The sequence below is a fragment of the Paraburkholderia sp. SSBN10T genome (assembly GCF_056619545.1).
This window is the reverse complement of record NZ_JBWQQI010000029.1, coordinates 57,672-109,065: the sequence shown is the minus strand read 5'-3', so window position 1 is coordinate 109,065 and position 51,394 is coordinate 57,672. Positions and strand designations below refer to the sequence as shown.

At 62.8% G+C, this 51,394-nt stretch carries 50 protein-coding genes and 1 pseudogene (1 of these 51 running past the window's edge); 33 read left to right on the top strand and 18 right to left on the bottom strand.

Features of this window, described 5'->3' with window-relative positions; translation table 11 throughout:
- Nucleotides 1–163 precede the first annotated feature (163 nt).
- The 3 genes from AC1ECK_RS32240 to AC1ECK_RS32230 form a co-directional block, all read right to left on the bottom strand.
- Nucleotides 164–1,438 (bottom strand): SGNH/GDSL hydrolase family protein, encoded by a 1,275-nt coding sequence (locus AC1ECK_RS32240; RefSeq protein ID WP_480326585.1) that lies wholly within the window; start codon nt 1,436–1,438, stop codon nt 164–166.
- A gap of 110 nt (nt 1,439–1,548) precedes the next feature.
- Nucleotides 1,549–3,174 (bottom strand): NAD(P)/FAD-dependent oxidoreductase, encoded by a 1,626-nt coding sequence (locus AC1ECK_RS32235; protein WP_480326583.1) that lies wholly within the window; start codon nt 3,172–3,174, stop codon nt 1,549–1,551.
- A gap of 144 nt (nt 3,175–3,318) precedes the next feature.
- Nucleotides 3,319–3,624, bottom strand: a complete 306-nt coding sequence (locus AC1ECK_RS32230; protein ID WP_480326581.1) for a DUF2628 domain-containing protein — start codon at nt 3,622–3,624, stop codon at nt 3,319–3,321.
- A gap of 172 nt (nt 3,625–3,796) precedes the next feature.
- On the opposite strand from AC1ECK_RS32230, the gene paaA reads away from it, so the two are divergent.
- The 8 genes from paaA to AC1ECK_RS32190 all read left to right on the top strand — a co-directional run bounded on the left by paaA (nt 3,797) and on the right by AC1ECK_RS32190 (nt 10,207).
- The gene (gene paaA / locus AC1ECK_RS32225) at nt 3,797–4,795 is read left to right on the top strand and encodes a 1,2-phenylacetyl-CoA epoxidase subunit PaaA (RefSeq protein WP_480326579.1); all 999 of its coding nucleotides are present in this window, start codon (nt 3,797–3,799) and stop codon (nt 4,793–4,795) included.
- Nucleotides 4,796–4,919: 124 nt separating this feature from the next.
- Nucleotides 4,920–5,204 (top strand): 1,2-phenylacetyl-CoA epoxidase subunit PaaB, encoded by a 285-nt coding sequence (gene paaB, locus AC1ECK_RS32220; RefSeq protein ID WP_074301825.1) that lies wholly within the window; start codon nt 4,920–4,922, stop codon nt 5,202–5,204.
- A gap of 7 nt (nt 5,205–5,211) precedes the next feature.
- Nucleotides 5,212–6,015, top strand: coding sequence for a 1,2-phenylacetyl-CoA epoxidase subunit PaaC (paaC, locus tag AC1ECK_RS32215; RefSeq protein WP_480326577.1), 804 nt, complete (start codon nt 5,212–5,214; stop codon nt 6,013–6,015).
- Nucleotides 6,016–6,029: 14 nt separating this feature from the next.
- Complete coding sequence (gene paaD / locus AC1ECK_RS32210) at nt 6,030–6,578, top strand: 1,2-phenylacetyl-CoA epoxidase subunit PaaD (protein ID WP_480326575.1); 549 nt, start codon at nt 6,030–6,032, stop codon at nt 6,576–6,578.
- Between the two features lies 1 nt (nt 6,579).
- Nucleotides 6,580–7,668 carry a 1,2-phenylacetyl-CoA epoxidase subunit PaaE gene (gene paaE, locus AC1ECK_RS32205; protein WP_480326573.1) on the top strand — a complete coding sequence of 363 codons (1,089 nt, stop codon included), beginning with the start codon at nt 6,580–6,582 and terminating at the stop codon, nt 7,666–7,668.
- Between the two features lie 149 nt (nt 7,669–7,817).
- Entirely contained in the window at nt 7,818–8,669 is an 852-nt protein-coding gene (locus AC1ECK_RS32200) for a DUF1835 domain-containing protein (RefSeq protein WP_480326571.1), read from the top strand.
- Between the two features lie 14 nt (nt 8,670–8,683).
- A complete protein-coding gene (locus AC1ECK_RS32195; protein ID WP_480326569.1) occupies nt 8,684–9,289 on the top strand; it encodes a TetR/AcrR family transcriptional regulator in 606 nt (201 codons plus the stop codon).
- A 249-nt stretch (nt 9,290–9,538) separates the two neighbouring features.
- A complete protein-coding gene (locus tag AC1ECK_RS32190; protein WP_480326567.1) occupies nt 9,539–10,207 on the top strand; it encodes a GNAT family N-acetyltransferase in 669 nt (222 codons plus the stop codon).
- A gap of 157 nt (nt 10,208–10,364) precedes the next feature.
- Here AC1ECK_RS32190 and AC1ECK_RS32185 read toward each other — a convergent pair whose 3' ends face one another.
- Nucleotides 10,365–10,883 carry an Lrp/AsnC family transcriptional regulator gene (locus AC1ECK_RS32185; RefSeq protein WP_480326565.1) on the bottom strand — a complete coding sequence of 173 codons (519 nt, stop codon included), beginning with the start codon at nt 10,881–10,883 and terminating at the stop codon, nt 10,365–10,367.
- A gap of 146 nt (nt 10,884–11,029) precedes the next feature.
- On the opposite strand from AC1ECK_RS32185, the gene hppD reads away from it, so the two are divergent.
- Nucleotides 11,030–12,127: a 4-hydroxyphenylpyruvate dioxygenase gene (hppD, locus tag AC1ECK_RS32180; RefSeq protein ID WP_480326564.1), complete on the top strand. Its 1,098-nt coding sequence runs from the start codon at nt 11,030–11,032 to the stop codon at nt 12,125–12,127.
- A 148-nt stretch (nt 12,128–12,275) separates the two neighbouring features.
- Here the strand turns inward: hppD and AC1ECK_RS32175 are convergent, their stop codons facing one another.
- Entirely contained in the window at nt 12,276–12,470 is a 195-nt protein-coding gene (locus AC1ECK_RS32175) for a hypothetical protein (RefSeq protein WP_480326563.1), read from the bottom strand.
- A 366-nt stretch (nt 12,471–12,836) separates the two neighbouring features.
- On the opposite strand from AC1ECK_RS32175, the gene AC1ECK_RS32170 reads away from it, so the two are divergent.
- On the top strand, nt 12,837–16,436 hold the full coding sequence (locus AC1ECK_RS32170; RefSeq protein WP_480326562.1) for an indolepyruvate ferredoxin oxidoreductase family protein: 3,600 nt from the start codon (nt 12,837–12,839) through the stop codon (nt 16,434–16,436).
- Between the two features lie 116 nt (nt 16,437–16,552).
- On the opposite strand, the gene AC1ECK_RS32165 is transcribed toward AC1ECK_RS32170, so the two are convergent.
- Entirely contained in the window at nt 16,553–18,823 is a 2,271-nt protein-coding gene (locus tag AC1ECK_RS32165; RefSeq protein WP_480326561.1) for an NADP-dependent malic enzyme, read from the bottom strand.
- Between the two features lie 327 nt (nt 18,824–19,150).
- Nucleotides 19,151–20,416 (bottom strand): MFS transporter, encoded by a 1,266-nt coding sequence (locus AC1ECK_RS32160; RefSeq protein WP_480326560.1) that lies wholly within the window; start codon nt 20,414–20,416, stop codon nt 19,151–19,153.
- 409 nt (nt 20,417–20,825) lie between these two features.
- Between AC1ECK_RS32160 and AC1ECK_RS32155 the strand changes: the two genes are divergently transcribed.
- Entirely contained in the window at nt 20,826–21,512 is a 687-nt protein-coding gene (locus tag AC1ECK_RS32155) for an orotate phosphoribosyltransferase (protein ID WP_429266572.1), read from the top strand.
- A gap of 163 nt (nt 21,513–21,675) precedes the next feature.
- On the opposite strand, the gene AC1ECK_RS32150 is transcribed toward AC1ECK_RS32155, so the two are convergent.
- On the bottom strand, nt 21,676–22,365 hold the full coding sequence (locus AC1ECK_RS32150; protein WP_480326559.1) for a response regulator: 690 nt from the start codon (nt 22,363–22,365) through the stop codon (nt 21,676–21,678).
- A gap of 270 nt (nt 22,366–22,635) precedes the next feature.
- Between AC1ECK_RS32150 and AC1ECK_RS32145 the strand changes: the two genes are divergently transcribed.
- From AC1ECK_RS32145 to AC1ECK_RS32125, 5 genes are all read left to right on the top strand, one after another.
- On the top strand, nt 22,636–23,238 hold the full coding sequence (locus tag AC1ECK_RS32145; protein WP_480326558.1) for a YbhB/YbcL family Raf kinase inhibitor-like protein: 603 nt from the start codon (nt 22,636–22,638) through the stop codon (nt 23,236–23,238).
- A gap of 237 nt (nt 23,239–23,475) precedes the next feature.
- Nucleotides 23,476–24,423 carry an N-acetyl-gamma-glutamyl-phosphate reductase gene (argC, locus tag AC1ECK_RS32140; protein WP_480326556.1) on the top strand — a complete coding sequence of 316 codons (948 nt, stop codon included), beginning with the start codon at nt 23,476–23,478 and terminating at the stop codon, nt 24,421–24,423.
- A 504-nt stretch (nt 24,424–24,927) separates the two neighbouring features.
- Complete coding sequence (locus AC1ECK_RS32135; protein WP_480326554.1) at nt 24,928–26,340, top strand: DUF2957 domain-containing protein; 1,413 nt, start codon at nt 24,928–24,930, stop codon at nt 26,338–26,340.
- Nucleotides 26,341–26,413: 73 nt separating this feature from the next.
- The gene (locus AC1ECK_RS32130) at nt 26,414–27,634 is read left to right on the top strand and encodes a DUF2957 domain-containing protein (RefSeq protein WP_480326552.1); all 1,221 of its coding nucleotides are present in this window, start codon (nt 26,414–26,416) and stop codon (nt 27,632–27,634) included.
- 161 nt (nt 27,635–27,795) lie between these two features.
- Nucleotides 27,796–28,620: an OmpW/AlkL family protein gene (locus tag AC1ECK_RS32125; RefSeq protein ID WP_480326550.1), complete on the top strand. Its 825-nt coding sequence runs from the start codon at nt 27,796–27,798 to the stop codon at nt 28,618–28,620.
- 217 nt (nt 28,621–28,837) lie between these two features.
- On the opposite strand, the gene AC1ECK_RS32120 is transcribed toward AC1ECK_RS32125, so the two are convergent.
- Nucleotides 28,838–29,707: an NAD(P)-dependent oxidoreductase gene (locus AC1ECK_RS32120; protein ID WP_480326548.1), complete on the bottom strand. Its 870-nt coding sequence runs from the start codon at nt 29,705–29,707 to the stop codon at nt 28,838–28,840.
- Nucleotides 29,708–29,801: 94 nt separating this feature from the next.
- Here AC1ECK_RS32120 and AC1ECK_RS32115 point away from each other — a divergent pair, with 94 nt between their 5' ends.
- The 3 genes from AC1ECK_RS32115 to AC1ECK_RS32105 all read left to right on the top strand — a co-directional run bounded on the left by AC1ECK_RS32115 (nt 29,802) and on the right by AC1ECK_RS32105 (nt 33,425).
- Nucleotides 29,802–30,548, top strand: coding sequence for a Mut7-C RNAse domain-containing protein (locus tag AC1ECK_RS32115; protein ID WP_480326546.1), 747 nt, complete (start codon nt 29,802–29,804; stop codon nt 30,546–30,548).
- Between the two features lie 111 nt (nt 30,549–30,659).
- On the top strand, nt 30,660–30,947 hold the full coding sequence (locus AC1ECK_RS32110; protein WP_480326544.1) for a hypothetical protein: 288 nt from the start codon (nt 30,660–30,662) through the stop codon (nt 30,945–30,947).
- Between the two features lie 813 nt (nt 30,948–31,760).
- Nucleotides 31,761–33,425, top strand: a complete 1,665-nt coding sequence (locus AC1ECK_RS32105) for an Nramp family divalent metal transporter (RefSeq protein WP_480326542.1) — start codon at nt 31,761–31,763, stop codon at nt 33,423–33,425.
- Between the two features lie 178 nt (nt 33,426–33,603).
- Here AC1ECK_RS32105 and AC1ECK_RS32100 read toward each other — a convergent pair whose 3' ends face one another.
- The 5 genes from AC1ECK_RS32100 to AC1ECK_RS32080 all read right to left on the bottom strand — a co-directional run bounded on the left by AC1ECK_RS32100 (nt 33,604) and on the right by AC1ECK_RS32080 (nt 37,990).
- Complete coding sequence (locus AC1ECK_RS32100) at nt 33,604–33,822, bottom strand: hypothetical protein (RefSeq protein ID WP_480326540.1); 219 nt, start codon at nt 33,820–33,822, stop codon at nt 33,604–33,606.
- A gap of 224 nt (nt 33,823–34,046) precedes the next feature.
- Nucleotides 34,047–34,799, bottom strand: coding sequence for an IclR family transcriptional regulator domain-containing protein (locus AC1ECK_RS32095; RefSeq protein WP_480326538.1), 753 nt, complete (start codon nt 34,797–34,799; stop codon nt 34,047–34,049).
- A gap of 358 nt (nt 34,800–35,157) precedes the next feature.
- A complete protein-coding gene (locus tag AC1ECK_RS32090; RefSeq protein WP_480326536.1) occupies nt 35,158–35,433 on the bottom strand; it encodes a hypothetical protein in 276 nt (91 codons plus the stop codon).
- An 824-nt stretch (nt 35,434–36,257) separates the two neighbouring features.
- Nucleotides 36,258–37,085 carry a DUF2242 domain-containing protein gene (locus AC1ECK_RS32085; protein WP_480326534.1) on the bottom strand — a complete coding sequence of 276 codons (828 nt, stop codon included), beginning with the start codon at nt 37,083–37,085 and terminating at the stop codon, nt 36,258–36,260.
- A 251-nt stretch (nt 37,086–37,336) separates the two neighbouring features.
- Nucleotides 37,337–37,990, bottom strand: a complete 654-nt coding sequence (locus tag AC1ECK_RS32080) for a lytic transglycosylase domain-containing protein (RefSeq protein WP_480326593.1) — start codon at nt 37,988–37,990, stop codon at nt 37,337–37,339.
- A 219-nt stretch (nt 37,991–38,209) separates the two neighbouring features.
- On the opposite strand from AC1ECK_RS32080, the gene AC1ECK_RS32075 reads away from it, so the two are divergent.
- The 7 genes and pseudogenes from AC1ECK_RS32075 (at nt 38,210) to AC1ECK_RS32045 (ending at nt 44,797) form a co-directional block, all read left to right on the top strand.
- The gene (locus AC1ECK_RS32075) at nt 38,210–38,554 is read left to right on the top strand and encodes a hypothetical protein (protein WP_480326532.1); all 345 of its coding nucleotides are present in this window, start codon (nt 38,210–38,212) and stop codon (nt 38,552–38,554) included.
- Between the two features lie 176 nt (nt 38,555–38,730).
- On the top strand, nt 38,731–39,828 hold the full coding sequence (locus AC1ECK_RS32070) for a diguanylate cyclase domain-containing protein (protein WP_480326530.1): 1,098 nt from the start codon (nt 38,731–38,733) through the stop codon (nt 39,826–39,828).
- Nucleotides 39,829–40,242: 414 nt separating this feature from the next.
- Nucleotides 40,243–41,223: a chromate resistance protein ChrB domain-containing protein gene (locus AC1ECK_RS32065; protein WP_480326528.1), complete on the top strand. Its 981-nt coding sequence runs from the start codon at nt 40,243–40,245 to the stop codon at nt 41,221–41,223.
- A complete protein-coding gene (locus tag AC1ECK_RS32060; RefSeq protein WP_480326526.1) occupies nt 41,220–42,404 on the top strand; it encodes a chromate transporter in 1,185 nt (394 codons plus the stop codon). Before AC1ECK_RS32065 ends, AC1ECK_RS32060 begins: the two co-directional genes overlap by 4 nt.
- Before the next feature lie 38 nt (nt 42,405–42,442).
- The gene (locus AC1ECK_RS32055) at nt 42,443–42,544 is read left to right on the top strand and encodes a twin-arginine translocation signal domain-containing protein (protein WP_480326524.1); all 102 of its coding nucleotides are present in this window, start codon (nt 42,443–42,445) and stop codon (nt 42,542–42,544) included.
- Complete coding sequence (locus AC1ECK_RS32050) at nt 42,520–43,743, top strand: MFS transporter (protein WP_480326522.1); 1,224 nt, start codon at nt 42,520–42,522, stop codon at nt 43,741–43,743. Before AC1ECK_RS32055 ends, AC1ECK_RS32050 begins: the two co-directional genes overlap by 25 nt.
- Before the next feature lie 10 nt (nt 43,744–43,753).
- Nucleotides 43,754–44,797 (top strand): annotated as a pseudogene (locus tag AC1ECK_RS32045) (YncE family protein).
- A gap of 57 nt (nt 44,798–44,854) precedes the next feature.
- On the opposite strand, the gene AC1ECK_RS32040 reads toward AC1ECK_RS32045, so the two are convergent.
- The 3 genes from AC1ECK_RS32040 to AC1ECK_RS32030 form a co-directional block, all read right to left on the bottom strand.
- Nucleotides 44,855–45,076: a GDCCVxC domain-containing (seleno)protein gene (locus AC1ECK_RS32040; protein WP_480326520.1), complete on the bottom strand. Its 222-nt coding sequence runs from the start codon at nt 45,074–45,076 to the stop codon at nt 44,855–44,857.
- A gap of 72 nt (nt 45,077–45,148) precedes the next feature.
- Nucleotides 45,149–45,805, bottom strand: a complete 657-nt coding sequence (locus AC1ECK_RS32035) for an NrsF family protein (RefSeq protein ID WP_480326518.1) — start codon at nt 45,803–45,805, stop codon at nt 45,149–45,151.
- Complete coding sequence (locus AC1ECK_RS32030) at nt 45,802–46,461, bottom strand: sigma-70 family RNA polymerase sigma factor (protein ID WP_480326516.1); 660 nt, start codon at nt 46,459–46,461, stop codon at nt 45,802–45,804. Before AC1ECK_RS32030 ends, AC1ECK_RS32035 begins: the two co-directional genes overlap by 4 nt.
- Before the next feature lie 132 nt (nt 46,462–46,593).
- Between AC1ECK_RS32030 and bufA1 the strand changes: the two genes are divergently transcribed.
- From bufA1 to AC1ECK_RS32010, 4 genes are read left to right on the top strand one after another with little or no spacing between them, the layout of a single operon-like run.
- Nucleotides 46,594–46,926: a DUF2282 domain-containing protein gene (gene bufA1 / locus AC1ECK_RS32025; RefSeq protein WP_341315648.1), complete on the top strand. Its 333-nt coding sequence runs from the start codon at nt 46,594–46,596 to the stop codon at nt 46,924–46,926.
- 14 nt (nt 46,927–46,940) lie between these two features.
- On the top strand, nt 46,941–47,831 hold the full coding sequence (gene bufB, locus AC1ECK_RS32020) for an MNIO family bufferin maturase (protein ID WP_480326513.1): 891 nt from the start codon (nt 46,941–46,943) through the stop codon (nt 47,829–47,831).
- Nucleotides 47,803–48,618, top strand: a complete 816-nt coding sequence (locus AC1ECK_RS32015) for an HvfC/BufC N-terminal domain-containing protein (RefSeq protein ID WP_480326511.1) — start codon at nt 47,803–47,805, stop codon at nt 48,616–48,618. Before bufB ends, AC1ECK_RS32015 begins: the two co-directional genes overlap by 29 nt.
- A 50-nt stretch (nt 48,619–48,668) precedes the next feature.
- The gene (locus tag AC1ECK_RS32010) at nt 48,669–49,079 is read left to right on the top strand and encodes a DoxX family protein (protein WP_480326509.1); all 411 of its coding nucleotides are present in this window, start codon (nt 48,669–48,671) and stop codon (nt 49,077–49,079) included.
- A gap of 121 nt (nt 49,080–49,200) precedes the next feature.
- Here the strand turns inward: AC1ECK_RS32010 and AC1ECK_RS32005 are convergent, their stop codons facing one another.
- The gene (locus tag AC1ECK_RS32005; protein ID WP_480326507.1) at nt 49,201–49,620 is read right to left on the bottom strand and encodes a cupredoxin domain-containing protein; all 420 of its coding nucleotides are present in this window, start codon (nt 49,618–49,620) and stop codon (nt 49,201–49,203) included.
- Nucleotides 49,621–50,301: 681 nt separating this feature from the next.
- Here AC1ECK_RS32005 and AC1ECK_RS32000 point away from each other — a divergent pair.
- The 3 genes from AC1ECK_RS32000 to AC1ECK_RS31990 form a co-directional block, all read left to right on the top strand.
- On the top strand, nt 50,302–50,835 hold the full coding sequence (locus tag AC1ECK_RS32000; RefSeq protein ID WP_480326505.1) for a hypothetical protein: 534 nt from the start codon (nt 50,302–50,304) through the stop codon (nt 50,833–50,835).
- Nucleotides 50,836–50,968: 133 nt separating this feature from the next.
- On the top strand, nt 50,969–51,229 hold the full coding sequence (locus AC1ECK_RS31995; RefSeq protein WP_480326503.1) for a hypothetical protein: 261 nt from the start codon (nt 50,969–50,971) through the stop codon (nt 51,227–51,229).
- Between the two features lie 133 nt (nt 51,230–51,362).
- On the top strand, nt 51,363–51,394 hold the start of the coding sequence (locus AC1ECK_RS31990; RefSeq protein WP_480326501.1) for a hypothetical protein. The gene runs 472 nt beyond the window's last position; only the first 32 of its 504 coding nucleotides appear in the window; the start codon lies at nt 51,363–51,365; the stop codon falls past the right edge of the window.

Here is a 51,394-nt window from a genome sequence, read left to right as displayed (position 1 = left end):
TCCTTTTCGTTTCGTCAACAACATTTTTTCGCTTTCGCTTAATACCTTGTCGCCGCTACGGCCGCTGGTTTCCGCAGCGGCACTCGTTCGCAAACGAGGAGGCGAATATTAGGCGAACAACGGCTATATGACAAGGGTTTGACCGAAATGTTTTTTTGGCGAGTCACTTCCGAGTCGAATTTACTACGGCATCAAGCGGAATCGCCTCAGCCATTGCGACATAACCTGCGTCGCTCGGGTGGATGTGATCGCCGCTGTCGTACCCGCGCTGCAGACGCTCGGACTGAGTCGGATCCCGGAGAGCCGCGTCGAAATCCACCACGCCATCGAACGCGCCAGCCGTCCTGATCCATTGATTCACTGTGGACCGGATGCTTTCACGCTGCGGCGGCAACGAAGCCGGGGTGAGCGTCGCGCCGAACACGCGCACGCCGCGCCGGTGAGCCTCGGCAATCACCCGCTTGTAGCCCGCGATCAGGTCCGCTGCACTCACAGTCGTGTGCGGGTAATCGCAGTCCAACCCGGCGCGCGGCGGCATCGACGAAAAATTGATGTCATTAATGCCGATCAGCAGGATCGCCGTCTTTACCCCCGGGCGCTCCAGTACGTCCCGGCCGAAACGCTTGACAAGCGCATCGCCATAGCAGGGAGAATCGCTAAGCAAGCGGTTGCCGCTGATCCCCAGATTGACGACAGCCGTAGACCGGTCCCCCGATCGCGCCAGGCGGCGCGCGAAAGCGTCCGGCCAGCGGTGATTCTCGTTCAAGCTCGAACGCATGCCATCGGTAATCGAGTCACCGATCGCGGCAACCGCTGCGGCAGACGGTGCGTCCACCGACACCGACAGCCCCGTCACCCAGGCAAATTGCGTAAAGCGCTGCGCAAACGCGCCGGCCATCGCGTCATCCGCATGATTGCCGGGCAGCGAGACGTAATTGACCTGATTCGAGACGCGGTGCCACGCCACCAACCGCTGATCCGCCCCCATGTACGAACTGATCGCGTACGAGGCGCCAGCGACAATCTCCAGCTCGACCGCGTCGCTATCCAGTTCGCCACCAGGCGGCACGGTCACCGACAGCTTCCCGCCGAACGTCACCTTTTCGCCACCGTTCGCCTGCGCGGCCGCGCCCCCCGCCGAACGTGCAATCCGCAATTCCTGGATCACCAACGGCGTCTTGCCATATTCATTACTGACGTGAATCCGGACAGTACTACCGGAAAGAGTGGGATAGACGATCTGCCGGACCGTGCGTCCAGCGACCTCGGGCGCACGGTAAAGCGGCGGCAAATTAGCCTGCTGGGGAATGGACTGAAGCGCAGTCGCCCAGCTTGCAACCCAGTGCGTGGGCGCATCGGCGGCAAACGCTGCCGGCGTGACAGCAAATTGAGCAAGCAGAGCGGCGCCGCACGCAGCGGCCAGAGTACGGAGGGTCATTCGCGAGTGGACAAAAGGCAAAGCGCCCATTGTGCCCGATCGGTCGGGACCGGTGGCGGGCACGAGGCACCCATGAACACCGGCCGCGCGCCCGGCGGCAAGGCGAGATCCTAGCGAGGAGCGCTTCCCGCCGCGAGATTCAGCGCCAAAGCTTGCGCCACTTCAATCCCGTCGATCGCCGCAGAATAAATCCCGCCGGCGTAACCCGCGCCTTCGCCAGCCGGATAAAGGCCTTGTACGTTCATGCTCTGGTAATCGTCTTTGCGGCGAATCCGGATCGGCGACGAGGTGCGTGTCTCCACTCCGGTCAGCACCGCATCGTCCATGGCGAAACCCGCGATCTTGCGGTCGAGCTGCGGCAGCGCCTCGCGAATCGCTTCGATCACATAGTCGGGCAGCGCCGTACTGAGATCGGTGGGGTGCACGCCCGGCTTGTACGAGGGGACAACCGAACCAAGCGAAGTGGACGGCCGGCCGGCAATGAAGTCGCCCACCCGCTGACCCGGCGCGCAGTAATTGCTGCCGCCCAGTTCGAACGCGCGCTCTTCCCATTTACGCTGAAAGGCGATGCCGGCGAGCGGGCCGCCCGGGTAATCCTCAGGCGTAATCCCGACCACGATGCCCGCATTGGCGTTGCGCTCGGCGCGCGAGTACTGGCTCATGCCATTGGTCACCACGCGGCCCGGCTCCGAAGTCGCCGCCACCACGGTCCCACCGGGGCACATGCAAAAGCTATAAACGGCCCGCCCGTTGCTGCAGTGATGCACCACCTTGTAGTCCGCGGCGCCCAGTTGCTTATGCCCCGCGAACTTGCCAAAGCGGCTGCGGTCGATCAGGCCCTGCGGGTGTTCGATCCGGAAACCGAGCGAAAACGGCTTCGCTTCTATATAGACGCCGCGCTTATGCAGCATTTCGAAGGTGTCGCGGGCGCTGTGGCCGACCGCCAGCACCACATGCTCGCACGGCAGCGTCTCGCCAGTAGACAACTGGAGCGCGCGCACCTTGCCCTGCTCGATCTCGATGTCCTCGACGCGCGTCTCGAAGCGCACTTCGCCGCCCAGCTCGTGAATCGTGGCGCGCATTTTTTCCACCATGCTCACCAGCCGGAACGTGCCGATGTGCGGGCGGCTCAGGTAAAGAATGTCTTCCGGCGCGCCCGCCTTGACGAACTCGTCGAGCACTTTGCGGCCGTAGTGGTGCGGATCCTTGATCTGGCTGTACAGCTTGCCGTCGGAGAACGTCCCGGCCCCGCCTTCGCCGAACTGCACGTTGGATTCGGGATTGAGCACCGATTTGCGCCACAGGCCGAAGGTGTCCTTGGTGCGCTCACGCACAGCCTTGCCGCGCTCGAGAATAATCGGGCGGAAACCCATCTGCGCGAGGATCAGCCCCGCGAACAAGCCGCACGGGCCCATGCCGATCACCACCGGACGCGGCCCTGTCAGGTGCTCGGGCGCCCTGGTGACAAAGCGATATTCCATGTCCGGCGTCACGCCGCAATGAGGCACGCCGGCGAGGCGCTTCAAGGCCGCCGCTTCGTCCTTGACCTCGGCATCGACGATATACGTCAGCTTGATATCGGCGCGCTTACGCGCATCGTGCGCGCGGCGGAACACGGTATAACGGACGAGCCCGTCAGCCGGCACCCCAAGCTCGGCGAGGCGCGCGAGAACTGCGGCATCGAGAGCGCTTTCGGGGTGATCGAGCGGGAGTTTGATTTCGCTTAAACGTAACATGGAGACCGGGGATGCAGAGGGCGCAGAATCGCAGCCAATCCGCGATTTTATAGGTTCTGCAGCGGGCCAGGGCAGCGACGGCTGAGATCAGCGAGCTTGCACCCGGCATTTCGCGGCAAAACACCGCTATCGAATCGCCCCTTTTTAGGGGCGCGGGGCAATCACGTAGCCCTTGCGCTCCAGGTCGCGGCGATACCACTGGTTGGCGTTCATGCCGCAGTAAATCGCGAACGCAATACTGAGCACCAGGCTAATCACATCGGCCGTCACCCCGGCGAAGCCGATCAGACCGATCACCAGATCCGCGGCCAGCATCAGCAGCGCAACTAGCCACATTCGCTTCATCAGCGCCCAGATAAAACCCAGCAGAAACGCGGCCCAACTGAAACCGGTGCTCACCTCGACCTTCTCGCCTCTTGCCGGGTGCTGCAAATAGATCCGCTCCGTCATTTCGCTTCCGCCCTCTCGTTTAAGCCAATCCGGCGCGCGCCGCGCCGACCTCCACCGTACCCTATCTGCGCCGCCCGAACCTGCCTTAAATTCCACTCAAAAAAATCATTAACCGACCGGTCGGTTGGTTTATACTGCCGAACACAGACAACTTCGGACGAGAGCGTTCGCCATGTACACGCAATCCCTCGACATTCCCGGCAACGTCGCGCCGCTGGACGCCGCCGGCGACTCGCCTGAGCAGGCGCGTTTCGATGCCGTCATGGCCGCAGACGGCAAAATCGAGCCGCAGGACTGGATGCCCGACGCCTACCGCAAGACGCTGGTGCGGCAGATCTCGCAGCACGCCCACTCGGAAATCGTGGGCATGCTGCCCGAAGGCAACTGGATTACCCGCGCACCGAGCCTGAAGCGCAAGGCCATCCTGCTCGCCAAGGTCCAGGACGAAGCCGGCCACGGCCTCTATCTCTATAGCGCGGCCGAAACGCTGGCGGTGTCGCGCGATCAGTTGATCGACGCGCTGCACGCCGGCAAAGCCAAATATTCGAGCATTTTCAATTATCCGACGCCCACGTGGGCGGATGTCGGTGTGATCGGCTGGCTGGTCGACGGCGCGGCGATCATGAACCAGATCCCGCTGTGCCGCTGCACCTACGGTCCGTACGCGCGGGCCATGATCCGCATCTGCAAGGAAGAGTCGTTCCATCAGCGCCAGGGGTTCGACGCGCTGCTGTCGATGATGAACGGCACCGAAGCGCAGCGCGCGATGGTCCAGCAAGCGGTGAACCGCTGGTGGTGGCCGGTGCTGATGATGTTCGGCCCGAGCGACAAGGATTCGATCCACAGCAGTCAGTCGTCGAAATGGGGCATCAAGCGCATCTCCAATGATGACCTGCGCCAGAAATTCGTCGACGCCACCGTCGACCAGGCCAGGCTCCTCGGCGTCACGTTGCCGGACCCGGACCTCAAGTGGAACGAAGCGCGCGGTCACTACGACTACGGCGACATCGACTGGGAAGAGTTCTGGCGCGTGGTCAACGGCGACGGCCCGTGCAACCGCGAGCGTCTGGCCACGCGGGTGAAGGCGCATAACGACGGCGCCTGGGTACGCGAGGCCGCCCTCGCCCACGCGGAAAAGCAACGTCAGCGTGCACAACAGCACGCCGCGTAAGCCTCGCGACACTCTACCCGATGCAGGGCAATGCCTGGTAACAGCCGGCGCTAACCGGCGTCACCCGGCAACTGCAACGAAAGAAGCAGCAAAAGATTCAGGAGATTCGAAAATGGACAAGCCGATGAACAAAGAATGGCCGATCTGGGAAGTGTTCGTGCGCAGCAAGCAGGGGCTCGACCATAAGCACTGCGGCAGCCTGCACGCGGCCGACGCGCCGATGGCCCTGCGCATGGCGCGCGACGTCTACACGCGCCGCCAGGAAGGCGTGAGCATCTGGGTCGTGCCGTCCTCGGCCATCACCGCGTCCGATCCGCAGGACAAGGCGGAGCTGTTCGAACCGGCCGGCGACAAGATTTACCGCCATCCGACGTTCTACACGCTCCCCGACGAAGTCAACCACATGTAAGCGCGTCATGGACATCACGCCCCAACACCTTTCCTACGTGCTGCGCCTCGCGGACACCGCCCTGATTCTCGGTCAGCGCAACGCCGAGTGGTGCGGCCACGGCCCGATCCTCGAAGAGGACATCGCGCTCGCCAACATGAGCCTCGACCTGATCGGCCAGGCGCGCCTCCTGTACACGCACGCCGCGACGCTCGAGCACGCGCTCACCGGCGCCAGCAAGAGCGAGGACGACTACGCGTACTTTCGCAGCGAGCGCGAGTTCGCCAACTACACGCTCGCCGAGTTGCCGCATTACGGACCGCTCTCGGGCACTGCCCACGCAGATAAGGATTACGCGGTCACGATCGTGCGCAACTTCCTGTATTCGACGCTGATGGCGCATCTATGGACGGCGCTCAGCGCCTCGACCGACGCGCAACTCGCGGCGATTGCCGCGAAGTCGATCAAAGAGACGCGCTACCACATTCACCACGCCGGCGAATGGCTGATCCGCCTCGGCGACGGCACGGACGAATCGCATCGCCGCGCGCAAGCCGCGCTCGACTATCTGATGCCCTACACGCGCGAGTTCTTCAGCGTGGACGCGGTCGAGGAAGCCATTGCCGAAGCCGGTATCGGCCCGCTGACGGCCGATCTGCAAGCCGCCTGGGAAGAAGACGTGCGCGCCGCGCTGAGTGAAGCCACGCTCACGCCGCCTGAGCCGGTCAAGCACATCACGACCGGCAAGCACGGCGAGCACTCCGAACACATGGGCTATGTGCTGGCCGAGATGCAGAGCCTCGCGCGGCAGCATCCCGGCGCAAGCTGGTAAGCCGGGGACGGAGTATGACCATGACCTCGACCGCAAACCTCGCCGACACCGTGGACCCCGTGCTGGAGCGCGCATGGACCGTGCTCGAAACGGTGCCCGACCCGGAGATCCCGGTGGTGTCGATTCGCGAGCTCGGCATTCTGCGCGACGTGCGCCGTGCCGCTGACGGCGTGCTCGAGGTAGTCATCACGCCGACCTACTCCGGTTGCCCAGCCATGTCGCAAATCGCCGAAGACGTAGGCCACGCGCTGGAAGTCGCGAGGCTCACGCCGTACCGCATCGCCACCGTGCTCGCGCCCGCCTGGACCACCGACTGGATGACCGCCGAGGCACGCGACAAGCTGCGTGCCTACGGTATCGCCCCGCCCACCGGCAATTGCGCGAGCAGCACACCGGACGAAAAAGTGATCCGCTTCGTCCCCAAGGCGCTGCCCGCGCCGGCTTGTCCGCGCTGCGGTTCCGTTCACACCGAACGTCTCGCACAGTTCGGCTCGACAGCCTGCAAGGCGCTGTATCGCTGCCTCGATTGCCTCGAACCCTTCGACTATTTCAAACCATACTGATATGGCCACCCCGCAATTTCACCCCCTGCGTATCCGCGAAGTCCGGCCCGAAACCGCCGACGCGGTCTCGGTCGCCTTCGAAGTGCCTGTCGAGCTGCGCGAGCAGTATCGCTTCACGCAAGGCCAGTTCGTCACGCTGAAGACGCACATCGACGGCGAGGAAACCCGCCGCTCGTACTCAATCTGCGTGGGCGTCACCGATTACGACCGCGACGGCGAACTGCGCATCGGCATCAAACGGGTCCGGGGCGGCCGCTTTTCGAATTTCGCCTTCGATACGCTGCAACCCGGTCATACGATCGACGTGATGACGCCCGACGGCCGCTTTTTCACCCACCTGAACGCGGAACAGGGCCAGCAATACCTCGCCTTTTCCGGCGGCTCGGGCATCACGCCGGTGCTCGCGATCATCAAGACCACGCTCGAAGTCGAACCGCGCAGCACTTTTACGCTGGTCTACGGCAACCGCAGCGTCGACCAGATCATGTTCGCCGAAGAGCTGGAAGACCTGAAGAACCGTTTCATGAACCGGTTCGTGCTGTATCACGTGCTCTCGGACGATCTGCAGGATGTCGAGCTGTTCAACGGCGTGCTGGACCAGCAAAAGTGCGCGGCCTTCATCGAGAACCTGGTGCCGGCCGAGACCATCGACGAAGCCTTCATCTGCGGTCCCGCGCCGATGATGGACGCTGCCGAGGCCGCGCTGAAGGCGGCGGGCCTCGCCCAGGAAAAGATTCATGTCGAACGCTTCGGCTCGCCGTTGCCGCAGGCCGGGGTTCCGCCTGTGGAGATCACCGAGGACACGCCGGCGGCGGACCTCGAAATCGTCCTCGACGGCAAGAAACGCAAGCTGCGCCTGCCCTACCAGGGCGTGAGCGTGCTCGATGTCGGTCTGAAGGCCGGGCTCGCGCTGCCGTATGCCTGCAAGGGCGGCGTTTGCTGCACCTGCCGTGCCAAGGTGCTTGAGGGCGAAGTGCGGATGGAAAAGAACTACACGCTCGAAGAGCACGAAATCCGCGATGGTTTCGTGCTGACCTGCCAGTGCCATCCGGTGAGCGACCGGGTGGTGGTCAGCTACGACGAGCGCTAGGCCTCCTACGCGCAATCATCTTCGACGATGCGCACCTGAGCGCTTTCAGCTCACCCGCGATCCGCTTACACTAGGGGCCGCTCGCGATCGGGACCGGGTTCCGGCCGTCGAGCGGCCCTTTTTGTGACCGATTTGCCAGCGAACCGTTGATGAGCACGATCCACCTGACTAACGGCGACGTCGCCGCCGACTCCCTGCGAACCGCCCTGCAAGACGCCGGACGCGACGAGCGCGTGCAGGCGCTGCGCGACGATCTCGCAGTCGGCCCTTTACGCGGCGTCGACGATACGCCCGAGGTGCGCGCCGAGTTCTGGCAACGCGTGATGGACGGCGCCCGCCGCGAGGGCGCGCCGCGCGACGGCGCGCCCCGCAATTTCCTGCGCGAATTCATTGAAGAAGCCGCGGTGCTGGAGCAGATCGCAGCCGGCACCACCCAGGTTGTCCTGTGGCACGGCGAAAGCGCGTCGGACCAGTTGACACTGCGCCGCGCCTGCTACCACCTGCGCAACAGCCCGCAGCGCCTGAACGAAGTCCGTCTGTCGATCCGCGATCTCACCGATCCCGGCGCCTTTGCTCATAGCCGGGCAGACCGCGCCACTTCGGTGGGCATGTTCGCACCCGAGGTCCTGCAAACGCGGCTCCCGGACGTCGCGCCCATCTCGGTGCTGCGCATCAGCCGGCTCGCGCTCGAATGGCAGGAAGTCAAACAGGCGAACGGCGAAACCCGCCGCTGGCGCGACAACACTTTCACGAGCGGCGTTTTCGGCGATCTGGACGCGCTGATCCTCGAACAGGCAACCGACGCCTGGCAGCCCGCCTCCCGCATCGGCGCGCAACTGATGAGCACCGAACTCGGCTTCCTGGTTAGCGACAGCATCGTGCTCTGGCGCTTTCGCGAACTCGCCGCGAATGGCCGCGTGAGCCTGCGCGGCGACACCTCCGGATGGCGCGCGCTCGAACTGCGCGCAGCCTTTCCCACCTGCCTCACCTGCTCCAGCTAAATTTCCCAAACACCATGGCCCGCACCCGAGCCCCCGATCACGAAACCCAGCGCGACCAGATTCTCGAACTGGCCGCCGCCAAATTCGCGCAGACGAGCTATCCGAGCACTTCGATGGCCGATCTGGCCGCAGCCAGCGGCACCTCGAAAGCGCGTCTCTACCACTATTACGAGAGCAAGGAAGCAATCCTGTTCGACCTGCTCGACCGCTACACCAAGCGGCTGATGCTAATCATCGCGGAAGTGGAAGGTTCGAGCCAGCGGCGCGGGCTGAGCGAACGCGAAACCTTTGCCGAGCTGATCCGCGCGTTCCTGTCGGAATACGAAAACTCGCACAGCCGGCACGTCGCGCTGCTGAACGACGTGAAATACCTCGTCGACACGCAGCGAGAGATCATCCTGAACCGCCAGCGCGATGTAGTGGCAGCATTCGCACGCCAGCTGACGCGTGCCTACCCCGAGCGCGCCACCCGCGAAAACCAGACGGCGCTGACGATGATGGTGTTCGGCATGATCAACTGGACTTTCACATGGCTGAAGCCCGGCGGCCGGATGGGCTATCAGGAGTTCGCCGAGCAGGTGGTCGAGATGGTCGACCACGGGTTGAGGGCGAGCGAATAAGATCCCAAGGCATCTCGATATTGCAGGGCAACATATATCAGACGAAACAGTTGTCACCTAACCACAGTGTCGGCGCCTCTTATGCAAAACAAATAACTGTTTTAAATCAAATACATAGAAATAGGTTCACAACAAAATAGAACGGGTCGTCGAATTGATATCCGGGTTTTCCCTAGTTCTGAGATACCACTTCGGTTAAAATCCATTCCGCGGTGCACCATATCGCCCGCTGAATAGGAGAACCCAACCATGACTACGCCTACTACCCGCGCCGCTGAGCCGATCGTCGCACCGGATCGCCTGATGCAGGCTGCCGGTCACGCGCATGCTCTGGTGCGGGAACTCACCGCGGTAGACCGCGAACGCCTGCTCGACCACTTTCTCGCGCTCGGCGAAGACGACCGGCTGCTGCGCTTCGGCCAGATCGTGCCGAACCATGTGATCGAGAACTACGTCCGCTCCATCGACTTCACGCGCGACACCGTATTCGGCGTCTTCGACAACCAGTTGCAACTGGTCGGCGTTGGCCACCTGGCCTATCTCCCGGCCGAGGGCGACAAGCGCACCGCCGAGTTCGGCGTGTCGGTGCTGGAGAGCGTGCGTGGCAAGGGGATCGGCAGCAAGCTGTTCGAGCGCGCCGCGATTCGCAGCCGCAATACGCACGTGACGATGCTCTATATGCACTGCTTGTCACGCAACTCCACGATGATGCACATCGCGAAAAAGGCCGGCATGAAGATCGAATACGCGTACGGTGAGGCCGACGCCTATCTGACGCTGCCGCCGGCCGACCAGTCGAGCATCATTGCCGAAATGCTGCAGGAACAGGCCGCCGTGTTCGACTATGCGTTGAAACGTCAGGCGCGTCAGGCTTCGAAGATCTTCGAATCGCTCCTGCCGGCGGCTGTCGCAGCCTGATAACGGTTTCAGCGACACCCCTCACGGAATAAGCAAAAGGGCGGCTCAGCCGCCCTTTTGCTATTGCGCCAGCAGGTTTGTTGCGCGCGGGTCGAACGCCGTGTCCCGCTTCGGCCCGCAATGGTCCCCCGTGCTGCGCCGCGCTCACACTCCCCGCTCACAATATAGGCAGCGCGGTCGTCTCCTTGATTGTCTCGAGCGAAAAGCTCGTTTTCACGTCAATTACCGAGGGATGGTGCAGCAACTGATCCTGCACAAAGCGGGAAAAGTGCGCCATGTCCTCCACCTGCACGCGCAAGAGGTAATCCATATCCCCTGTCATGGCGTGGCAGCCCACCACCTCCGGCCAGGTCTGCACCGCGGCGCGGAACAGATCCGCATGCGTCGTGCCGGCGCGCACCGGGGCGCCGTCGCCGCGTGGGCCAATTGCCGGTCCGCCGCGCTTTTCCAGCCGCACGTTCACATAAGCGAGCAGATCGAGGCCGAGCCGTTGTGCGTCGAGCAACGCAACGTAGCCACGAATCACGCCGCTCTCCTCCAGCCGGCGAATTCGCCGCAGACACGGACTCGGCGACAGGTTCACGCGCTCCGCAATCTCCTGATTCGACAACCTGCCGTTCTCCTGCAGGATAGCGAGAATCCGCCGGTCGATCGCGTCCATCTCGACATTGGCCATTTTCTGCCGCTCCACTCGCTATTTGAGCTATGAAATAGCGCCAGCCTAATCAAGCACGAATAAGTTCGCAAGTTTTCGCCGCAGGCGGCCCTTTACACTTGCGTCACTCTATTGCGCAATGCGCGCCCGCCCTTGAGGAGACAAACATGCAGGTTCAAACCTGGGATAACCCCGTCGGCACCGACGGCTTCGAGTTCATCGAATACACCGCCCCGGATCCCAAGGCACTCGGCAAGCTTTTCGAACAGATGGGCTTCACCGCCATCGCCCGCCATCGCCACAAGGATGTGACGCTGTATCGTCAGGGCGAGATCAACTTCATCGTCAATGGCGAACCGGACTCCTTCGCGCAACGCTTCGCGCGCCTGCACGGCCCGTCGATCTGCGCGATCGCGTTCCGCGTGCAAGACGCCGCCAAGGCTTACCAGCAGGCGCTGGAAAAAGGCGCATGGGGCTTCGACAACAAGACCGGTCCGATGGAGTTGAACATCCCGGCAATCAAGGGCATCGGCGATTCGCTGATCTATTTCGTGGATCGCTGGCGCGGCAAGAACGGCGCGGAGCCGAACAGCATTGGCGATATCGGCATCTATGACGTCGACTTCGTGCCGATTCCCGGCGCCAACCCGAACCCGGTCGGCCACGGCCTCACCTACATCGACCACCTGACGCACAACGTGCACCGTGGCCGCATGCAGGAATGGGCGGAGTTCTACGAGCGTCTGTTCAACTTCCGTGAAGTGCGCTATTTCGACATCGAAGGCAAGGTGACGGGCGTGAAGTCGAAGGCGATGACCTCGCCGTGCGGCAAGATCCGCATTCCGATCAACGAGGAAGGTTCGGAAACCGCCGGCCAGATCCAGGAATACCTCGACGCGTATCACGGCGAAGGCATCCAGCACATCGCGCTCGGCAGCAACGACATCTATCGCACCGTCGACGGACTGCGCGCGGCGAACATTTCTCTGCTCGACACGATCGACACTTACTACGAGCTGGTCGACCGCCGCGTGCCGAATCACGGCGAGCCGCTCGAGGAACTGCGCAAGCGCAAGATCCTGATCGACGGCGCGCCCGACGATCTGTTGCTGCAGATTTTCACCGAGAACCAGATTGGCCCGATCTTCTTCGAGATCATTCAGCGCAAGGGGAATCAGGGCTTTGGTGAAGGCAACTTCAAGGCGCTGTTCGAATCGATCGAGCTGGATCAGATTCGCCGCGGCGTGGTACAGGACAAGGCGTAACGCCACGACGGCCTGACGGCACGGCATCAGGCGGCCAAGCCATAAGAAAAGGGCAGGAATCGCAAGATCCCTGCCCTTTGTTATTTCAGCCGCCGCCTGGCTTCAGGCGCCGGCAAGAATCAGATCGACGCATCGTCTGGGCGACTCATCAGGAATGCCGCTCGTCCTCGTCGGCTTCGCTCGACGCAGCGGCGCGCTCCGCCGCGATGCCAGCCGGCGCGATTTTCGCCGTAAGAGCGACCGCGGTGGCCAGCGTGCTCGCGCTGCCCGAGCGCAGCGGTGCGCTCATCGCAAAGAATGCGGCCGAGACCATCAGGAAGGTCTGGATATTTCTAGTGTTCATGCGTACTCCTTTTCTGACTGCCTGTTTGCCGTGAAGCTCCACCAACTGCGGAGCGTTGCGCAACCACGCGCACAGGTGGGTGGTTAGACAGGCTTTTCAAGAGCGGTTCCGCGACTTTGAAGCTTTTACAGCTTGTTACACGGCGTCGTGAAAATAATTCAATCAGGCGCTTGCGTGTCATCACCGCGTCACTCGCCATCCTTAATCCGCGCTGAACGACAGCACTTTTGATGCCATGCGGCGGGTTTCTCCCAGTGCTACCATCCCTTAAAACACGTCAATATGGCGACCCCGGCCGGAGCATTCACAAGATGCCGAGGCCACCAAGCTTTGGTGATCCCAAACAGGCTGGAGGAGTACAGACAAATGAATGCCCCGCTAGACGCTGGTCAGCGAGCCTCGCTCGAAGCCGCGCTCAATTCCGTCACGCTCGACGACAAATACACGCTCGAACGCGGCCGCGCTTACATGAGCGGCATCCAGGCCCTCGTGCGTCTGCCGATGTTGCAGCAGGAACGTGACAAGGCCGCAGGGCTCAATACCGCCGGTTTCATTTCCGGCTATCGCGGGTCTCCGCTTGGCGGTCTCGACCAGTCGCTGTGGAAGGCGAAACAGCATCTCGCCGCACACCAGGTCGTGTTCCAGCCCGGCGTCAACGAAGACCTCGCCGCCACCGCCGTCTGGGGTTCGCAGCAGGTCAACCTGTATCCGAACGCCAAATACGACGGCGTGTTCTCGATGTGGTACGGCAAAGGCCCCGGCGTCGATCGCTCGGGAGACGTGCTGAAGCACGGCAATTCGGCCGGTTCGTCGCAACACGGCGGCGTGCTCGTGCTGGCCGGCGACGACCATGCCGCCAAGTCCTCGACGCTCGCGCATCAATCCGAGCACATGTTCAAGGCCTGCGGCCTGCCGGTGCTGTTTCCCTCGAACGTGCAGGAATATCTCGACTTCGGCCTGCACGGCTGGGCCATGAGCCGCTATTCCGGCCTGTGGGTCGCGATGAAGTGCGTGACCGACGTGGTCGAATCGTCCGCTTCGGTGGATATCGATCCGCACCGCACGACGATCGTCCTGCCGGAAGACTTCGCCATGCCGGAAGGCGGTCTGAATATCCGCTGGCCCGATCCGCCGCTGGTTCAGGAAGCGCGCCTGCTCGACTACAAGTGGTACGCCGCGCTCGCCTACGTGCGCGCCAACAAGCTCGACCGCGTGGAGATCGATTCGCCGCAGGCGCGCTTCGGCATCATGACGGCCGGCAAGGCGTATCTCGACGTGCGTCAGGCGCTCACCGACCTCGGTCTGGACGACGACACCTGCTCCCGCATCGGCATTCGCCTGTACAAGGTGGGCTGCGTGTGGCCGCTCGAAGCGCAAGGCGCGCATGCTTTCGCGCGCGGCCTCGAAGAAATTCTGGTGGTCGAAGAAAAGCGCCAGATTCTCGAATACGCGATCAAGGAAGAGCTGTACAACTGGCCCGACGCCCAGCGTCCGCGCGTGTTCGGCAAGTTCGACGAAAAGGACGGCGCAGGCGGCGAATGGTCGGTGCCGATGGGCAACTGGCTGCTGCCGGCGCACTACGAGCTGTCGCCGGCGATCATCGCCAAGGCCATCGCCACGCGCCTGGAAAAGTTCGACCTGCCGGCCGATGTGCGCGCGCGCATCGCCACCCGCATTGCGGTGATCGAAGCGAAGGAAAAAGCCCTCGCCCGGCCGCGCGTCGAAGTCGAGCGCAAGCCGTGGTTCTGCTCCGGCTGCCCGCACAACACCTCGACCAACGTGCCGGAAGGCTCGCGGGCCATGGCCGGGATCGGCTGTCACTATATGACCGTGTGGATGGACCGCAGCACCAGCACCTTCAGCCAGATGGGCGGCGAAGGTGCGGCGTGGATCGGCCAGGCGCCGTTCACCAACGACAAGCATGTGTTCGCCAACCTCGGCGACGGCACCTACTTCCACTCGGGGCTGCTGGCGATTCGCGCGGCGATCGCGTCGAAAGCGAATATCACCTACAAGATTCTCTACAACGACGCAGTCGCGATGACCGGCGGCCAGCCGGTGGACGGCGTGCTGACCGTACCGCAGATCACTCATCAGCTCGCCGCGGAAGGCGCCGCGAAGATCGTGATCGTCACCGACGAGCCGGAGAAGTACCACGCGAACGTCGGTCTCGCGCCGGGCATCACGATTCATCATCGCGAGCAGCTCGACGACGTGCAGCGCGAGCTACGCGAGATCGCCGGCACCTCGATTCTCATCTACGACCAGACCTGCGCGACCGAAAAGCGCCGCCGTCGCAAACGCGGCACCTATCCGGATCCGGCGCGGCGTGTCGTGATCAACGAAGCAGTCTGCGAAGGCTGCGGCGACTGCTCGGTGAAGTCCAACTGCCTGTCGGTCGAGCCGCTGGATACCGAGTACGGCACCAAGCGCCAGATCAACCAGTCGACCTGCAACAAGGACTTCTCGTGCGTGAACGGCTTCTGCCCGAGCTTCGTTTCGATCGAAGGCGGACAGTTGAAGAAGCCGAAGGCCGCGTCAGGCGCGGGCGACGATGCGATGCCGCCGGTGCCGACGCCGGACCTGCCGCCGATCGAGCGGCCGTACGGCGTGCTCGTGACGGGCGTAGGCGGCACTGGTGTCGTGACGATCGGCGCGCTGCTGGGCATGGCGGCTCACCTCGAGAGCAAGGGTGTGACGGTGCTGGACGTCACCGGCCTCGCGCAGAAGGGCGGCGCCGTGATGAGCCATGTGCAGATCGCGAAGCAACCCGCCGATATCCACGCGACCCGTATCGCCATGGGCGAAGCCAGTCTCGTGATCGGCTGCGACGCGATCGTCACTGCCAGTGACGAATGCGTTTCGCGGATGCAGGCGGGCCGCACGCGCGTGGTGCTGAACAGCGCCCACACGCCGACCGCCGCGTTCATCAAGAATCCGAACTGGCAATTCCCGGGCGCCGATGCGGAAGCGGACGTACGCGCAGGCGCCGGCGAAGCGGGAGTCGACGCAATCGACGCCAACCATTTCGCCGTCGCGCTGCTCGGCGATGCGATTTACACGAACCCGTTCGTGCTCGGTTATGCATGGCAAAAGGGCTGGGTGCCGCTGACGTACGAATCGCTGATGCGGGCGATCGAGCTGAACGCAGTGCAGGTCGAGAAGAACCGCGCGGCCTTCGAATGGGGCCGCCGCGCAGCGCACGACCTCGCAGCCGTGCGCAAGATCGCGCAGTCGCAAGGCCGCACCGCAGAGGCGGAAACCGCCAGCAGCAAGATCATCTCGCTGCACACGCCGAAAGCACTCGACACGTTGATCGACAAGCGCGCCGACTATCTGAGCGCATGGCAAGACGAAGCTTACGCGGCACGCTATCGCGAACTGGTGGCGCAGGTGCGGGTGGTGGAATCCGCGCTCGACGTAGGCGACGGTCAATTGCCGTTGACCGAGGCGGTCGCGAAGAACCTCCACAAGCTGATGGCCTACAAGGACGAGTACGAAGTCGCGCGCCTGTATGCCGATCCGGCCTTCATGGAGAAGCTGAAAGCGAGTTTCGAGGGCGACTGGAAGGTCAACATCCACCTCGCGCCGCCGGCCTTCTCGAAGAAGGACGCCCACGGCCATCTGATCAAGAAGAAGTACGGGCCATGGATCCTGAGCGCGATGCGCTTGCTCGCCAAGCTCAAGTTCCTGCGCGGCACCGCGTTCGACGTGTTCGGCAAGACCGAAGAGCGACGCACCGAGCGCGCGCTGATCGGCGAGTATGAAGCGCTGGTGAAGGAGCTGATCGGCGGCCTGAGTGTGCAGAAGCATGCCCTTGCAGTCGAACTGGCGAATCTGCCCGACGGCATCCGCGGCTACGGACACGTGAAGGAAAACAACCTGAAGGGCGTGCGCATCAAGTGGCAAGACTTGCTGGCGCGCTGGCGCGCGCCGCAGGACGGTCAGGCGCAGCACGCCGCGTAACCGTAAGCGGGACATAAAAAAAGCCACGGAATCCGCTTCCGTGGCTTTTTTACGTTCGGTCCGCGAGCGCCGTATAGCGGCGCCGCAGCGGATACGAGGACGACAGTTACCGCGCGTCAGCCCTTGCGCGCATTCGCCGAAGCGACCGCCGTCATATTGATGATCCGGCGCACGGTCGCAGCCGACGTCAGGATATGCACCGGCTTCTCCGCGCCGAGCAGGAACGGCCCCACCGTCACGCCTTCGCCGCCGATCATCTTCAGCAGGTTGTACGTGATGTTCGCGGCTTCCACGTTCGGCATGATCAGCAGATTGGCTTCGCCCGTCAGCGTCGTGCCCGGGAACGCAGCCTTGCGGACCATTTCCGACAAGGCGGCGTCACCGTGCATTTCGCCGTCGATCTCGAGGCCCGGCGCGCGTTGCGCGATCAGCTTGCGCGCTTCGGCCATGCGTTGCGACGAAGCCGACGGCACGCTGCCGAAGTTCGAGTTCGACAGCAGCGCGACCTTCGGCGTGATACCGAACTTCTCGATTTCGCGTGCGGCCAGCACGGTCATGTCGGCAAGCTGCTCGGCGCTCGGCACTTCGTTGATGTACGTATCGCAGATGAACAGATTGCGGCCCGGCAGCATCAGCAGGTTCATCGCCGCCAGATTCTGGACGTTTTCCGCCTTGCCCAGCACCTGCTCGATGAACTTCAGATGGCTTTGGTACGTGTCGATCATGCCGCAGATCATGCCGTCCGCGTCGCCCACCCGCACGAGGATCGCGCCGATCAGCGTGTTGAACTTGCGCAGCGCGGCCTTCGCGACTTCCGGCGTCACGCCTTCACGCGCACCGATCTCGTGATATTCCTGCCAGCACTTCTGGTAGCGCGGATCATCTTCCGGATTGACGATCTCGAAGTCTTCGCCGCACTTGAGCTTCGAGCCCATCTTCTTCAGACGCATGTCGATCACCGCCGGACGGCCGACCAGGATCGGCCGCGCGATCTTCTCGAGCAGCACGAACTGGGCAGCGCGCAGCACGCGTTCGTCTTCGCCTTCGGCAAACACGATGCGCGCCGGCGCCGACTTCGCCGCCGCGAACACCGGACGCATCACCATGCCGGTCCGGTAGACCGTGGTGCCGAGTTCTTCGCGATACGCGTCCATGTCCTTGATCGGACGGGTCGCGACGCCCGAATCCATCGCAGCCTGCGCGACGGCCGGCGCGATCTTGATGATCAGGCGCGGGTCGAACGGCTTCGGGATCAGGTAGTCCGGGCCGAATTCGAGCGTGTGACCTTCGTACGCCTTCGCCACTTCATCGCCCTGGTCGGTTTCTTCGGCCAGTTCCGCGATGGCGCGCACGCAGGCGAGCTTCATCTCTTCCGTGATCGTCGTCGCGCCCACGTCGAGCGCGCCACGGAAGATGAACGGGAAGCACAGCACGTTGTTGACCTGGTTCGGATAGTCCGAACGGCCCGTGGCGATGATCGCATCCGGGCGCACCTTCTTCGCTTCTTCCGGGCGGATTTCCGGTTCCGGGTTGGCCAGCGCGAGGATCAGCGGCTGGGTGCCCATTTCCGCGACCATTTCCGGCTTCAGCACGCCGGCGCTCGAACAGCCGAGGAACACGTCGGCGCCGCGAATCGCGTCGCCCAGCGTACGCGCGTCGGTATTGGCCGCGTAGCGTTCCTTCGACGGATCGAGATTGCCTCGGCCTTCGTAGATCACGCCCTTCGAGTCGGCGACGAGCACGTTCTTCTTCGACAGGCCCAGGTGCACCAGCAGATCCAGACAGGCAATCGCCGCGGCGCCCGCGCCCGAGCACACCAGCTTCACTTCGTCGAGCTTCTTGCCGACCACTTTCAGGCCGTTCAGGATCGCCGCGGACGCGATGATCGCGGTGCCGTGCTGGTCATCGTGGAAGACCGGAATCTTCATGCGCTCGCGCAGCTTCTTCTCGATGTAGAAGCATTCCGGCGCCTTGATGTCTTCGAGGTTGATGCCGCCCAACGTCGGCTCGAGCATGGCGATCGCATCGACCAGCTTGTCCGGATCGGTCTCGGACAGTTCGATGTCGAACACGTCGATGCCGGCGAATTTCTTGAACAGGCAGCCCTTGCCTTCCATTACAGGCTTCGCGGCGAGCGGACCGATGTTGCCGAGACCGAGCACGGCCGTGCCGTTCGTGATCACGCCGACGAGGTTGCCGCGCGACGTGTACTTCTGCGCGTCGAGCGGCTCGTCGAAGATCGCCATGCAGGCTGCGGCGACGCCCGGCGAGTACGCCAGCGAAAGGTCAAGCTGGTTCGATAGAGGCTTGGTCGGCGTGACCGAAATCTTGCCGGGCTTCGGATTCTGGTGATACGCGAGAGCGCTTTGCTTCAGTTGTTCGTCCATGTTTTGGCCTGCGAGACGTAAGTAAAATTGGCCGCGGCCCGCTGTGGGTCCGGCTCATCGCGCCGTGTGCCTCGCTTGCATGAATCGAATGGGTCATCGACTGCAGTGGTTTTCACCTGCGCCGGTTAGGCGCAGCGTCAAACCTGAGCGGTTGGCGGACGGTGCAGAGCTTTTGCGGGGGAGTTAGTGTACACCCCGCATGGGTCATTACGCGTAGCCTTTAGAGCCGCTAACCATCGGCGAAACAAGGACTTGCAATGCTGCGGCGCGTCATTGCGCAGCAGCGCCCGCAGCGTCGCGCGAGGCTTCGCAAAAGCGCGCAGCGCGTCAGTCGAGAGCGGCGCCGCGACGCTCGGGGATCAGGAACAGCGTCGCAAGAATGTCGAGCAGATAGATCGATGCGAGCAGCGCGAGCGCCGCGCCGAACGAAAAACGCGCCGCCAGCGCACCGACTGCGACCGGGCCGAAACCGCCCACCGCGCGGCCAATATTGAACAGCACGTTTTGCGCGGAAGCCCGCGCCTCAGTGGGATACAGCTCGGAGATCAACGCGCCGTAGCCACCGATCATGCCGTTGACGAACACACCCATGACCGCACCGCCGATCAGCAGCGCCAGCGGCGTGCTCAGATGCGCATAGACGAACACCATCGCCACTGCGCCGGCCTGGTAGAACAGGAAGGTCGGCTTGCGGCCGAAGCGGTCCGCGGCGATGCCGAACAGCCAGATGCCGAAGGCCATGCCGAGCACAGTCGCGGAGGTCCACAGACCGGATTTGGTCAGCGAATAGCCGAAGGTCTTCGAAAGATAGCTCGGCAGCCAGATCATCAAGCCGTAGTAGCCGAAGTTCTGCACGGAACAGAGAATCGCCACGCCGACGCTGGCGCGCGCGGTGCGCGCATCGGCAAACAGACGCCGCAACGGCAGCTTGCGCGCCGCCCGATCGTTCCCGGCGCGCCTCACCTGCCGCGCCTGTTCCGCGCGCTCGACGAACAGCGCCGGCTCCTCGACTTGCCGCCGCACGACGAACGACACCACCGCCGGCACGAGCCCGAGCGCGAACATGCCGCGCCAGCCGATCACCGGCAACAGCAGCGGCGTGAGCAGTGCGGCGGCCAGCACGCCGAGCTGCCAGCCGAGCCCCACGTACGACGAAACCCGCGCCCGCTGCGCCGCCGGCCAGGCCTCCGCGACCAGCGTCATGCCGATGCCGAACTCGCCGCCGAGTCCGAGCCCGGCCATCGTCCGGTAAGCCAGCAGATCCGCATAGCCCTGCGCCAGCGCGCACAGGCCGGTAAACACCGCGAAGATCAGAATGGTCCACGCGAGCATCCGCACCCGGCCGAAATAGTCGCTCAACACGCCGAAGACGATGCCGCCCGCCACCGCGCCGATCAGTGTCCAGGTGACGAGCGAGCCGGCCTGCGCCGACGACAGGTGCAGGTCGACGGCGATCGCCGGCAGCATGAAACCGAGGATCAGCAGGTCGAAGCCGTCCATCGCATAGCCGAGCACCGCCGCGAGCAGTGCCCGGCCGGCATAGCCGCGCTGCGCGGAGGCGCGGGAGGACGTGGAAGAAGAGGCGACAGTCATCGAAAGCATCCGGTAGGGCGCGGCCACGCTGACGAGATCGGCGCCGGAGCCGCCCGCCCCTGAAAATTCGCGTGAGTGTAATCGGCGTCCGCGCAGGCCACAAGCAAGCCAAAAAGGCCGACGCCCGCGAACCCCGCGGCGGCGCCATGCGAATGTGCGCCCTCGCCCGAAACGCCGTCCCATCGCGACGCCTCGCCGCCGCTATCCCTGTCATGACGGGTTTTCACGCACGACAGCCTCCTCGGAAGTGCCCGAATCGGGTAAAATAGCGGGCTACGCGCGTAGCAAAACCGGCCTGCACTCCACTGACCGGCTGCGTGTTCCGCCCATCAGGCGCGGAATACCCCGCTTGCTGCGCCACCGGGCTCCTGCGCCCGCGCCCTCCCCGCTCTCACCCAAGGATCCGCCCATGACAGGCTTCGATCGCCAGACGATCTCCGACACGACCGCCAAGATGCTGCTGGAAGTGCAAGCAGTTCACTTCAACGCGGAAAAACCGTACATCTTTACGTCCGGCTGGGCGAGCCCGGTGTATATCGACTGCCGCAAGCTGATCTCGTATCCGCGCGTGCGCCGCGGCCTGATGGAAATGGCCGAGGCCACCATCCTGCGCGACGTCGGCTACGAGCAGATCGACGCGGTCGCCGGCGGCGAAACCGCCGGCATCCCGTTCGCAGCGTGGCTGTCCGACCGCCTGATGGTGCCGATGCAATACGTGCGCAAGAAGCCGAAGGGTTTCGGCCGCAATGCGCAGATCGAAGGCCTGTTGACCGAAGGTCAGCGCGTCCTGCTGGTGGAAGACCTGACCACCGACAGCCGCAGCAAGATCAACTTCATCAACGCGCTGCGCACCGCCGGCGCGACGGTGAACCACTGCTTCGTGCTGTTCCACTACAACATCTTCAAGGAAAGCGTGTCGGTGCTAAAAGACATCGACGTCGATCTGCACGCGCTTGCCACGTGGTGGGATGTGCTGCGCGTCGCCAAGGAAAACGGCTACTTCGACACGAAGACGCTGGACGAAGTCGAGAAATTCCTGCACGCACCGGCCGAGTGGTCGGCGGCGCACGGCGGCGCGACGGCATCGCCGCAGTAAGGCTTCACGACAAGCTGCGCAGTGAACTTTTAAGCGCACTGAGTCAGACCGGCATCACGCCAGGTGCTCCGGTTTTGGCCCTTGCGGCTGACAGTAAAAAGGCTGCCTGTCCACAAGACAGGCAGCCTTTTTTATTCCACGGTCCTACACAAGCGTAAAAGCCTTACGCCGTGCCGCCCAACTCCCCAACAGAACTCGACGACAAATTCGACAGCCCATTGCTCTGCGCGTATTGAAACAGTTCGGAGTCTCGATCAAGGCCGAGCTTGCGCATGGCGGTGTTCTTCTGCGTGCTGATGGTCTTGATGCTGCGGTTCAACTGCCCCGAGATTTCCTTGATCGTCATGCCGGACACGAACAACCGCACCACCTCCAGTTCGCGCTTCGACAGGATCACCTCGTCGCTCTTGCCGCCTGCGTTCATGCGCAGCGTAGCGAGCGAGGCCTTGACCGACGGGCTCATGTATTCGAGATTGCGGCTGACGTGCTGAACCGCGAGGCCGATATGGCTCAGATCGTCCGCCTTGTTGACGAGCGAGGTGACGCCCAGTTCGCTCAGCCGCTTGAGCAGCGCGGCATTCTCGAGCATGGTCAGGACGACGATAGGCAGACTGGAAAAATTACGGCGCAAATAGCCGATCAGCGGCAGACCGTCGCCGTACTGCCCGCCGGGCATCGCGAGGTCGGTCACCAGCACGTCGCAAGGGACGGTCTGCAACGCTTTGATGAGTTCCGTTGACTGGCGTGCGCGCGCAACCACCTGAATGCCTGGAAATTTGAGCAGCGCGTGTTCTGCGCCGAACAAAATCACCGGATGGTCATCTGCCACGACGACCCTGACTGGATCTGGCATCGCTCTCCCTTCACCTGATGACACGCTCTCCGCAGCTTCAGTCATGCGTCATTCTGAAGTTCCGGGTTCTAAATGGGTGAACTTGCTTGCGTCTCGACGACAGGCGCAATTCGTCTGACTATAGCCGATTTCACCGTGCCACGGCCTGTCAGAGCGCGCCGCCAGGCGCTGCCAGGACAAAAGTTAATCTTGATTCGACCTCGGAGACAAAATAGGGACAATAATGAAGGTGAGGATGAACGTTCACGGCCCTGAGAGGAGAATCGGCACATGCGTTCGCGTTGCCTGGTCGTTTCGCTTGCTTCGCCCCGCTCCCGAACACCGTCTTTTGTACTGGCGATGCTCAGTCTCGCGCTCGCAGTCGCACACGGGCCGCGCGCGCTCGCCGAGGGGCCGTTCGCGCTCACGAGCACGAGCTTTCATGACGGCGGCATCGTCGACGCCGCCCAGGTTTTCGATCAGGACGATTGCAAGGGCGCGAACCGCTCGCCCGAGCTTTCCTGGCACGATGCGCCCGCCGGCACCCGCAGTTTCGCCGTGACCATATTCGATCCGGATGCACCCGGCCCCGGCTGGTGGCACTGGGCCGTCGCGCAGATTCCCGCCAGTCTCAACCGCTTGCCCGAAAATGCCAGCGCTTCGGGCTATCTGAAGAAGCTCGGCGCCGTCGAAGCCCGTAACGACTTCGATATCGACGGCTATGGCGGTCCTTGCCCGCCCGCCGGCAAGCCGCATCGCTACGTCATCACCGTGTATGCGCTGAACACCACCGATCTGCGGCTCGCCCAGGGCCGCCCGGCGCTCATGTTCGATCACGAGATCGGCACCGCGATCCTCGGCACCGCGCGTATGGTAGTGACCTACGGACGCTAGGGCGAACAACCCTCCACGCAGGCACCCCGGCTTCCGAGCGCCGGGGTGCCGGGCCGGATCGACCAACCCGCCGTCAACGGATGGCATCTCCAGCATAAAACCGTCATCGCACTGTCATTTGCACGGTGCAACTTCAATTTTCACCGATGTTTGCGCACGCCTGCCGTCATCCAGTCTTAAAATGACGTTCCGGCGCGCTGCAGCGCCTCCGTATCCCCGTAAGCCAGTGAGAGTGAGATGAGCACGAAAGTATTTGTCGACGGACAGGAAGGCACGACCGGCCTGAAGATTTTCGAATACCTGTCGCAACGCGCCGACGTAGAGATCCTGCGTATCGAAGAAGCGAAGCGCAAGGACATCGAGGAGCGCCGTCGTCTCATCAACGCGTCGGACGTCACGTTCCTGTGCCTGCCCGATGTCGCCTCGCGCGAATCGGCGTCGCTCGTCGAGAACGACCGCACTGTGCTGATCGACGCGAGCACGGCGTTTCGCACCAGCGCGGACTGGGCCTACGGTCTGCCGGAACTGGCCCGCTCGCAACGCGAGCGACTGCGCACCGCGAAGCGCATCGCCGTGCCGGGCTGTCATGCGTCGGCCTTCGTGCTGGCCATGCGCCCGCTCGTCGAAGCAGGCGTGGTCGCGCCGGACTTCGCCGCGCACAGCTACTCGATCACTGGCTACAGCGGCGGCGGCAAGAAGATGATTGCCGACTACGAAGCAGGCGGTAACGACCGGCTGAAGAGCCCGCGTCCCTATGCACTGGGCCTCACGCACAAGCATCTGCCGGAAATGGCGGCACATACCGGCCTGAACTCAGCACCGGTGTTCACGCCGATTGTCGGCGACTTCTACAAAGGTCTCGCCGTCACGACCTTCTTCTCGCCGAGCCAGTTGGCGAAGAAGGCCTCGCCGCAAGACGTGCTGGCCCTGTTCGCCGAATACTACGCGGGCGAAGCATTCGTGCGGGTCGCCCCGTTCGATGCCGAAGCGAATCTCGACGGCGGCTTCTTCGACGTGCAGGCGAACAACGACACCAATCGCGTCGACCTGTTCGTGTTCGGCAACGAAGAGCGCTTCGTCACGGTCGCGCGTCTCGACAATCTGGGCAAGGGCGCATCGGGCGCCGCCATCCAGTGCATGAACCTCGCGATCGGCACCGCCGAAGACAGCGGATTGAAACGCTAACTGCTCCCCGCCGGACGGCGCCTTGCCGTCCTTCAGCATAAAAAGCCGGTTTTCATAAACCGGCTTTTTTTCGTTTCAAATGCCCGTTTCAAAGTTTCATTCTGCAACCCTAATCAGCACGAATCCCTATCAGTAATATTCCCAATTACTTTTAAACAGAAACCCGCGGTTATTCATAAATCGGTAAATCGTGCACGAGCGCGATACACCGCGCATAGATTGCCGCCTGGGGAAATACCCGATTTTTTACCGAACGGCCGTTCGAAGATGATAGAGCCATTTTGCCCAAAGGCTTGACTGGCAAGCGTGTGCGGCAAAGCAACGTTGCCGCTCCCACGCCCGAAAATTCGTTTTTGTTTAAAAGGCTCGCCAACCTCACAGTAGCCAGAGCCGCGCGTTTCCACGGCTGTTTGAATCGACCTTTTTAGACGGTTCTGTCAATTGACAGGCCTTTAGCGTGCGGCGAAATTACTTCGCACAATTACATGAAAGGGAGACAGCAGCATGTGGGACGCCATAAACAGAGGCCTCGCATTGGCCCTTATCACCACCCCTTTGTTGATCGCCTGCGGCGGCGGTGGCGGCGGCAGCAGCCCTGCTGCGATCAACGCCCCGCAATGTTCCGGATCGAGTTGCACCGGCCAGGGTGCGCCCGCCGAAGGCACAGTGGCCTCGCTATGCCCGGCAACCGCCGATATCGGCAACACGACCTATCTGGGCGGTGCCGGCAGTGGCGAAGTGGTGAGCCTCAACATCAACGCCACAGCGATGACGTATACGCTGAAATGGCTCGAATCGCCGATTCCGCTCGCAACCGGCACCGTAACGCCGACCCGCGCGGGCGTGCAGATCACCGGCACCGTCGCCCATCCGCCGGCAGGCTCGTTACCCACTGCTGAACAGATACGCTGCGCGTTCATCCTGACGCCCGGCAGCGGCTCAGGACCCAATGGCTCGTACAGCACCTCTGCCGACTTCAACTCGAGCAATCCGCCGACGATCTTCATCGGCAACGGCGTAGCGGGCGGCGGCATTCCCGGTGCGACGGTCCAGTTCAGCGGACTGACGATCCTCGTCTATCAAAACGTCGGCGAGGTGCCCAACCGTCATTTCGACTTCTACCCGTTCCTCGGTTTCGCCAGCACGACAACGGACATCACGAAGCTGCCGGGCACCTATAACGGCCTGCTGTATCACCTGACGCCATCCGGCAACTACGCGACCGTCGGCACCAACAGCGTCGAAACCTTCGACTCGAGCGGCACCTGTACCTCCACCAACGCCACCAACTCCAGCTACTCGCCCAATGCCGGCGGCTGCCTGACCACGGGCAATCCGTACACGCTCGACAGCAACGGCTACTTCGACAGCACCCAGGCGCCGCAGATCGTCGCCCAGACATCGCTGCCGCTGGTCGGGCAAACCGGCAAGTCGGGCGTCGCGCACATGATTCTCGGCCAGTTGAACGGCGCGACGATCCCGCTCGTCGTGCGCACCGGCAACGTCAACCTCGGCACCGGTGCGCTGCACAGCGGCGCCCAGGTCGACGACGAATCCGGTATCGCGTTGCTCGCACAGGCCACATCGCTCGCTTCAGGCGGCTTCAACGGCGGCTACGTCGGTGCGGATTCGAACTTCAACTACACCGCCACGCTGATCAACGGAGCGACAGGCACCTTCGTCAATCCGCAAACGTCGAGTGCGGAGTCCAGCTTTGGCCTGAGCTACGACCTCACCAGTCCGGGGCTGATCGGCGTGACCGATCAGAACGGCAAGTCCGGCTACGCGATCTCCTCGGGCGGCCTGTACGCGATCCTGATCCAGGGTACGGAAAACAGCGGCGTGGTGTCGACTTCGGCCAATTCGAGCACCTCCAGCAGCCCGTACTTCGGCGTCGGCGCGCAAGTCAGCAAGTAACGAGACAGCAAATTCAGGAGAGGGCCGGACCGTGAGCCGGCCTCTACAACGAGAACATTCGGGAGGGGGCAGTATGAAATGGAAATTCCTCGCGGCATTGGCTTGCGCCGCGCCGTTGGTGACGGCATGCGGCGGCGGTGGCGGCAGCAGCTCGCCGGCGCCGGTTGTGCAGGCGCTGTGTCCCACCACACTCGACTACAACACGGTCTACACCGGCGGCGGAGGGGACGGCGAACTGGTCAAGCTGCAACTCGATACCACCAAGATGACCTGGCAGGTCAGCTATATCGAATCGCCGATTCCAGCGACCACCGGCACCGTCACGCCGACGCGCGCGGGCACGACAACCAGCGGCACGCTGACTCAGGTCACGCAACTGCCGACCGCGAAGCTCAACCAGTGTGCCTATCAACTGAACGGCGCAAGCCTCGACCCGACCCGCCCGGCACGCGTGTTCGTCGGCGAAGGCGTCGCGGGCGGCACGATTCCCGGCGCGCAGATCCAGTTCGGCGGCGTGCTCGGCGTCGGTGCGGTGCCGGACACGACGTTCCCGTACTACCCGTTCATCGGCTTCTCGTCGATTGAAACGAATCTCGCGAACGTGGCCGGCACCTACAACCAGCTCGGCTATCACCAGGTTCCCTCGCAGAATTTTCTGCCGGTCGCCGTGGACACGAAGATCACGATCAACGCCGACGGCACCTGGACCGAGTGCGACAACTCCGGTGTCAACGCGGGCAAGTGCCAGCAACCCGGCACGAACCTCGTGCAGTCGTCCGATCAAAGCGGCGCGTTCGAAACCGATAACTTCCAGGGTCAGGCCAAGGCAACGCTCGCCACGACGCCCGCCGCCAAGGGCTTCATGATCGTCGGCAAGCTGCGCGGCCAACTGGTGCCGATTCTGGTGCGCACCGGCGTTGCCAATCCGGCGGCCTTGCTGGCCGACGATGAATCGGGGATCTCGATTCTCGCGCCGCAGTCGACGATCGCGGTGAACTCGCAGAACGGCGAGTACATCGGCGTGGACAGCCAGTTCGACTACCGCACGACCGCGCTCGAAGGCACCGAGGCCACGCTGCTCGATCCGTTCAACGCCTCGCAGGCGTCGCTCGCGACCGCGCTGAATCTGGACTTTACCGAAACGGTGCCGGGGGAAGTGACCACCACCAGGGTGGGCGCATCGACGGGCACCACGCCGACCGGAAAGATGATCTTCACCGGTGGCGTCTTCGGCTACCTGGATCTGACGACGCCCGCATCGCCTTACTTCACGATTGGCGCGTTCGTCCAGTAATGGACGCAGCCAACACCGTCACTACGCAACGAGGCAACCGCTCCCCGGCTACCGCGCATGCAGTAAGCGCCGCGGCCGGGGGCCGCCAGGAACGCGCCGGCCATGCGGGCATCGCTGCCCGCCGCCGCGCGTAGCAGGGCTGCCCACCCAGGAGGAACGTCATGAAAAGAATACTTATTGCGGCACTGGCGATGTGCCTGTCGGTCAGCGCCTACGCGCAGCATGCCGGGGACAACGTCGCCGTGCTCGGCTGGTTCCACGTGGCGCCGAAGGATTCCAGCGGGCCGCTCACGACCTACGTCGCGCCGACCCCGATCAACACGCCGTTGCGTCTGCCGAACTCGTTTACCTCGCAGGGCACGAGCTTGTCGACCAATAACGCGAATACGGTCGGCCTCGTGTTCACCCACTTCCTGACCGACCACATTGCGGTTAGCTCGGTCGCGGGGGTGCCGCCGGTGTTCAAGCTCTACGGTCACGGCACGATCATGCCGCCCGGACCGGCAGGCGCGCTCGGCAGCCAGAATATCGGCGACCCGTCGAGCAATCCGATCGTGAAGAGCGTGCGTCAATGGAGCCCGGCCGCGATCCTGCAGTACTACTTCAACAGACCGGACGCGAAATTCCGGCCGTTCCTCGGTCTCGGGGTGTCGTACAACTGGTTCTCCGACATCCAGTTGAATCCGAACTTCGTCACGGCGACCCAGAACAACCTCGGCGCGGTGCTGGCCGCCGGCGCCGGCAAGCCGGGCACGACCCAGGTCTCGGCGAAGGCGTCGTCGTCATGGCAACCGGTGTTCAATGCGGGCGCCGAGTACAACATCACGAATCATTGGGGGTTGGTGGCCTCGGTCACGTACATTCCGCTCAAGACCACTTCCTCGACGATCATCAAGGCGGCTGACGGCACGGAACTGTCTGTGAGCAAGGCGGAACTGAAGGCGGACCCGATCATCTCGTTTCTTGCCATTTCGTATCGGTTCTGATGCCTGAAGCAGCGTAAGAATGCGAGAGTCCGGCCAATTCTCTGGACGAAAAAAAGCCCGCCTACTTGGGCGGGCTGAATCCATATCAGAGGAGACATGGAGGAGACAAGAACCACTATAGCAAAGCGTTTGGTGCGGCGCAACATCCGAATTAGGGTTGACCCTCGACGTTGTGTTTACACAACGTTACGCGAAACATCGCGCCGTTAGACCATTTTCAACGCCCTGCTCGCCGCGCAGAGACCTCGCCCAGCACCGCAAAGTCTTTCTCGCCGTCGCCATGCGCGATCGCCTCGATCAGGCTGTCGCGCACCAGGCTCGCCAACGGCAGCGGCGTGGATACCGCGTCGGCGGCGGCCAGCGCAAGCCGCACATCCTTCAGTCCCAGCCGCGCCTTGAACAAGGCCGGTTCGTAGCGCCGTTCGGCAATCATCTTGCCGTAGCCTTGATAGACCGGACCGGGGAAGATACCTGCCGTCACCACATCGAGGAAATCCTGTGTCGCCACGCCGTGTCCCGTCAGGAGGCTGGCGGCCTCGCCGAGCGTTTCGACCGCCGCAGCAATCATGAAATTGGCCGCGAGCTTCATCACATTCGCCTGTTTCGGCTGCGTGCCGACGCGCCACGTCTTCTGGCCAATCGCATCGAGCACCGGCTGCACGCGGTCGATCGCCTCCACCGGACCGGCGGCGATAATCGTCAGCTTGCCCGCCGCCGCCACGTCGGGGCGACCCAGCACCGGCGCAGCCACATAGAGCAGTCCGCGCGCCGCGTGCGCGTGGGCCAGTTCCTCAGCCAGCGCAACTGAAATCGTCGCCATGTTCACGTGAATCAAACCGCGCGGGGCGTGCTCCAGCAACGCGGTGTCGACCACCGCGCGCAGCGCAGCGTCATCGGCAAGCATCGAAAACACCGCTTCGCCCGCAAATGCCTCGGCCGGCGAACCCACCACTTTCGCACCTGCGGCGGCAAGCGGCTGCGCCCGTTCGCGCGAACGGTTCCAGACGCGCACGGTGTGGCCCGCCTTCAGCATGTTCTGCACCATGGCGACACCCATCTCGCCGAGCCCGATAAAACCGATGTCCATCTCTTGCTCCACTCTTCAAGGGAGTCTGAAGTAAAGCACAGCCGCGCTGTGCCTGCTGGCAGCGTGCCACGCGGCACGGTGCGATACTGATGCCATGGTCACCGCGACTTTCCGCTTCTATGAGGAGCTGAACGATTTTCTCGCCCGGCCGCTGCGCCGGCGCGCGTTCAGTTGTGTCTGCGCGCCCGCGGCCACCGCCAAGCACATGATCGAAGCGCTCGGTGTGCCGCATACCGAAGTCGAACTGATTCTCGTGAACGGCGAGTCGGTCGGCTTCGAGCGGCAACTGGCGGACGGCGACCGCGTGGCGGTCTATCCGAAGTTCGAGGCGCTCGATATCCAGCCGCTGCTGCGCGTGCGGGAACGGCCGTTGCGGGTGATGCGCTTCATCGCCGACGCCCATCTCGGCGGCCTTGCCCAACTGCTGAGGCTGGCCGGCTTCGATACGCTCTACGACAACCACTACCCCGACGCCGACATCGAGGTAATCGCCTCCGCCGAACAGCGGATCGTGCTCACGCGCGACCGCGAACTGCTCAAACGGCGCACCATCACGCACGGTTGCTATGTGCGCACGCTCAAACCCAAGGCGCAATTGCGCGAGATTTTCGACCGGCTCGATCTGGCCGGCAGCGCCCAGCCATTTCGTTTGTGCCTCACCTGCAACGCGCCGCTGCGGCGCATTCCAAAGGGCGAAGTGGCGGACCGTGCGCCACCAGGCGTACTCGAACGGCACGCGCAATTTGTCACCTGCGACGTGTGCCGGCGGGTGTTCTGGGAGGGCACCCACTGGCAGCGAATGCGCGCCCTGATGGACAGCATGGCGGGCGAACGCGCCTAAGCGCGCGGCCGCCCCGGAACCAGCGTTTGCGGCCAGCAAACCGCGCACCTGGCTGGCAAGCCGGCGCGATGCGTACAATGCGGGATTACCTATCATGCAGAGGCTTTCCGGATGGCGATGAAAAAAACCGACCTTGAGAAGAACAAGGCCCTCAAACTGACCAATTCGATGAAACTGGCGACCGCCGAGCGTTTCGGCAAAGCATCCGCCGCCGCGCCCGTGCTCGACCGTCGCGAACAGCGCAAGCTCGACCAGGCACAGGGACTCGTGCCGTTCGCCTGCAAGCTCAACGCCGAACTCGTCGAAAAGCTCAAGGAACGTGCGGCTGCCCACCCCGAAGGCATGACCGGGCTGCTCACCGAAGTCATCAACCGCGGTCTCGCTGCCGACGCTTCGTAACGCGGCATCGGGCTGCGAGCGCCAGACCCGTCTAAAGCGGGTCGAGCGAGGAACGACCCGACACCGCGCCGTTCCTCACCTCACCCGCCAACCCAAGCCGCGAATTGCTACGCAGTGCTGATTCGATGCCTTGTACATAGGCCTTCAGTCACGACAATCCCCTACCCGGAACAGGCCTTCTGCGTCCTGTCATCCCATAGTTGTACCGCTCCGATCCCGACACACAGGACTCTTGAGCAAGCCCATCCCGCTCGCCCAAAATAAATTTTCAGATAAGTGGGGAATCCCGTTGACTTGCCTTCGGGCGCGCGCCTAAACTTCGCTCGTTCTCACCAATGGGGCACATGCCTTGGACAGTTGTAGTTGTCGATCTTCGATACAGATCTCTGCCTGACAGGCACGACGTCCCGCGCTACAGCCCTTCTCTAGCCGCCGTCTTGCCAGCCAGGCAGACGGTGCGCGTCGCAGTACTTCGCAGTAAGCACTCCTGGTACTTCTCCGTGCCCATTCACTGATATCGCGCTTGCGGTATGCGTTTTGTCGCGCGTGCCGTTAGGGTTTTCAGCGCCACAGGTTCGCGCCTGCGGTGCAGTTCGTTCACGCCTTTCGTCAGCTTCGTCCTGACCGGCGTGTGGATCAACACACCTGCGCATTTTGCGCAAAGGAGGCCGTCATGCCTGACAGTGACCCTAGTCCCTCTAGTCACGCCAGTCATAACCGCGCGATGCATCGCGGCCGTCCGCAACACAACCTCTATGCGCAGACACAGGACGGACCGCGAGACTCGACAACCCAATCATCAGGAGAATCCACATGTCCACGCCGTCGAACGTTTCACCACCACGCCCCGCCGTGCTCGAACGCAGCGCAGTCCTCGATTCGGCGCACCTCGGCGACATCACAGGCGCCTTCGGCACGATTGCGCGCCACGACACCGCCCCGCGCACCAACTGGTTCGCACGCCTACGCACCCTGCTCGCGATCCTCGGCCCCGGCCTGATCGTGATGGTCGGCGACAACGATGCCGGCGCCTTTGGCACCTACACCCAGGCGGGCCAGAACTACGGCACCACCCTGCTGTGGACGCTCCTTCTCCTGATTCCCGTCCTGTTCGTGAATCAGGAGATGGTGCTCCGCCTCGGCGCGGTCACGGGCGTCGGCCATGCCCTGCTGATCTTCGAGCGTTTCGGCAAGTTCTGGGGCGCGTTCAGCGTGATCGACCTGTTCATTCTGAATGCGCTCACGCTCGTCACCGAGTTCATCGGCATCACCTTCGCGCTCGATTATCTCGGCGTACCGAAGTTGCCCGGCGTGGTGATCGCCGCGCTCCTGACAGGCGCAGCCGTGAGCACCGGCAACTTCAGACGGTTCGAACGCTTCGCGTTAGTCCTGTGTCTGTTGAGCCTGTTGCTGGTGCCGGTACTGGTGTCGATTCACCCGCCGGTCGCGCAGATCACGCGCGACTTCCTGATCCCCAACTGGCCCGCGAATTCGAAGCTGAGCGATGTGATGCTGCTCGTCATCGGCATCGTCGGCACGACGGTCGCCCCGTGGCAACTGTTCTTCCAGCAAAGCTACGTGGTCGACAAGCGCATTACGCCGCGCTTCATGAAATACGAAAAGGCCGACCTGTGGATCGGTATCGCCTTCGTGATGATCGGCGCCATCGCGATGATCGCATTCTGCGCGGCGCTGTTCGCGGGCCGCCCGGAATTCGGCAACTTCACGGATGCCGGCGGGGTGATCGTCGCGCTCGACAAGTATGTCGGCAAGTGGCCCGCGGTGATTTTCGCGGTGGCGCTGCTGGATGCGTGCATCATCGGCGCGGCTGCGGTCTCGCTCTCGACCGCCTATGCGATCGGCGACGTCTTCAAGATTCGTCATTCGCTGCATCGCGGCGTGGGCGAGGCAAAGGGGTTCTACTTCGTGTACTTCGGCATCATCGCGTTCGCCGCGGCGCTCGTGCTGATTCCGGGCAGCCCGCTCGGCCTGCTGACCGAAGCGGTGCAAACGCTGGCGGGTGTGCTGCTGCCAAGCGCCACGGTGTTCCTGCTGCTGTTGTGCAACGATCGCGCGGTGCTCGGTCCGTGGGTCAACTCGATGAAGCTGAACCTCTTCACCGGCGCGGTGATCTGGGTGCTGGTGATGCTGTCGATCATCCTGACGGCTTCGGTGATGTACCCGGATATCACCGGCGAGACGATCCTCGAAGTGCTCGCCGGCGGCACGCTGCTGGCGAGCGTGGCGGCAACGGGGCTGTTCCTGGTGCGCAAGCGGGGCATCAATGCGTGGGCCGATGCCCTCACGGCTTCGCTGCAGAAAGACCCGCGCGACACGTGGCGCATGCCGCCGCTCGCCGACCTGCCGCCGCCTAACCTGACGTTAAGCAAGCGCGTCTGGATGGGGGTACTGCGCGGTTACCTGATCGTGGCTGTTGCACTGGTGCTGGTGAAGGTCATCCAGTTGGCGTGGCACTGAGAACGGCGCACCGGGATCAGTTCAGGTTGCGGCCATGAAAAAAGGCCAGAGCGTTCGCTCTGGCCTTTCCACCTGCAATTCCCTACCGGTCCCGTTACCCGCGCCGGCCGTTTGGCCGTGTGCGGGTGCGTACCGGCAAGGCTCGCATGGCGGACAACGCAAACCCAAGCTGACTTGCTTAGTTCTGCGTACCCTTGTCGTTCGTGCCGGCAGCCGATGCGGCAGCCGAAACCTTGGCACGCTTACCATGCGTCTTCAGCTTCTTGTGATGCTTCGTGGCGCTAGCTGCTGCCGGCGCTGCGGCTGCCGGTGCTGCTGCGTCGGATGCTTGTGCGAAAGCCTGAACGGACACCAGCGCGAAGGCTGCGGTTGCGAGCGAGGCGATGACTTTTTTCATGTGTTAATCCCCAAACCTGAACGACTGATAGTCAATGTGAATGAAAACAGCATGGTGAAGCAGACATGGCGACGCGGCGCCTGGCGGCTCCCCGCGGGGGAGTATTACGCAGCGTAGGGCGTTTGTCATCCCATATGATTCGATATGTATTTTCCGGGAGACAGGTTTCTTTCGCCACCCTTTCAGTCTCCCGGCGCGCCATTCGGAGCGCGGTTCGAGGCGCGTCAGACCAGGTTGCGCAGCAGGCTGGCGGTCTCCTGCAAGGTCGGCAGGACCCGATGGAGCGCGGCATTTGCCGATTCCTGCCCGATCGGCATGCTGACGCTGATCGCCGCCACCACCGAACCGTGCCGGTCGCGCAATGGCACGGCGACACCGCGCATGCCCAGTTCGAGTTGCTGATCGGTGACGACGTAGCCATTGCGGCGCGCTTCGGCCAGCACCTCGCGAAGCTGCTCGATGGTCGAGTAGGTTTTCGGCGTGAAGACCTTGATTTCGTATGACGCAAGCCACCGGTCGATATCCTCCGGCGCCTGGAAGGCCAGCAGGATCAGGCCGGCCGACGACAACGGCGCCGCCGCCCGCGAGCCGAGCACGAAACCGACCGCCATCGCCCGGTTCACGCCGTTGCGCGCCACGTAGACCACATCGTGTTCGTCGAGAATCGCCACCAGCGCGGTTTCCTGCACCGCGGCCGTGATCCGCTGCAGGAACGGCTGCACGGTGCGCGGCAAGCGCGCCGAATCCAGATAGGATTGACCGAGGCGCAGCACGCGCGGCGCGAGCCAGAACAGCTTGCCGTCGGTGTCCACATAGCCGAGTTCGCGCAGCGTCAGCAAGTAGCGGCGCGCCGCCGTGCGCGATAGCGCCGCCCGGGACGCCACCATGGTCGGCGTCATGCGCGCATGTTCCTCGTCAAACGCCTCGATGATCGCCAGCGCTTTGGCCGCGCCCGCGATCCAGTCCTTGTCGTCCATAGTCTCCGCCTGAGGTTCGCGTCCGCTTCGGACACCGGCGCGTTTGCGCGATTATCGCGCGCTGCGGCTCTGTGTGGGGAGATCTTGAGCGCCCGGGAGGCGGCGCAACCGTGCTCGACGGCTATCTGCGAGACGTGACCGGCGCACACGTTCAATAGCGATACGTCGCCGCCGTCATTCCGACATGGTTGTTCTTCGATTGGACGAGCAGGCGATTGACTGACTCGCCGGGCAAACGGGTCAGCCCTCCCTCTGCGCAGACCGGCCAGCGCGGCTGCAGATGCGGTGACTAGTGCGGCGGCAAATGCGGGCAACCGCTCTGCGGGTCCAGGCTGCCGGCAGGATCAAGCCACTCACTTCACCAGGATTGCACCAGCCCCAGGCGTTCGGCGAGGTCCTCGTTGGCCGCCTTGCGGTGATCTGCCGTGGGCGGAAACACGCACCAGCAACCGTCGTCGTGCCTGAAAAAGAACAGGCCGCGCGCCCCGGCCGTCAGCGCGGTTTCGACCCGCACATAGCGTCGGCCACCCATGCGGGTACGGCTGAATTCGGTGACACGAACGGGGATCGACGGGCTCGGCGCGAGCCATTTTTCGACCAGAAAACGCAGCGACCGCTCACCTGCAGCTCTCATGATCGTCTCCAGACGCGTTCGTCCTGCTGCACCTCGCGCGCTTCGTCGGCGCTTTCGGGGGCGGAGGCTTCTTCGGCTTCGGCTGCGGCCAGTTCCATGGCGCGGTTCGTCGCCGCGGCCCTCAAGGTCCTGCAATGGGCAGAATGTCGGATGTCTGAGAGTAGACGGACAAGCTGTCGTGCTGTTCTACGTTTCATCGCACACCCCCGCACTGCACAAGTAACTTGATAAAGCACTTTAACTTTATGCCTGGACGGTGCACTGCTGTGAGGTTTTTGACTAAATAGCAACAGTCGCGGTGGAAGAAACACACCCCGGAGGTCGACACCGTCCGCTACCAATGTGCGCGCATTGGCGCGCTGCAGTATGTGCGCTGGCGACCGTAACGCGCTGGATGCAAGGACCCGTTGAACGCTCGACGCCGCCCGCGAAAGCACCGTTCAGATAACAGTTAAACGGCCGGCCGGCGGCAATCTTGAGCGGGAATGAAGGGAAACAGCACAAGGTTATCCACGTGGACCTCTGGACAACTCCGGGATAGCCGCACTAACAGCCTGTGTGCGGAATCTTGATAACCGGTGCGCGGCGCGCAACGGCGCCGAAGTTATCCCCGGCCCGTCGCGCCTCTGCACGCGCGTCCCGCATTGTTATGGTTTTGTTACAGCGTTGACGCGACGGAGAATTTGCCACTTGTTCACAGGAAGCGCCCGCCCTTGTTAACTATTACTACATAGGTATACATATGAAGTAAAAGACTGGGGAAAACTGGGCGCGGCAGCAAAAAACCTCTCCGCCGCTCAACAAATGACAGGCGCCGCGCGCCCTTATGGGCTGACAGCGGTCGAACTGGCCGCCGGCGTCATATCCGGACGGCCCAGAATATCGGGATCGACCGGCGCTGCGCCGTTACCCGAAACACCCGAAACCGCCGGCGTCTTGAGCGGAGCATTCGACGCGCTGGAGGACGGCGCCACCACCGGCGTAGTCGCCAGCACCGGTGTGGATACGACCGGCATAGGAGCCGCATCCGGAACCGCCGCTGGAGCAGGAACGGGCACAGGCGCGGGTAACGGCAGCGGCGTGCTCACCACGTCGCTTGACTTGACCGGGACCGTACGTACGACCGTCTGAAGGTAGTGATCCACCAGCGCGAAGAAGCGATCGTAGAATTTGCCCGACGGAATCGTCTCGCTAGAGATCTTCACCATCTCGTCGTTGTTCGAGTGGATCGGCAGCGACACCGAACCGAGCACGCTCAGACCGACGCTCGCCGAGGTAGCGCTTTTCTTGAGCGCGAAGCCGTTCTGCACCGCATTCACGTAAACGATGCTGGTATCGCCGGTCTCTTCACCCGGCGTGCAGACCACGTGAAACTCCACCACGATGTGCGAATCCCCGCTGGGCTGGAAATTCTTCGAGCCGTCGACGGTATCGGGATGCGTCAAGGTCGTCATATAACCCTGGCTTAGCAACGCACGGCGCGCGGCTTCGCAGGTGTCGGTGGTGCTCGCGTTGAAATTGTGGGCGAACGGGCTCGCGCCCGTGTCGAACTGTTCCGTTTGAAATTTCGGTTGCGGCGAGCTCGAACAGGCAGCAAGTACGAGCAGCCCGAACAGCGAGGCCGCGGTGGCTTTAGAAAATGAGGTGCGCATGATTCCGGAAGGCAGACTACTTAACGTCGTGGCCTGCATTGTAGAGCGGTTACCAAGCAGAGCGAAAACAACAGCCGGTGAGGTAACACGTTGATACAAAAAGCTTTGTAGGCCGTTCGTCAGGGTGGGAGTGGTGCGCGGCGCGCTGTATGGGCCGCTGGCCGCAGCGCCGCCAGCGTGCACACTGGCTGGCAAGAGCGCGTCAGGCAATCAGAAATTCAGGACGCGATCAGGATGCACTCAGGGTCGAATCACGGCGCCGCAGCCGGCGCGGCGGCCGACAGGCCGATCGAAGCGGAGTCTGGCGTCGCCGTAGCGGACGGAATGAAAAACGATCGCGCGCCGCTGGCGGGCGTGGGGCAATTGTCGATAGCGTGTGCGTCGCAGGCGGCGGTTTGCGCGGCCGAAGGGGCCGCGTTGTCCGGTTTGCCGACCACCGGCGCAAAGGTCTGAACCCGCAGGCTGACCTTCTGCGCGTAAGCCATCGAGCCGCCGTAGCTCTTTAGCGCGAGGTTCAGATCGCCGCCCGCCGATTGCATGTAGCCGTGCAGAATCGCCGAACCCGCTTCGATGTTGGCGTCCGGCTCGGTCAAGTCTTTGACGTTGCGCAGCAGCCCCCGATGGGCGGCCGGCACGACCTGCATCAAACCGGTAGCGCCACGCGGACCCTTGGCCTTTTCTTTAAAACGGGACTCGATCGAGATGATCGCCAGCAGGAGGGCCGGCGGCAGCGAATATTTCACCGCTGCGGTTTGCACGGCGCCGGAAATCTGCTCGGCTTTCGCTTTGGCGAGACCGAACTTTTGCGTCAGATATTCCGAGATGCGGTCGTGGTCGCTCTCATCGGCCATTGCAGTCTGCACGAGGCCCAGCGAAAGCATGATCAGACAGAGTAGCCGGCTCATGAGCGGGTAACGTTCGTTCGAGAGAATAAGGCCCGTATTATACCGGTGCCGAAAAAATAGGCAGCAAATCTTCAGAACATTGTCAGCTCGACGAAAATCGGTCCTGCGGAATCGGCGCCAGGGCCGAAATCGCCGGTCGTTTTCACGTGGATGTTGATTCACGCGCCCACGTCCATATGTGATGATGCTGATCAACGCTCCGTAGTCAGGCCAACCAGCATGACCAAACCCGAATTCTCCGAACCCGATAGTGCGCGTCCCGACTTGCTGTGTTTCCTCGTCGCGATTGCCGCGGCGTCGTACGCGCTGACCAACGAATGGCGAGTGGACCATGTGGTCGAATGCTGCCGTCAGTGGCTGCAGAAGAACCAGTTGGCCATGCATTGGCTCGACCGGGTACGGATCGGCCAGCTTGCCTTGAAGATTGCCAGCAAGGATCTGCTCGATGCAGGCGTTGCGGTTCGGCTGTCGAGCGTGCAGGCACTGTTTACCAGTGAGATGGAACTCAATGGCGCCAGCACGATGGTGCAGAGGATGATGGCGCTGTGCAACGAGGCACTTTGAGATCGGCGGGCTTTGAAAACCGCTGATTCATTGCAAATATAACGGAGACCTCCTTGCCTTCGCGCCAATCCCGCTCAGCGAAAGCCGACCGTAATCGCTTTATCGCTCTTTACGCGGCGATAGCCCTCGGCCTGCTGGTCGCAGCCGGGATGTTTGTCTATGAAGCCAGCGTCATCGTGAACGACGAACTGCGCGACGAAGAGGCGTTCGCAGTGCTCGGCGCGGCGAACAGGGTATTGCACAATCTCGAAGATGCGGAGACCGGCCAGCGCGGGTATCTGCTGACGGGGGATGAAAGCTACCTGTCGCCCTATCACCAGGGGGTGCAGGACCTGGACGACACGGTCCTGCATCTTCAACAGGTGGTGGTCAATGATGACAAGTCCCTCGAACTGGTTCGGCGTATCGAACACGCGAAGACGGCCAAAGTGGCGGAACTGGCCCGCAGTATCGAACTGGCCAGCTCAGGCAATCGCGCTGCGGCCATCGCACTCGTGCAGACCAACGAAGGCAAGCGGTACATGGATAGCCTTCGCAGCGAGCTCGGCCAGTTGCTGAATGACTGGCGGGAAAAGCGCCGGGTCGCGACTCGCGATGCGCACGGCCGGCTGGTGTACGGTACAGAAGCGCTGGCAGTTGTTGCTGTTCTGGTGTGTTGTCTGCTGGTCTACACACTCTTCATCCAGCGACGCGCATTTGCGAAAATTCATGCCTATTCCGCAGCGCTCGACCAGGAGGCCGCGCACGACCCGCTGACTGGCCTGCCGAATCGACGGCAGTTGCTTGCTGCCATCGACACGTTGGCAGTTTCCTCTGCGAATGGTTTGAGGCGAACCGGCCTGCTGTACCTCGACATCGACGGCTTCAAAAGCGTCAACGATGCACTTGGCCATAGCGCTGGGGACGCGTTGTTGTGCGAACTCGGCGAAGCGCTGCGTGCGGCGACGCGGCAGCAGGACATGCTCGCCCGCGTCGGTGGCGACGAGTTCGTATTGCTCGCGACCGAATGCGGTGACGACGAACAGTTGCGCCAGCTTGCGGGGCGCATGATTGCATGCGTTCGCGAGGTCGGTGACAGGAAATACGCTGGGCGATTCCAGATTGGCGTCAGCATCGGCATCGCGACTTATCCCGACCGGACCGATACTGTCGAGCAGTTGCTCGACGTCGCTGACGCGGCGATGTATGAAGCCAAAAAGGGGGGCCGGTCGACATACCGCTTTGGAGCGTCCCCAAGGCACGGCACGTCCAACGTCGTGAGAATGACGCGGTAGAACGAGAGCTTGGCGCGCGACTCAGTTCGGACTCCGCGTGACTTGCGTGTGAAGGCTCGCATCTCCAGCAATGGGCGGAACCGTTCAGCGTGACCGCTAAGATGCAGTCAGGAAACGGATTACGTACGTTAAGACGCCTTGCCTCAGAACCGCACTACTCGAATATCCAGCGCCAGCCGCCTTTTCGGATATGTCTGATCCATGTCCGGGAGACGCATTGCCGGCTGCCTGAATGGCCGGAGCGGCCAGAACCAGGGGGTTTTCGGGCGCTTCGCCGCCGAGGCAACCAGTCCGGGCACGCCATTTGAAGTTCCGGCGAGCGCCATGCGCAGAGGATCAAGTGCACCTCCGCGGATGCCTGCAAATCAAAAACCATTCTTGTAGATTACTCTACGTTGATGTAGTTTCATTTACATGAATACCTTAACGACCTGGGCCGTACTGGTCCTGACCTTTCCTACCGAGAACGCCACCGCGCGCATGCGGGCGTGGCGGGCATTGAAAGCGAAGGGGTGCGCCGTCCTGCGCGACGGCATTTACCTGCTGCCACACACCGCGGAGCGCGAGGACATGCTGCGCGAACTCGCTGGCAGTATCGATGAAGCCGGCGGCACCGCGCATCTGCTGCGAGCGCAAAGCCTGAACCCGTCGCAGGAAGCGGACTTTCGCGCACTGTTCGATCGGAATGGCGATTACGCGACCTTTGTCGCATCACTGGGGGCTACGCGGAAAACTCTGGGGGGCCAGCCACCAGCGGAGGTCGCCCGCCTGTTACGGCGTCTCCGCAAGGACTATGACGCGATCCGGACGATCGACTACTTCCCGGGCTCGGCATCGACCGACGCCGAGGTCGCCTGGGAAGACTTTCTGACGCTCGCGGATACGGTCCTGTCGCCGGGTGAGCCGCATGCAGCCGAGCGGGCCATCCGGCCGCTACGGCGCGACGAGTACCAGGCCCGCACGTGGGCAACCCGGCAACGGCTATGGGTCGATCGCGTCGCGAGTGCATGGCTGATCCGTCGCTTCATCGACCCAACGGCACGCTTCCTCTGGCTGGCTTCGCCGGAGGCCTGCCCGCCGGATGCACTCGGCTTCGACTTCGACGGTGCCGCCTTTACACACGTGAGCGAGCGCGTGACGTTCGAGGTTCTGGTCGTGAGCTTCGGTCTCGACGACGACGCGGCGCTTCTTCGGCTCGGTGAAATGGTGCACGCACTCGATGTCGGCGGAGCACCGGTGCCCGAGGCGATCGGCTTCGAAGCGGTAATGGCCGGCGCGCGGCAGCGCGGGTTGGACGACGATCAACTGCTCGATGAGATGAGTCGCGTGCTGGATTCAATCTACGCGCACTTTACGGCGCGCACAAAAAACAGCAACGCGGGAGGCCGGTCATGACCACCACGACGGCGACCGCGCCGGGCTACACGCTCGGCCAGATGGCCCTTTACATGCTGCGGCTCGGCACCTCCGGTTTTGGCGGCCCGGTGGCGCTGGTCGGCTACATGCACCGCGACCTCGTCGAGCGCCGCCGCTGGATCAGCGAACAGGACTACAAGGAGGGGTTGGCGCTGGCTCAGATGATGCCAGGGCCTCTCGCCGCACAGCTCGGCATTTACCTCGGCTACGTCCATTACCGCGTCGTCGGTGCAACGGTGGCCGGTATCGCTTTTGTCCTGCCTTCGTTTCTGATGGTCGTAGCGCTCGGCTGGGCCTATACCCAGTATGGCGGCCTCTCCTGGATGCAGGCAGTCTTCTACGGCGTGGGTGCAGCGGTGGTCGGAATCATCGCGATGAGCGCGTACAAGCTGACCAGGAAGACCGTCGGCAAAGACAGACTGCTGTGGGCGATATTCCTGACGCTAGTGGTCGTCACCGTGGTCACCGAGTCCGAAATCGCGTGGCTGTTTATCGCGGGTGGCCTGCTCAACTGGTTCTGGCGTGCTCCGCCTAAATGGCCCGGCAGGGGCGGATTGAATGCGCTTGCCGTAACGCAGGCGCCGGCTGTGAGCGGCGTCCTGAGCGGTCTCGATCTGCCACTGCTCGGCCAGATCGGACTTTTCTTCGCCAAGGCCGGAGCGTTCGTGTTCGGCTCGGGACTCGCGATCGTGCCGTTCCTCTACGGCGGCGTCGTGACGGAACACCACTGGCTCAACGACAAGCAATTCGTCGACGCGGTCGCCGTCGCGATGATCACGCCGGGGCCGGTCGTCATCACGGTCGGGTTCATCGGGTACCTGGTCGCGGGATTTTCGGGCGCTTGCGTCGCCGCGCTCGGGACCTTTCTGCCCTGCTATCTGTTCACGGTGCTGCCCGCGCCGTACTTCAAGAAATACGGCAAGTTACCCGCTATCAAGGCGTTCGTCGACGGCATTACCGCCGCCGCCGTGGGTGCGATCACCGGCTCGGTGATTGTCATCGCGCGGCGCTCCATCGTCGACTGGCCGACCGTTGCGCTTGCCCTTGTGACGCTTGTGCTTCTCTGGCGTTTCAAGAAGCTGCAGGAGCCGGTGATCGTCGTTGCGGCGGCCCTGATTGGTCTTGCTGTCTATCCGCTCATCCATTCGCACGCCCTCTAAGGGCACGCGCGTGCGCACAATCCATGAGGAACGTCATCATGGCAACACGTCGTACCTTCCTGCAGGACACCGCTGCTGCCGGCGCAGGAATCATGCTGGCCCAGGCGCAAACCGCATGTACCGCAGAAGAATACGCCTGATGCTGCCGGCTGGCGCCGACGCAAGCGCGTTGCCGATCCTCATCGGTCGCGGATTACGTGGCATTTGCGACGGATTTGTCGCCGTATTGCTGCCCGCGTACCTGCTCGCGCTCGGTTTCGGTCAACTGGACGTGGGACTGGTCAGCAGCGCCACACTGATCGGCTCGGCAGCAGCAACGATCCTGGTCGGCATCTTCGCGCGTCGTTATACACTGCGTCGCATGCTCATTCTGGCGGCAGGCCTGATGACCGCGACCGGCATGGGTTTCGTCAGCTTGTCTGCACTCTGGCCGTTACTGCTTGTTGCGTTCGTCGGCACGCTCAATCCCAGTTTAGGTGACGTCAGCCTGTTCCTGCCGTTGGAACTGGCGCGTCTCGCTGGTTCGGCCGCCGGGGACGCCCGTACGGCGATATTCGCCCGTTACAGTCTGGTGGGCGCGGTGTCCGCCGCGACAGGCGCGTTGGCGGCCGCGATTCCGGGCTGGCTCGTCGCGCATGTGGGCCTGTCACTGCTCGCAGCCATGCGCGCGATGTTCGGTGTTTATGCGCTGGTTGGCATCGCGCTATGGTTCCTCTATCGCAGGCTGCCCGAGCCGCAGTCGCAGGACCGGTCGCGCAGTGCGCCGCTGGGTCCGTCGCGGGGGATCGTCACGCGACTCGCGCTGCTTTTCAGTGTGGACGCATTTGCCGGCGGCCTCGTCGTCAACTCGTTGCTGTCGCTGTGGCTGATGCAGCGCTTTGGACTTTCGCTGGCCGCCGCTGGCCAGTTCTTTTTCTGGACAGGGATGTTGACGGCCGGCTCCCAGCTCGCCGCGGTGCCACTGTCGCGCAAAATTGGTTTGCTGAATACGATGGTGTTCACCCACATCCCGTCCAGCCTCTGCCTGATCGCTGCTGCCTTCGCACCGTCGTTGCTGTCGACGCTGGTATTACTACTCATGCGCAGCGCGTTGTCGCAAATGGACGTACCAACCCGAACCGCCTACGTGATGGCAGTCGTGACGCCGCCCGAGCGCCCGGCGGCTGCGAGCTTCACGTCGGTCCCCAGAAGCCTCGCTTCGGCGCTCGGCCCCACGCTGGCTGGTGCACTGCTGGCGATGGGCTGGACCAGCGCACCGCTTGTTGCTTGTGGCCTGCTCAAGATCGGCTACGACCTGACGCTGCTGGGAGCATTCCGGCGCGTGAAACTCACGGATTGAATTTCCCGCCATGAATGCACTCCGGACCCGCTCCGCCGCCCGCTGGCTGTTTCCTGTCGCGTGCGCCATCGCTGCCGGACTGGGGGCCGTCGTGTTCTCCGCATCAGGCGCAGACGACAGTGTTGAAATGGACGCACTTCCGTTGAAACAGGTCGCCGACGTTCCGCTGGGCGGACGGCCGACCCGGCTCGACTACGCAAGCGTCGACGCGGATCGCCATCTGCTGTTTGTCGCCCATCTGGGTGACGGCGAGGTGGTCGTGTTCGACACACGCGCCGAGCGCGTGATCGCCCGGATTCCAGGCGTGACCTCTGTCCACGGCGTACTCGCCATTCCCGAGCTGTCACGCGTGTATGCGTAGGCCACCGGCTCAAATGAAATCGTCGCGATCGACGAAACCACGCTCAAGATCACTGCACGCCTGCAGGGCGGCATTTACCCCGACGGCATGGCTTATGTACCTGACGCCCACAAGCTGTATGTCTCCGACGAAACGGGCGAGACCGAGACAGTGATCGACGTTCGATCGAACGCACGGATTGCAACAATTCCGTTGGGTGGCGAGGTCGGCAATACGCAATACGATCCGGTTTCCCGGCATATTTTCGTCAACGAGAAATCACAGCGACAACTGGTCGAGATCGACCCCGCCACCGACCGGATCGTCACACGCATCGATCTGCCGGGCGCGCGAGGCAATCACGGGCTGCTAATCGAACCGAAGCAAAGACTCGCCTTCATCGCCTGCGAGGGCAACGACAAGCTGCTGGTGCTCGATATGCACACGATGCGCGTCACTTCGTCGTTCGACGTGGGCCAGGATCCGGACGTCCTCGCCTTCGACTCGCAACTGCATCTGCTCTACGTCGCCGGCGAAGCCGGCATCGTCTCCATGTTCAAGACCGATGCAGGCCATGTGTCGAAGGTCGGCGACGGCCACGTTGGCCCCAATGCGCATGTCGTCGCAGTGGACAACTCGACACATCGCGCCTACTTCCCACTCAAGAATGTTCAGGGGCGAACGACGTTGCGCATCATGGAGCCGAAAGGCTGAGCCCGTCACGAGCCGCACCGCGGTTGTGGTTTCAACACCTTGATGCCAACACCTCGGTTACCCACCCGCCCCGCAGCAGCGACGCTGCTGTTGCATCGGCGGGCACTTCACGGAACCGAACGAGCAGAATACGCAGCAGTCGCCCGGATTGGCGTGCAGCAGAGCCTTGCAGTGACTGCACTCGTAAAAGAACTGGCAAGCATCCGTGGGCATGGTTTCCTGTCGGGCAAAACCACAATGCGGACAGGTCAGCACGGATTCCAGGACGATCGCATCCATCGCGGCCTCACTTCTGTAGAGTCGAGGGATAGCCCGCATTCGTGGTCACCCTGGTCAGAGCGTCGGACTGGGTCATCCTTGCGGCACCACCCAGCCGAACAGCCGGCGTCCATACAGGCCGCTGAGGGCCAGGAGCAGCGTCGCCACGCCGAAGTTCCACGTCAGGATCATGACCGTCGCATCGAGCGGATGAAACAGCGACAAAGCGACCGCGGTCGTCGCGGCAACTGCAAGGCTTCCCGTCATCACCACAGGCGTGGGAGCCAGACGCGCCACGTACCGCAGCATGATGAGCATCACCAGCGAAAGCGGGATACCCGTGACCGCGAGCGTCGCAAAGCAGCGTGCGGTTTCGCCCGGCGACATCCCCTCCGGCCCGATGCTCACCCAGTTCGTCAGACAGCCATAGCCAATCGTGGACATCCACACCACCACGGCGGGTGCAGGTAGCCATAGCCACCGTCGCGAGCGGCCCGGCACGCTCGCGATGAACGACGCCGTCGAGGCGAGCACGGCGGTGATCAGGGCCGCCCCAACGCTAACTACGAAAGTGGGTTGACGCAGCTTGAGCATGAGGTCAGGACGAACGCCATGCACCAGGGCGACGAGCGTCAGCATCAACGCTGCAAACAGCAGCCAGCACAGGGCCCTTATCACAGGCGGTCGCAGGCGCCGCACCGGCTTTGCGTCCGCGACCAGCGAATCGATCAGATCGGAGGTTGAGGTCATGACTTGCCACCCCGCTTTTCGATCAACCGGCGCAGATTCTTCAGCGCCCGATGCGTTGCCACTTTCAGCGCAGCAACGGACATGCCGCTCGCGGCAGCGGCGTCCTTCAGCGACATTTCGTCAAGTTTCAGCATGCGTATTGCGTCCCGTTGCCCGGCCGGCAGGTGCTCAACGGCGTCACGCACCATTCGGGCATCCACCGCCTCTTCCTGTAGATTCGCTTCGGCAACCTGAAAGGTTTCATGGTCCAGATCGAACGGTGCTTCATGCGCGCCGAGACGTCCCTGGCGCCGCAGTCCGTCGACGATGCGCCGGTTGGCGATGGTGATCAGCCAGGGGCCAAACGGTAGGGCCGGATCGTACGTCTGACGCACCGCGTGGATGGTCAGAAGAATGTCCTGAACCGTATCTTCGACATCGCACCGGTTACCGAATTGGCGTGCCGCGAGCGCCCGCAAATACGGCGTGATCGCTTCGAGCAGGCGCCGGTATGCGTCCCGGTCGCCCGCCTGCGCGTGAGCCATCAGGATCGACCAGTCGAGCGTTCCGTCGGCGCGGGTCTCGCGTGGTCCGGGAGCGCGATCAGGCACGCCTGCATCCTGAGCATTCCGTACGATACCCAACGTTGGGTCGGGGCGGTGTGTTCTGGAGGACATGCACCAATTTTGCACGTTGAGCGGCCGCTTTCCTAAAAAATAAATTTTGCGGGCGGCGTAACCTTTGCCCGTTGCCCGACGAATCTTCCTTCAGGTTGCGATTCTGCGACCTCAACCTCAGGAGGATGCGAAATGAGCAAGCAATTGGGTAAGCCGCTACTCGCCGCTTCGACCCTCTCCGCCGCGATCGGTCTCGCGCTTGCGATGCAGGCATTGCCAGGACAGGCGCAGGAGATGAAAGACATGAGCAAGATGCCGCAGGTCGTCCAGGACAACATGATGCGGATGCAGAAGAACAAGCTGGAAAAATGCTACGGCGTCAATGCGGTCGCGAAGAACGACTGCGCCGAGGGCGCCCATTCGTGTGCCGGTCAAGCTACCCAGGCGCGCGATACAAAGTCGTTCGTGCTCCTGCCGGCGGGTGACTGCTCGAAGATTCAGGGCGGCAAGCTGCAGGCAAGCTGAGCCGACACCCGCTGATGAGCATTCCCACGGTCCAGGCGCAGCAGGAGTTCAGCCCGATTCCGGTGAAGGCCGGCATCGGGCTGCGCTTTCGCCATCACCAGGCGGTGCTCGAAACGCGACCCGCAGTCGCCTGGTTCGAGGTGCATACCGAGAACTACATGGGCGGCGGTAGCGCACCTCAATACCTGGACGCGATACGCCGCGACTATCCGGTGTCGCTGCATGGCACGGGGCTGTCCCTCGGCAGCGCCGAAGGGCTTGATGACGCGCATCTGGCACGGGTGCGTCGTGTCGTCGAGCGAGTCGACCCCGGCCTCATTTCCGAACATCTGTCATGGAGCATCGCCGGAGGCACGTATATGGCCGACCTGTTGCCACTGCCGATGACAGAAGAGGCCTTGAACGTTGTTTGCCAACATGTCGATGAAGTTCAGGCCTGTCTCAGGCTGCGCATCCTCGTGGAGAACCCGTCGACCTATCTGCGGTTCAGTCACTCGACGATTCCAGAATGGGAATTTCTCGCCCAGGTCGCACAACGCACGGGTTGCGGCATCCTGTGCGACGTCAACAATATCTATGTGAGCGCCTGCAATCACGGCTGGAATGCGGCGACCTACCTCGATGCGTTGCCTGCGGCCGCGATTGGCGAAATCCATCTCGCCGGGCACAGCGTCCGGCAGCTCGATCACGGAAAGACCTTGCGCATCGACGACCACGGTTCACGCGTCGCACCGGAAGTCTGGACGCTCTATCGCGAGGCACTCAGACGCTTCGGGCCGGTTCCGACACTGATCGAATGGGATACCGGCGTGCCGCCGATTGAAACGCTGATCGAAGAGGCCGCCCTCGCCGACACTGAACTGAAAAGGCAGCGCCATGGACGCACACCCGCCAACGTTGCTTGAACTGCAGCACGCGATGCAGCGGGGCCTGCTCGACAGCACGGACGGCGGCACGTCGGCCTGGGTGATCGCGGACGGACTGGACGCGGGCGCACGGCTGGCCATTTACCGGAACACCTGCGCCAGCGTGCTCGCCACAGCCCTTCGCCCGGCCTTCCCGGCGGTGCAACATCTGGTCGGTCCGGAGTTTTTTGAGGGCGCCGCGAGGCTATTCATCGCGCAGGCTCCGCCGCGCAGTGCGTGGCTCGATGAGTACGGCGCGGAATTTCCAGAATTTCTGGCGCGGCTTCCCCAGGCAGCGTCGGTGCCTTACCTCGCTGACGTGGCACGTCTGGAATGGCACGTCAACGTTGCCCTGCACGCCCCCGACGCCCCGCCGCTCGATATCGCACGCCTGACTGCACTGAGGGAGGCAAGGTCCACGCAATTGCGTTTCGAGCCTCACCCTGCGGTACGCCTGCTGCGATGTGAATTCCCGGTCGACAACATCTGGCGTGCGGTACTGGAGCGCGATGACCGGGCCATGGCAGCGGTCAATCTCGCGGAGGGTCCTGCCTGGCTGCTCGTTCACCGGACGCAGAGCGGTATCGAGGTAATGCGTCTGGACAAGTGCGAATGGCGCCTTACAGCAGACCTGTTTTCGGGAAAGCCGTTGTCCGCGGCACTGGAAGCGACGCCATGCGACGGTGCGCACAGCGTGCTCGCCACGCTTCTGGCCAGCGGATGCCTTGCGGAGGTCAGCATTGTTCCCGAGGCAGTTGCGAGCGAGATCCGGAGGACCCACACATGACGCGCTCTCATCAACCCGGCACCCTGTCACCGGTCAATAGCAGTCGAATCATGCATCTTGCCCGATGGCTCGAGCGTGTACCCTACGCGCTCCTCGCCATCCCGTTACGCATTGCGGTTGCCACGGTCTTCTGGAACTCCGCGATGACCAAACTGGCGAACTGGGATGCCGCCGTTGCCCTGTTTCGCGAAGAATACAGATTGCCGCTCCTGCCGCCAGAACTCGCCGCCTACACGGCCGTGTCGATCGAGTTGACGACGCCGGTGCTGCTGATTCTCGGCTTGGCCACCCGGCCCGTGGCGTTCGTGCTTTTGGGGATGACAAGCGTCATCGAAGTATTCGTCTATCCCCAGGCATGGCCCACGCATATCCAGTGGGCGGCCATGCTGCTGGTGCTCCTATGCCGCGGTGCCGGACCCTTGTCCGTCGATCATTGGCTACGAAAGCGCTGGATCGGCTAATTCGTCAACGACTGGCCGACTTCAAAGACTTTGATGTTGTCGTGACGGAAACGTCACCGCCCCTTGCGTACATCGGGGAACAGTGAATCGTGGCGTATCAAGGCCCCATGACGCGAGCCGGTTAGGGCGTGACGACCAACGAAGCATGCAAGCCCATCGAATAATGGCCGGGTTTGTTGCAGATCAGTACGTAGCGGCCGGGTACCAACTTGAGCGTCATGTGCTTGCCTGTGCCGGGGGTCATGTCCTCGATCTCTCCCATTTTCTTGAACTGGCTCTCTGGCACCTGTCCGTTTTTAACCGGCAACTTGTCGGCGGCCAGGTCCGTTTTGAGGACCACGAATTCGTGTGTCATACCAGTGTCGGGTGCGTTGCTGACCTCAAACGTGACTGACCCGGCCTTCACTTGACTCGTATCAAGCTGGATCGTGTTGGTTTTGAGCAGCGTGGCTTTTATCGTCTCCCCTGCGTAACCAGGGCTGCAAACGAGGCCGAGCGCGGTCACACCAAGAAAGATCGCGGCGCGTGGACTGGGAATCATGATGTTTTCCTCTAGAAATCGCCGTGACCATCGTGCTTGTGGCTGACCGCGCTACGCATGATGTCAGGGCGGGGCGTAGCAGTGCCAAGGTCCGGACGAAGCGCCGTGACGCGACCGTGCTGCCGGTCGTCATCAACAGGCGCTGCTCAGACCGCGGTCCAGGTCGTAGTCGTCGCGCAGCGCGGTGAATTTCACGCGCGGATCGTTCAGGTAACCTGACTACTACGAAAGTAAAACGTTCAGCGCACCCGGGTTATTCCATTGTTCTAGAGATAGTGCGACTGCAACAGCCATCGACCTTCGCGAATACGAACGGTCTGAACCATGCCGCACAGCGGCGAGGTCGGCAACACGCACTACGATCCGGCATCCCTGCACATTTTGTGAATGTGCAACGCCGAAGGCATCCGACCGAAATCGTGCCCGCAATCGATCGGTTCGGTCGTACAAATTGATCGGCGCGCACGGAAAGGCGATTGCCGGATCACGGCCCACGTCATACGTCCGGCGCTGGAATAAGGCGGCGTGCTCCATCGTTTACTCATTGGGCAACCACGTCACGGGCGGCAAGCCTCCACGGCTGTCAGACCCGCGGCATGAATTTGCGCAAGCACACCGATGTGCTGGGTAACGCCGGTGACACGACGTCGAAAACGTCGGGGCTTCATGTGGCCATACATCATGGACAAACTGCTTCGTTTCGGGACATTGATCGTCTGTCTCGGCTTCGCTGCGCCTGTACTCGCGCAAACCTATGACGAGCAACCGGCGCCAGCCGACAGCACGAATTGCCGCGCAGTTGTCGAACAGGCAGAAATCGACGGCACGATGCAGCAGATCGTCGGACGTTCGTGCCTGCAAAGCGACGGGACCTGGCAGATCGTGCAAAACCCGGATGGTAGCGTGCTGTGGTACCCGCCTGCGGCCTATCCATATCCCGACCTCTGGTGGTGGGGCCCGCCGCTTTTCATCGGCGCGGGCGTGAGCTTGATCTTTGTCGATCACTTTCATCACTTTCACCACTTCGATCATTTCCATCGGATGGATCACGGTCATTTTGGTGTCCCAATCGGAGCGGGCTTTCACCGCGGTCCGTTCCCGGGCGGTGGTATGCATAACTTCGGTGGTATGAGGGGATTCGGCGGCATGCATGGGTCCGGCGGAATGCATGGATTCGGTGGCATGAACGGGTCCGGCGGAATGCATCGGCACTAGTCCAGCTTTTCCTTTGCGCGTTTCTCGCAACGCTCACAAGGGATCGTCCAACGTGACCGCTCAGGAACGCATGACGCAAGCCGCTCAGCGGCAGTAGGGCAACCGGCGGCCGTTAGCCGGCAAGGACGTCTGCTTGACGCTGACGGCAAACACGTCCATTGAGGAGTTTGTCGTGAAAGGCCTGAAGATTTTCGTCACGCTGGCGGTGTTAGCCGTCGCCTGCGCATCCGGGTCATCAGACGCCGGGCGCGTCCGGGTCTTTGTCGGCGTGGGTGCCCCTTTCGTCTATCCGGTCGCGCCGCTCCCGTACTACTACCCGCCCATCGTCGCCGTACCGGCCGCTCCGGTGAACTACGTCGAACAAGAGCAGCAGTCAGCCGGCCCGGGCCAGTAGAGCGGAGCCTGGTATTACTGCGATGCGTCCAGGGCCTATTACCCCTACGTAAGGCAGTGCCCTGGCGGGTGGCTTGAAGTGCCTCCGAAGCCCGCATCTTCCCGTTGACGATCACCCGGAAGTTCAAAACATCATGAAGTATTCAAGACTTGCCCTGTTTGCTTC

Excerpts from the sequence above, each read along its gene's own strand:
- paaC (WP_480326577.1), top strand. The coding sequence starts at position 5,212 with ATGGACATCACGCCCCAACACCTTTCCTACGTGCTGCGCCTCGCGGAC.
- AC1ECK_RS32175 (WP_480326563.1), bottom strand. The coding sequence starts at position 12,470 with ATGAACACTAGAAATATCCAGACCTTCCTGATGGTCTCGGCCGCATTC.
- AC1ECK_RS32145 (WP_480326558.1), top strand. The coding sequence starts at position 22,636 with ATGCGTTCGCGTTGCCTGGTCGTTTCGCTTGCTTCGCCCCGCTCCCGA.
- AC1ECK_RS32100 (WP_480326540.1), bottom strand. The coding sequence starts at position 33,822 with ATGAAAAAAGTCATCGCCTCGCTCGCAACCGCAGCCTTCGCGCTGGTG.
- AC1ECK_RS32230 (WP_480326581.1), bottom strand. The coding sequence starts at position 3,624 with ATGACGGAGCGGATCTATTTGCAGCACCCGGCAAGAGGCGAGAAGGTC.
- AC1ECK_RS32075 (WP_480326532.1), top strand. The coding sequence starts at position 38,210 with ATGACCAAACCCGAATTCTCCGAACCCGATAGTGCGCGTCCCGACTTG.
- AC1ECK_RS32120 (WP_480326548.1), bottom strand. The coding sequence starts at position 29,707 with ATGGACATCGGTTTTATCGGGCTCGGCGAGATGGGTGTCGCCATGGTG.
- bufA1 (WP_341315648.1), top strand. The coding sequence starts at position 46,594 with ATGAGCAAGCAATTGGGTAAGCCGCTACTCGCCGCTTCGACCCTCTCC.
- paaB (WP_074301825.1), top strand. The coding sequence starts at position 4,920 with ATGAACAAAGAATGGCCGATCTGGGAAGTGTTCGTGCGCAGCAAGCAG.
- AC1ECK_RS32160 (WP_480326560.1), bottom strand. The coding sequence starts at position 20,416 with ATGACTGTCGCCTCTTCTTCCACGTCCTCCCGCGCCTCCGCGCAGCGC.
- AC1ECK_RS32080 (WP_480326593.1), bottom strand. The coding sequence starts at position 37,990 with ATGAGCCGGCTACTCTGTCTGATCATGCTTTCGCTGGGCCTCGTGCAG.
- AC1ECK_RS32000 (WP_480326505.1), top strand. The coding sequence starts at position 50,302 with ATGGACAAACTGCTTCGTTTCGGGACATTGATCGTCTGTCTCGGCTTC.
- argC (WP_480326556.1), top strand. The coding sequence starts at position 23,476 with ATGAGCACGAAAGTATTTGTCGACGGACAGGAAGGCACGACCGGCCTG.
- AC1ECK_RS32055 (WP_480326524.1), top strand. The coding sequence starts at position 42,443 with ATGGCAACACGTCGTACCTTCCTGCAGGACACCGCTGCTGCCGGCGCA.
- AC1ECK_RS32240 (WP_480326585.1), bottom strand. The coding sequence starts at position 1,438 with ATGACCCTCCGTACTCTGGCCGCTGCGTGCGGCGCCGCTCTGCTTGCT.
- AC1ECK_RS32030 (WP_480326516.1), bottom strand. The coding sequence starts at position 46,461 with ATGTCCTCCAGAACACACCGCCCCGACCCAACGTTGGGTATCGTACGG.
- AC1ECK_RS32090 (WP_480326536.1), bottom strand. The coding sequence starts at position 35,433 with ATGAGAGCTGCAGGTGAGCGGTCGCTGCGTTTTCTGGTCGAAAAATGG.
- bufB (WP_480326513.1), top strand. The coding sequence starts at position 46,941 with ATGAGCATTCCCACGGTCCAGGCGCAGCAGGAGTTCAGCCCGATTCCG.
- hppD (WP_480326564.1), top strand. The coding sequence starts at position 11,030 with ATGCAGGTTCAAACCTGGGATAACCCCGTCGGCACCGACGGCTTCGAG.
- AC1ECK_RS32125 (WP_480326550.1), top strand. The coding sequence starts at position 27,796 with ATGAAAAGAATACTTATTGCGGCACTGGCGATGTGCCTGTCGGTCAGC.
- AC1ECK_RS32235 (WP_480326583.1), bottom strand. The coding sequence starts at position 3,174 with ATGTTACGTTTAAGCGAAATCAAACTCCCGCTCGATCACCCCGAAAGC.
- AC1ECK_RS32085 (WP_480326534.1), bottom strand. The coding sequence starts at position 37,085 with ATGCGCACCTCATTTTCTAAAGCCACCGCGGCCTCGCTGTTCGGGCTG.
- AC1ECK_RS32095 (WP_480326538.1), bottom strand. The coding sequence starts at position 34,799 with ATGGACGACAAGGACTGGATCGCGGGCGCGGCCAAAGCGCTGGCGATC.
- AC1ECK_RS32200 (WP_480326571.1), top strand. The coding sequence starts at position 7,818 with ATGAGCACGATCCACCTGACTAACGGCGACGTCGCCGCCGACTCCCTG.
- AC1ECK_RS32190 (WP_480326567.1), top strand. The coding sequence starts at position 9,539 with ATGACTACGCCTACTACCCGCGCCGCTGAGCCGATCGTCGCACCGGAT.
- AC1ECK_RS32040 (WP_480326520.1), bottom strand. The coding sequence starts at position 45,076 with ATGGATGCGATCGTCCTGGAATCCGTGCTGACCTGTCCGCATTGTGGT.
- AC1ECK_RS32065 (WP_480326528.1), top strand. The coding sequence starts at position 40,243 with ATGAATACCTTAACGACCTGGGCCGTACTGGTCCTGACCTTTCCTACC.
- AC1ECK_RS32195 (WP_480326569.1), top strand. The coding sequence starts at position 8,684 with ATGGCCCGCACCCGAGCCCCCGATCACGAAACCCAGCGCGACCAGATT.
- AC1ECK_RS32165 (WP_480326561.1), bottom strand. The coding sequence starts at position 18,823 with ATGGACGAACAACTGAAGCAAAGCGCTCTCGCGTATCACCAGAATCCG.
- paaE (WP_480326573.1), top strand. The coding sequence starts at position 6,580 with ATGGCCACCCCGCAATTTCACCCCCTGCGTATCCGCGAAGTCCGGCCC.
- AC1ECK_RS32170 (WP_480326562.1), top strand. The coding sequence starts at position 12,837 with ATGAATGCCCCGCTAGACGCTGGTCAGCGAGCCTCGCTCGAAGCCGCG.
- AC1ECK_RS32005 (WP_480326507.1), bottom strand. The coding sequence starts at position 49,620 with ATGATTCCCAGTCCACGCGCCGCGATCTTTCTTGGTGTGACCGCGCTC.
- AC1ECK_RS32015 (WP_480326511.1), top strand. The coding sequence starts at position 47,803 with ATGGACGCACACCCGCCAACGTTGCTTGAACTGCAGCACGCGATGCAG.
- AC1ECK_RS32110 (WP_480326544.1), top strand. The coding sequence starts at position 30,660 with ATGGCGATGAAAAAAACCGACCTTGAGAAGAACAAGGCCCTCAAACTG.
- AC1ECK_RS32050 (WP_480326522.1), top strand. The coding sequence starts at position 42,520 with ATGTACCGCAGAAGAATACGCCTGATGCTGCCGGCTGGCGCCGACGCA.
- paaD (WP_480326575.1), top strand. The coding sequence starts at position 6,030 with ATGACCATGACCTCGACCGCAAACCTCGCCGACACCGTGGACCCCGTG.
- AC1ECK_RS32185 (WP_480326565.1), bottom strand. The coding sequence starts at position 10,883 with ATGGCCAATGTCGAGATGGACGCGATCGACCGGCGGATTCTCGCTATC.
- AC1ECK_RS32130 (WP_480326552.1), top strand. The coding sequence starts at position 26,414 with ATGAAATGGAAATTCCTCGCGGCATTGGCTTGCGCCGCGCCGTTGGTG.
- AC1ECK_RS32115 (WP_480326546.1), top strand. The coding sequence starts at position 29,802 with ATGGTCACCGCGACTTTCCGCTTCTATGAGGAGCTGAACGATTTTCTC.
- AC1ECK_RS32150 (WP_480326559.1), bottom strand. The coding sequence starts at position 22,365 with ATGCCAGATCCAGTCAGGGTCGTCGTGGCAGATGACCATCCGGTGATT.
- AC1ECK_RS32060 (WP_480326526.1), top strand. The coding sequence starts at position 41,220 with ATGACCACCACGACGGCGACCGCGCCGGGCTACACGCTCGGCCAGATG.
- paaA (WP_480326579.1), top strand. The coding sequence starts at position 3,797 with ATGTACACGCAATCCCTCGACATTCCCGGCAACGTCGCGCCGCTGGAC.
- AC1ECK_RS32010 (WP_480326509.1), top strand. The coding sequence starts at position 48,669 with ATGCATCTTGCCCGATGGCTCGAGCGTGTACCCTACGCGCTCCTCGCC.
- AC1ECK_RS32035 (WP_480326518.1), bottom strand. The coding sequence starts at position 45,805 with ATGACCTCAACCTCCGATCTGATCGATTCGCTGGTCGCGGACGCAAAG.
- AC1ECK_RS32105 (WP_480326542.1), top strand. The coding sequence starts at position 31,761 with ATGTCCACGCCGTCGAACGTTTCACCACCACGCCCCGCCGTGCTCGAA.
- AC1ECK_RS32155 (WP_429266572.1), top strand. The coding sequence starts at position 20,826 with ATGACAGGCTTCGATCGCCAGACGATCTCCGACACGACCGCCAAGATG.
- AC1ECK_RS32135 (WP_480326554.1), top strand. The coding sequence starts at position 24,928 with ATGTGGGACGCCATAAACAGAGGCCTCGCATTGGCCCTTATCACCACC.